At 49.6% G+C, this 57,671-nt stretch carries 46 protein-coding genes (2 of these 46 only partly in view); 38 read left to right on the forward strand and 8 right to left on the reverse strand.

Annotated elements, in window-relative coordinates:
• From BUA14_RS14005 to BUA14_RS14115, 23 genes are all read left to right on the forward strand, one after another.
• Positions 1-655: the end of a hypothetical protein gene (locus BUA14_RS14005; RefSeq protein WP_072773155.1), read on the forward strand. It extends 1,139 nt beyond the left edge of the window; the window shows 655 of its 1,794 coding nt (coding positions 1,140-1,794); the start codon falls outside the window, past its left edge; its stop codon occupies positions 653-655.
• Positions 656-748: 93 nt separating this feature from the next.
• Positions 749-1,483, forward strand: coding sequence for a hypothetical protein (locus BUA14_RS14010; protein ID WP_072773156.1), 735 nt, complete (start codon positions 749-751; stop codon positions 1,481-1,483).
• Positions 1,484-1,504: 21 nt separating this feature from the next.
• Complete coding sequence (locus BUA14_RS14015) at positions 1,505-4,291, forward strand: HAMP domain-containing protein (protein ID WP_072773157.1); 2,787 nt, start codon at positions 1,505-1,507, stop codon at positions 4,289-4,291.
• A gap of 24 nt (positions 4,292-4,315) precedes the next feature.
• The gene (locus BUA14_RS14020) at positions 4,316-5,974 is read left to right on the forward strand and encodes an MORN repeat-containing protein (RefSeq protein WP_072773158.1); all 1,659 of its coding nucleotides are present in this window, start codon (positions 4,316-4,318) and stop codon (positions 5,972-5,974) included.
• Positions 5,971-6,957, forward strand: a complete 987-nt coding sequence (locus BUA14_RS14025; RefSeq protein WP_072773159.1) for a hypothetical protein — start codon at positions 5,971-5,973, stop codon at positions 6,955-6,957. The genes BUA14_RS14020 and BUA14_RS14025 overlap by 4 nt, the downstream gene beginning before the upstream one ends.
• A gap of 1 nt (position 6,958) precedes the next feature.
• Positions 6,959-7,546 (forward strand): Pvc16 family protein, encoded by a 588-nt coding sequence (locus tag BUA14_RS14030; protein ID WP_072773160.1) that lies wholly within the window; start codon positions 6,959-6,961, stop codon positions 7,544-7,546.
• Positions 7,547-7,566: 20 nt separating this feature from the next.
• Entirely contained in the window at positions 7,567-8,358 is a 792-nt protein-coding gene (locus tag BUA14_RS14035) for a hypothetical protein (RefSeq protein WP_072773161.1), read from the forward strand.
• 61 nt (positions 8,359-8,419) lie between these two features.
• Positions 8,420-8,797 (forward strand): DUF4280 domain-containing protein, encoded by a 378-nt coding sequence (locus BUA14_RS14040; RefSeq protein WP_072773162.1) that lies wholly within the window; start codon positions 8,420-8,422, stop codon positions 8,795-8,797.
• 54 nt (positions 8,798-8,851) lie between these two features.
• On the forward strand, positions 8,852-9,907 hold the full coding sequence (locus BUA14_RS14045) for a hypothetical protein (protein ID WP_072773163.1): 1,056 nt from the start codon (positions 8,852-8,854) through the stop codon (positions 9,905-9,907).
• Positions 9,897-10,655, forward strand: a complete 759-nt coding sequence (locus BUA14_RS14050; RefSeq protein ID WP_072773164.1) for a hypothetical protein — start codon at positions 9,897-9,899, stop codon at positions 10,653-10,655. Before BUA14_RS14045 ends, BUA14_RS14050 begins: the two co-directional genes overlap by 11 nt.
• Positions 10,656-10,684: 29 nt before the next feature.
• Positions 10,685-11,926: an ABC transporter substrate binding protein gene (locus BUA14_RS14055; protein WP_072773165.1), complete on the forward strand. Its 1,242-nt coding sequence runs from the start codon at positions 10,685-10,687 to the stop codon at positions 11,924-11,926.
• Between the two features lie 54 nt (positions 11,927-11,980).
• Positions 11,981-14,416: an MFS transporter gene (locus BUA14_RS14060; protein ID WP_072773166.1), complete on the forward strand. Its 2,436-nt coding sequence runs from the start codon at positions 11,981-11,983 to the stop codon at positions 14,414-14,416.
• 229 nt (positions 14,417-14,645) lie between these two features.
• On the forward strand, positions 14,646-15,449 hold the full coding sequence (locus BUA14_RS14065) for a MerR family transcriptional regulator (protein ID WP_072773167.1): 804 nt from the start codon (positions 14,646-14,648) through the stop codon (positions 15,447-15,449).
• Between the two features lie 251 nt (positions 15,450-15,700).
• Complete coding sequence (locus BUA14_RS14070) at positions 15,701-17,932, forward strand: oxidoreductase (protein ID WP_072773168.1); 2,232 nt, start codon at positions 15,701-15,703, stop codon at positions 17,930-17,932.
• Between the two features lie 380 nt (positions 17,933-18,312).
• The gene (locus tag BUA14_RS14075) at positions 18,313-19,350 is read left to right on the forward strand and encodes a threonine aldolase family protein (protein ID WP_072773169.1); all 1,038 of its coding nucleotides are present in this window, start codon (positions 18,313-18,315) and stop codon (positions 19,348-19,350) included.
• A gap of 579 nt (positions 19,351-19,929) precedes the next feature.
• Entirely contained in the window at positions 19,930-22,263 is a 2,334-nt protein-coding gene (locus tag BUA14_RS14080; protein ID WP_072773170.1) for a molybdopterin-dependent oxidoreductase, read from the forward strand.
• On the forward strand, positions 22,256-22,609 hold the full coding sequence (locus BUA14_RS14085) for a 4Fe-4S dicluster domain-containing protein (RefSeq protein ID WP_072773171.1): 354 nt from the start codon (positions 22,256-22,258) through the stop codon (positions 22,607-22,609). Before BUA14_RS14080 ends, BUA14_RS14085 begins: the two co-directional genes overlap by 8 nt.
• Positions 22,610-22,780: 171 nt before the next feature.
• On the forward strand, positions 22,781-23,596 hold the full coding sequence (locus BUA14_RS14090; RefSeq protein WP_072773216.1) for a methyltetrahydrofolate cobalamin methyltransferase: 816 nt from the start codon (positions 22,781-22,783) through the stop codon (positions 23,594-23,596).
• Positions 23,597-23,628: 32 nt separating this feature from the next.
• A complete protein-coding gene (locus BUA14_RS14095; RefSeq protein WP_072773172.1) occupies positions 23,629-24,270 on the forward strand; it encodes a cobalamin B12-binding domain-containing protein in 642 nt (213 codons plus the stop codon).
• Between the two features lie 20 nt (positions 24,271-24,290).
• Positions 24,291-25,457: a uroporphyrinogen decarboxylase family protein gene (locus BUA14_RS14100; protein ID WP_072773173.1), complete on the forward strand. Its 1,167-nt coding sequence runs from the start codon at positions 24,291-24,293 to the stop codon at positions 25,455-25,457.
• Between the two features lie 309 nt (positions 25,458-25,766).
• Positions 25,767-27,044 carry an MFS transporter gene (locus BUA14_RS14105; protein ID WP_072773174.1) on the forward strand — a complete coding sequence of 426 codons (1,278 nt, stop codon included), beginning with the start codon at positions 25,767-25,769 and terminating at the stop codon, positions 27,042-27,044.
• Between the two features lie 113 nt (positions 27,045-27,157).
• Complete coding sequence (locus BUA14_RS14110) at positions 27,158-28,531, forward strand: MFS transporter (protein ID WP_072773175.1); 1,374 nt, start codon at positions 27,158-27,160, stop codon at positions 28,529-28,531.
• A 198-nt stretch (positions 28,532-28,729) separates the two neighbouring features.
• Positions 28,730-30,772: a sigma-54 interaction domain-containing protein gene (locus BUA14_RS14115; protein ID WP_072773176.1), complete on the forward strand. Its 2,043-nt coding sequence runs from the start codon at positions 28,730-28,732 to the stop codon at positions 30,770-30,772.
• A 116-nt stretch (positions 30,773-30,888) separates the two neighbouring features.
• On the opposite strand, the gene BUA14_RS14120 is transcribed toward BUA14_RS14115, so the two are convergent.
• The 3 genes from BUA14_RS14120 to BUA14_RS27515 are packed head-to-tail and all read right to left on the reverse strand — an operon-like array spanning position 30,889 to position 33,700.
• Positions 30,889-31,224 (reverse strand): 4Fe-4S dicluster domain-containing protein, encoded by a 336-nt coding sequence (locus BUA14_RS14120; RefSeq protein WP_072773177.1) that lies wholly within the window; start codon positions 31,222-31,224, stop codon positions 30,889-30,891.
• Between the two features lie 40 nt (positions 31,225-31,264).
• Positions 31,265-33,508, reverse strand: a complete 2,244-nt coding sequence (locus BUA14_RS14125; RefSeq protein WP_072773178.1) for a molybdopterin-dependent oxidoreductase — start codon at positions 33,506-33,508, stop codon at positions 31,265-31,267.
• A gap of 24 nt (positions 33,509-33,532) precedes the next feature.
• Positions 33,533-33,700, reverse strand: coding sequence for a zinc finger domain-containing protein (locus BUA14_RS27515; RefSeq protein ID WP_143153464.1), 168 nt, complete (start codon positions 33,698-33,700; stop codon positions 33,533-33,535).
• 577 nt (positions 33,701-34,277) lie between these two features.
• Here BUA14_RS27515 and BUA14_RS14130 point away from each other — a divergent pair.
• Positions 34,278-36,653, forward strand: coding sequence for a molybdopterin-dependent oxidoreductase (locus BUA14_RS14130; RefSeq protein WP_072773217.1), 2,376 nt, complete (start codon positions 34,278-34,280; stop codon positions 36,651-36,653).
• Complete coding sequence (locus tag BUA14_RS14135; RefSeq protein ID WP_072773179.1) at positions 36,654-37,004, forward strand: 4Fe-4S dicluster domain-containing protein; 351 nt, start codon at positions 36,654-36,656, stop codon at positions 37,002-37,004.
• Positions 37,005-37,436: 432 nt separating this feature from the next.
• Here the strand turns inward: BUA14_RS14135 and BUA14_RS14145 are convergent, their stop codons facing one another.
• Positions 37,437-40,088 carry a cation-translocating P-type ATPase gene (locus tag BUA14_RS14145; protein WP_072773181.1) on the reverse strand — a complete coding sequence of 884 codons (2,652 nt, stop codon included), beginning with the start codon at positions 40,086-40,088 and terminating at the stop codon, positions 37,437-37,439.
• 35 nt (positions 40,089-40,123) lie between these two features.
• Positions 40,124-41,290: a cation diffusion facilitator family transporter gene (locus BUA14_RS14150; RefSeq protein WP_072773182.1), complete on the reverse strand. Its 1,167-nt coding sequence runs from the start codon at positions 41,288-41,290 to the stop codon at positions 40,124-40,126.
• A gap of 205 nt (positions 41,291-41,495) precedes the next feature.
• Here BUA14_RS14150 and BUA14_RS14155 point away from each other — a divergent pair, with 205 nt between their 5' ends.
• Together BUA14_RS14155 and BUA14_RS14160 are read left to right on the forward strand one after the other, a co-directional pair.
• Complete coding sequence (locus tag BUA14_RS14155; protein WP_072773183.1) at positions 41,496-42,395, forward strand: DUF2156 domain-containing protein; 900 nt, start codon at positions 41,496-41,498, stop codon at positions 42,393-42,395.
• 41 nt (positions 42,396-42,436) lie between these two features.
• Complete coding sequence (locus tag BUA14_RS14160; RefSeq protein ID WP_072773184.1) at positions 42,437-43,366, forward strand: GNAT family N-acetyltransferase; 930 nt, start codon at positions 42,437-42,439, stop codon at positions 43,364-43,366.
• Between the two features lie 124 nt (positions 43,367-43,490).
• Here the strand turns inward: BUA14_RS14160 and BUA14_RS14165 are convergent, their stop codons facing one another.
• Positions 43,491-44,444, reverse strand: coding sequence for an Rpn family recombination-promoting nuclease/putative transposase (locus BUA14_RS14165; RefSeq protein ID WP_427846692.1), 954 nt, complete (start codon positions 44,442-44,444; stop codon positions 43,491-43,493).
• A 282-nt stretch (positions 44,445-44,726) separates the two neighbouring features.
• Between BUA14_RS14165 and BUA14_RS14170 the strand changes: the two genes are divergently transcribed.
• Positions 44,727-45,584: a DegV family protein gene (locus tag BUA14_RS14170; protein WP_072773185.1), complete on the forward strand. Its 858-nt coding sequence runs from the start codon at positions 44,727-44,729 to the stop codon at positions 45,582-45,584.
• Here the strand turns inward: BUA14_RS14170 and BUA14_RS14175 are convergent.
• Complete coding sequence (locus tag BUA14_RS14175) at positions 45,560-46,465, reverse strand: class I SAM-dependent methyltransferase (protein WP_072773186.1); 906 nt, start codon at positions 46,463-46,465, stop codon at positions 45,560-45,562. The genes BUA14_RS14170 and BUA14_RS14175 overlap by 25 nt on opposite strands.
• 93 nt (positions 46,466-46,558) lie before the next feature.
• On the opposite strand from BUA14_RS14175, the gene BUA14_RS14180 reads away from it, so the two are divergent.
• The 3 genes from BUA14_RS14180 to mscL are packed head-to-tail and all read left to right on the forward strand — an operon-like array spanning position 46,559 to position 49,261.
• Entirely contained in the window at positions 46,559-47,170 is a 612-nt protein-coding gene (locus BUA14_RS14180) for a glycerol-3-phosphate acyltransferase (RefSeq protein ID WP_178371693.1), read from the forward strand.
• Complete coding sequence (locus tag BUA14_RS14185; RefSeq protein ID WP_072773188.1) at positions 47,170-48,795, forward strand: aminotransferase class V-fold PLP-dependent enzyme; 1,626 nt, start codon at positions 47,170-47,172, stop codon at positions 48,793-48,795. Before BUA14_RS14180 ends, BUA14_RS14185 begins: the two co-directional genes overlap by 1 nt.
• 13 nt (positions 48,796-48,808) lie before the next feature.
• The gene (gene mscL, locus BUA14_RS14190) at positions 48,809-49,261 is read left to right on the forward strand and encodes a large conductance mechanosensitive channel protein MscL (protein ID WP_072773189.1); all 453 of its coding nucleotides are present in this window, start codon (positions 48,809-48,811) and stop codon (positions 49,259-49,261) included.
• Positions 49,262-49,759: 498 nt separating this feature from the next.
• On the opposite strand, the gene BUA14_RS14200 is transcribed toward mscL, so the two are convergent.
• Complete coding sequence (locus tag BUA14_RS14200; protein WP_072773190.1) at positions 49,760-50,668, reverse strand: RluA family pseudouridine synthase; 909 nt, start codon at positions 50,666-50,668, stop codon at positions 49,760-49,762.
• Positions 50,669-50,813: 145 nt separating this feature from the next.
• Here BUA14_RS14200 and BUA14_RS14205 point away from each other — a divergent pair, with 145 nt between their 5' ends.
• The 7 genes from BUA14_RS14205 to BUA14_RS14240 all read left to right on the forward strand — a co-directional run.
• Positions 50,814-51,926, forward strand: a complete 1,113-nt coding sequence (locus tag BUA14_RS14205) for an aminopeptidase (RefSeq protein WP_072773191.1) — start codon at positions 50,814-50,816, stop codon at positions 51,924-51,926.
• Between the two features lie 31 nt (positions 51,927-51,957).
• Positions 51,958-52,839 (forward strand): diacylglycerol/lipid kinase family protein, encoded by an 882-nt coding sequence (locus BUA14_RS14210; RefSeq protein WP_072773192.1) that lies wholly within the window; start codon positions 51,958-51,960, stop codon positions 52,837-52,839.
• Between the two features lie 40 nt (positions 52,840-52,879).
• Positions 52,880-54,475 (forward strand): tRNA nucleotidyltransferase/poly(A) polymerase-related protein, encoded by a 1,596-nt coding sequence (locus BUA14_RS14215; protein ID WP_084078647.1) that lies wholly within the window; start codon positions 52,880-52,882, stop codon positions 54,473-54,475.
• A gap of 5 nt (positions 54,476-54,480) precedes the next feature.
• Positions 54,481-55,131: a flavin reductase gene (locus BUA14_RS14220; protein WP_072773219.1), complete on the forward strand. Its 651-nt coding sequence runs from the start codon at positions 54,481-54,483 to the stop codon at positions 55,129-55,131.
• Between the two features lie 29 nt (positions 55,132-55,160).
• Entirely contained in the window at positions 55,161-55,520 is a 360-nt protein-coding gene (locus tag BUA14_RS14225; protein ID WP_072773194.1) for a DUF5412 domain-containing protein, read from the forward strand.
• A 152-nt stretch (positions 55,521-55,672) separates the two neighbouring features.
• On the forward strand, positions 55,673-56,767 hold the full coding sequence (gene queG / locus BUA14_RS14230; RefSeq protein ID WP_178371697.1) for a tRNA epoxyqueuosine(34) reductase QueG: 1,095 nt from the start codon (positions 55,673-55,675) through the stop codon (positions 56,765-56,767).
• Positions 56,768-56,986: 219 nt separating this feature from the next.
• On the forward strand, positions 56,987-57,671 hold the 5' portion of the coding sequence (locus BUA14_RS14240; protein ID WP_072773197.1) for a hypothetical protein. Its footprint extends 17 nt past the window's final position; only the first 685 of its 702 coding nucleotides appear in the window; its start codon is at positions 56,987-56,989; the stop codon falls past the right edge of the window.

Below are 57,671 nucleotides of genomic sequence, written 5' to 3' on the forward strand. Positions count from 1 at the left end.
TGCCCCGAAAAAAGCCTTGAACTTCCATTTTGGGGTTCCTTCTTCGGAAGCTTATGATTATGCCACTTCCTCCGGAATTGTCGAAATTCCTTTAAGCGGGGCCATCCGGGTCAATGCCCGCTTTACTTCGGAAGAGGTGCCTCATAATCTGGGTCTTGGTCATGTCAGCTTGAACTTCGCCGTGGAATTCGGCAGCGATGAAAGCAAAAAGCTGCTGTTTGGCAATGGCGAAGTGTTTAAGATGAAAGAGGTCCCTAAAGTCGAGGTGGCCGGAATTCTCTACCCGGAAAACGGAACCTTCAGGATTGGGATAAGGTGTCTTGATCATGTGGAAGGGCATCTGCTGAAAATACGCTGGTTTGCCTACAAGGTCACCCGGGATACGGCCGAGCTGCGGGCCAAGGATGTGGTCAGCATAAAAATCACCCCGGATATTCATAAGATGAAGGTTTTGGAAAGGATGCACTTTGAAGCTGCGGTGGGCGGCACGGCCGATAAAGGCGTCACCTGGAGTGTCAAGGATGCAGACGGGGGTAAGATGGATCAAAGCGGGCTCTACCAGGCTCCCAGCATACCCGGAACCTTTGAGATTGTGGCGGCCAGTACGGCTGATCCGGAGATTAAGACCAGTGCTTTTGTGATCGTGGAAGAGTAGAGAGAAGCAGCGTAGACATAAGATGTGTAGATAGAAGAAGTGCAGACCTAGGAAGAGCAGACCTAAGAAGAGCAGGCAACAAGGGAGGTTACTATGGGTCCGTTTATTGAAGATGGGAAATTCAAAGTCCTTGAGGTGCTCCAGGAGCTGGAGGGCTATACAGCCTGCCTTTGTATCGATGTGGAAACCAATAATCACTACCGGCCCATGGTCTTCAATATCTACGAAAAGGAAGAAGATATCCGCCGCTATCTCCCGGCATTTTTCAACCTGAACAAGGACCAGTTTACCGATTTTGTCCGGGTGGTATCCGGGAAGCATTGCATCTTTGCCATCTTTGCCTATCATGAAGGGGTAAAGCTCCGGGATTTCTTTAAAGACAGCAAAACTCCGGAATTTGAAAAACGGATAGCTTATGCCACCAGGCTTTTTCAGGAGTGCTTAATTCTCGATGCCCTGCCGGATTTAATCAGTTTGCCTTGTCTTGAGCCTGATCATATCGTGGTGATCGACCAAGCCAACAGGGTCAGGATCAATTATGTGATCCCTCCTCTGGCCGCTCAGAAGACAGCCAAGGGTGAGCAATGCGCTGCTTTGCTGGAATGTATTTTTAAGCAGGATCGCTATATACCGGAGGGGATCTGGGAGTTTATCGCCCATTTGCGGCTGCATGAACAGGTAAGCATGGTGTCCGCTTTTTCCCAATGGAAAGAGCTTGTTCCCGGGCTGCTCACAGAGCATCAAAGGTTGCGGAAAGAAACATGGTGGGCCTATGGGTTACGGCGGCTGAAACAGCTTTGGAAGAGAAAGAAAAGACGCTTGCGTTAACAGGCTGGGGGAGGTTGGAACGTGAATAAGCGATGGATAAGTTTGATCATCATCTTAGCTGTAGTCGGCTCGCTGGGGTTCATTCAGTTTGGGGATAAGTATATTGTACCCCTGTTCTCCCAGCCGGAGCAGGGCAAGGTTTGGGAGTATGCTCACGGCGTGGATCGCAACGGCAATATTTACTATATCCGACAGGAGCAGGGGCAGGTTTTTCTGATCAGCCTCGACTCCACGGGAAGACAGTCCTTTAAAAAGGATATTTCCGCCCTTGTGCCGGACAATGGCATCTTTGACGGTATTTATACGGATGAAGATAAAAATCTTTACCTGCCGGCCTATGGCATGGCGGCTGATTCGTCCCTGATTACCCAAGTGGGGATCTACAGATTCCGGGATGATGGCAGTTTCGTTTCCCGGGTCTTTTATCGGAGTGCTGAACGGCCCTACGACAGTAAATTCCGCCTCATTTCGGCGATGAGCGATGATGATGCCAGGCTCTATTTCGGTTTTTTGAACGGAGATGCTCTCGATACCTATGCCTATGATAAAACCACTGCCAAGTTGGAAAACACCCATTCCTACTCCTTAGCAGGACTTCAGGATAAAATCAACGCTGTTTTGGTCCTGCCTTCAGGGGACACGGTGCTCAGTCTGGAAAATGCCACCCTGTTGCGCAAGTCCAACCGCCATGAGGACACAGCCTACCAATTCACCCAGGGTAATAAGGTGATTATCCACTCCTTCTGGTATGCCGGCAACCAATTATATTTTCAGGATGCCGTCAGGGGGGATATGTACATGTCATCCTCTTCAACCTGGGAACCCTATCTGGCTGTGAGAGGGAGCAAGGTTGTTTCGGAAAATGACGGCATAACCTTTGCCCGCTTATATCCGTTAACCGTAGGGAATATAGGCAATGTGGCCGGTGTTTATAACGAAGGGAACCACAATCGCATTTTTCAGGGAGGATTTGCTTTTCTTCCGGAAATCGGGACCACCGATGCTTCATCAACCCGGGATCTGACCGCCTGGTTTCTCCTGGTGGGTATCGCGGCCGGAGGGATCATCTTTTCTTTGCTGCTCTGGGACTTTTATTGCCATATTCTGCATATGCGGCTTTCCATGCTGATCCGGCAGGCCCTTTTGGTGATTTTCGTGATCTTTCTGACCCTATATGCCCTCGCCACTTATATTATCATTCCCCAATCCGAGGCGATGATCGGCAGCGTTCATTCAACAGAGCAGCTCAAGTCCGGGCAAATGCTGCTGGCCTCCGCCAAAGGGCATATCGCTGATGAGACCGGCCTGGAGCTGGACAGCACCCGCGCCGCCGCTTTCTTCGATCAGCTTGGAGAGAACCAGTCTCTGGTGCTGCCCGGGGAGGAACAAGGAACTCCTGCCTACAGAAGTTTAAAAGAAGCCCAATTAAGCCTGCTGACCTCCAATCAGGGACAATACGTAGTGGCGGCCTCCAACAGCAACTATGAAGAGGGTTTTCCCGCTGCACGGATGGGGTATGGAAAGGATTTCCTGAACGGGATTCAACAAGCTGAACAAAATACCATCCAGGCTATGGCCATCACTGGCCCCAAAGGGGAAGAGCTTTGCGTCTTCATACCCACCGGTCTTACCTCCGCCGGTTCTGCCGTGATCTTTAGCCTGACCGTGGATCGGGAAGTCTTGGAGCGGTATATTGCCCAAACCACGGGAGATCTCACCCTTTATATGGGGCTGATCGGGTTGGTCCTGGTCCTGTTGGTGATGATCGTGGAATACTTTACGGTTCACAATGTCCGCAAACTCAAAAGCAATGTAGACAGAATTGCGGAAGGCCGTTATGAAAAAGAAGTTGCCGTCAGCTCCGGAGATGAAATCGAAGATCTTTCCCACTCCATCCATGCCTTGTCCCAGAGCATTCTGACCACCACCCGGAGCTTAAATAAACTGAATCAGTCCTACTACCGGTTCGTGCCCCAAAGATTCCTGGAGATCATCGGGGAAACCCATATTGAAAATGTCGGTAAAAAATCTCAAGCCCAGAAGGAAAACGTGGTCATGCTCTTTTTGCGTTTTCGCTTTATCGGTCCGGTGGGGGAGCAAAGCCAGGAGATTTTCGCCAATATCAATGATGTCTTTGAAAATGTAGCTCCTGTGGTCAGTGAAGGCAAGGGCACAGTCTATGATTTTCTCCCGGAAGGCTTCAACGCCGTCTTCGAGACCCCTCCGGAAGAAGCGCTGCGCACGGCTTTAAGAGTCCGCGAAGTGCTGGAAGGGCTTAACGAAAAAAGGAGAAAAAAAGGGCAAAGCCTGGTGGACCTGCGCATCTTGATCACCAAAGGGAGCATTATGCTGGGCTTTATCGGTGAGGAAAAAAGAATGGAACCTACGGCCATTTCCAGTGAAGCCCAGAAAGCCGAACCCATTATCCGGGTTTGCTTTGAAAGCGATATTTATATTGCCTGCACCCGTGAAGTGATCAAAGAGCTGCCCATACTGGGTTACCGCAGACGCAGGATCGGAGAAATGGTGATCCAGGGGGAAAAGCTGGAACTTTACGATCTCTTTGACAGTGATCCCTATGCCCTGCTTAAATCCAAGGAAGTCCATGGCGAACGCTTTGAACTGGGTGTCAATCTATTTATCAAAAGAGATTATGACAACGCCCGCACCATGTTTATGGATATCATCAAATATAATTCTCTCGACGGAGCTGCCCGCAATTATATGTACCTCGCCGAGCACAATCTGCGTTCGGAGTTGAAGCAAACCACCTATACCACGATTTCCGAGCTGGAAAAAATCCGCTAAACGGTGTCAGTTGAGGAGGCTGCTATGATTATCAAGCTGCTCATGAAATACATCCAAATTATCTACCGGACGACCAGGAGTGTGGTTTTGAGACCCTTTGTACTGGCGAAGCACAAATTTTCCAGTCTGACCAATCTCAGCAAGTTCCTCAACCAGATTCCCAAGGCTTTTGCATCCCTGCTGACCAAGTTTAAGCTGAAGCCGGAAAAGCGGGAGGATTATGTGGATGCCGGACCGATCTTTATTGCCAAGTCTTTGCTGGTGATTCTGGTCGTTATCCTGGTGGCCACGCCCTTCCTGATCGTCACCATCGTCTGGCCCTGGGTTGTCAGCTTAGCCCTGACCGCCCATTTCTACACAGCGGACCCCAAGTTAGAGGGATATAAGGGTAAGGTGGAAGTTTTTTATGAGGAGAAGCTGGAAAAGCTGAAGTTCAAGGGACGCCTGGAAGAAGGCAAGGCCATCGGGTATGGAGAGGAATTCTATGAAGACGGATCCCTGAAATATGCCGGTCCATTTGTGGAGGGCAGGTATGAGGGGAGCGGCGAGTTCATAATAGCCCCGGGAGTGGTCTACAAAGGGGAGTTCCGCAATGGCAAACGCTCAGGGCAGGGGATAATTCTGGAAAATGACATTTTGGCCTATGCAGGAGCTTTTGCGGAGGACCTTTTTGAAGGGGAAGGGACGGAGTATTACCCCGATGGCCGGATACAGTACAAGGGAAGCTTTAAGGGCGGGCTGTACTCAGGTCCGGGGGCCTTTCAGGATGAAAAGGGAGTCAAACGCTACGAAGGGAATTTCGCCGATGGGCTGTTCAATGGTGCAGGCCGTTATTATGACGAACAAGGTGAGCTGGTCTATACGGGGTCTTTTCTCAATGGCTTGTATGATGGTCAGGGGCGGCTCATTCTTCTTCCCCATTCCACATGGTATGAAGGCCCCTTCTTAGGAGGGAAGGCCAATGGGGAAGGGGTTCTCTTTAAAAACGGTATGCTGTATTACGAGGGAGCCTTCATCAACGACAAGTTTTCCGGTACAGGGACACTGACAGATAGCCAATGGGGTCTGACCTATTCCGGCGCCTTTATGGATAACGATATTGCCTATGGGAAGCTCTTTGACTTGTCGGTTCCTGATCTGTACACGGCTTTTGCCAAAGGAATCCGTGAAGATACTGCCGATGAAAAATATTTCTACCTCTATAACCAAGGCTTTGGGCTGGTATTAAAATTCTCTTATGCCAATGAGGAGCAGGAAGCAAAACTGGTCAATGTTTTCAGACGGCCTGAACAGCAAGTCAAGAGTGAGCCGGCCGGACAAGGGGACAAAGCCCCTGCTGAGAAAGGTGCGGCTGGAGCCCTGGGAACCGGAACCATAGATCAACGGACAGCCGGATTATTGGGGATACCTTCCGGGACCATGAATAACCATCAATCCCTCTATGAAGGCTATGGACTCCGTTACTGGATCGATCCCCGGAGCGAAGAAGTATTGCTGCTCGAGTATTATCCGACAGAAAAAGCTGCGGAACCAGCCCTCAAGGATCAGGAGCAACCGGTTGGCAAGTCTGGTGCCGGTCAAGCCGGTCCCCAATACACAGCCTACTTTGAGGATTTGGGGCTGGACATCGCCGACTTTGGCAGCCTGGGATACGGCAACCAGGGTGAAGGAGAAGGATCATGAAACACTGGATAATGGTCGGGTCCATTGGTTTGCTGCTCATGATTCCCCTTAGTAAGGTATGGGCAAGCGAAGAGAATACAAGACTTACGACCCTTGGGGAGGCGGTGCAGGCGGCTCAGACCCTTTATCTCCAAGGACTGCCGCCATCAGAGCCATCCCAGAATGCCCCCTCCCCAGAGACAAGGAATGAAGCCGGTGCAGGGGGTTCCCCTGAGGCGGAGACCCCGGCAAAAGAGCAGGAAGAAGCCGCCGGTCCGGAAGCCCCCGGGGATCAGCACGGGGATCAGTCCCTCCTTCCGGAGGATGAACACCGGGCCGAACTCAATCAGGTGGCTTTGGATGTGGCTCTGGTGGTGCTGGATCTGGATGGCGCCTTGCAAAAAAAGCAGTATTTAATCAAACGGCAGGAAGCCCTGGCGGAGAACCTGGCCCAAGCTGAAAAGGATTTCAAGATGGGGAAGATTAAGGCCGAATTGCGGGACGAATTAAAGAAAGAAGGGGTCCAGATTGGTTTTGATCTGAACCTTGCCAAGCTGCAGGTGGAAACTGCTGAAAAATCCTTTATGAAATTGACAGGCCAGGGAATCGCGGAGAAATTCCAGTACCCTGCCGCCTATCTGATCCTTGACGGAGGTAAATTAGCTTTGCCGTCTTTCGTGGATCAGCAGGCTGACGGGGAAGAGATCCGCAAGAAATTCAGCGGGGTATTAGCGGCCTTCGGCGAGCTGGGTGAAGGAATCGCCGCCTATATCAAGGCCGGTGAGCAGGTTGCCCGGCTTGAACAGGACTTCAAAATGGGCAAAGCAGAGCCGGCCCTCCTCAAAGCAGCCCGGGAGGAAAAGGACAGGGCCTGGATGGGGGCTTTTGAGAAAAAGTCAACCTACGCCAAAGCTTTATATGAACTGGATTGCCATCTGGAGGGTTATCTGTCCAGAGAGGTTAAAAAAGTGGCAGAGCCAATTTTTAGGGGAAAGGGGATGTGATATGGGAGATTACAATGCCATTTATGAAGCAGGCCAGTCTGTCGTCGAACTCCTGAAAAAAGAGATGACCCCTATGCCCATCAATAATCCGGAGGCCATTGGCTTATGCACCCCTCAGGAGCCGGAGGATTATCAGCTGACCCTCTGGATCTACACCATCGAAGAATACAATAACTCCGGGATCAATGCCGGCTTTATCGTGGATCCTCATAACGACCAGCAGGAAAGGTATGCTCCTTTACAGCTCCGCTGCCATGCCCTGCTCAGTGCTCATTCCAAGGCCCCTGTATCCACCCGTCTGACCGATGAGTACCGGATCATCGGCCGGGCCCTGCAGGTTATCCGGGATCATCCCAGTATCCCGGCCGACAGTTTGGTGGGGTCATTGGCCGGGGAAGGGGCAGCCATCCTCCTCAGCTATGCCAAATTAAATTATGATGAACTCAGCAAAATCTGGAACAGTGCCCATAAGATCATTAAACCCTCCTTTGCCCTGCACATAACGCAAGTTCCCATAGAATCAAACCGCGTCAGGCCGGTGGCGGCCAGGGTGACCAGCACCCGGATGGAGCTGCGGGATAAGAAGTAAAAGAAAAGAAGGGATGAAGGATGGAAACTCATATCTCCATGATCTTTAAAATCATGGATCGCTTCCGTAAAAGACCTTTGCTGGCTGCCGAGGCCGGTATTTATATCAATGGTTACAGGCAGCGTCCTTTATACAAGGCGGGAGGGTATTTCATCTTTACGGATCTTGCCCCGGGAGAGACCAGCTTTCAGATCATTGCCCCGGCTTTTCAGCAGGAAGCTCTGGTTGCCTTGATCCCTGCACCTGGTAAAGGCTATCTGCACAGCCATCTTCTTCTTAATCCATCCCCGGCCTATCCTTTCGGCAGGGAAGTCACCACGGTGAAAGGGCGCCTGTGGCAAGATCAACGTCCTTATGCCCATGAGCATTTCTATCTGATTCCCGGAGAGGGCGGGGAGGTTATGAAAGTCGCGGAAGATAAAGGAGAGGCAGGCAACACCCGGCTCCGGCTGTTTGCGGCGGTGCCGGAGCGGCAGCTGTCTTTTCCCGGCAAGTATCTGATCAAGGATAAGGATAAGGGGAAAGGAGAAGTCTGCCTAATCACCCGGAAGGATTCCCGGGAAGGGATATTTCTGCTGGAGAAAGAGCTGCAATTCAGCCATGTCCGGGGGACGCCTTTAGTGGAGGTTATTGAGTGCCGGACTGAGGAAGACGGCAGTTTCTTTGCTGCTTTACCGGAGTTGAAACAAGAGACGCTGACCCTGAGTCTGCTGGGCAAGGGGCCGGATGAAAAGAACATGACCCAAAACAACGTAAAAACCATGGCAATCCATGGCGGCCAGGCCAATGACCTGGGAGACATTCAAATATAATGATCTGAGGAGTATTGAAATAGGATATTTAGTATTCTGGGAAAAAAGGAGGGACCTGATTATGGCCAATCTTGTGGTAAATACATCTCTGTGCACCTGCTCTTTTGGAGTGGCTCCGGTCCCCCTGATGGCCACTTGCGCTCCTACGGCCACCGCTCTTAATCAACCCATAGCCACCATTATGGATTTGCCCAAATTGCCCTTCGGCATGTGCAGTTCTCTGGCCAATCCGGCGGTAGCCTCCGCCACTGCGGCCGCCTTCGGAGCATTAACGCCCATGCCTTGTACACCTATGGTGGCGGCTCCCTGGGTTCCCGGCTCTCCGACTGTGATCGTGGGGAATTACCCTGCTCTGAATAATTCTTCCAAGGCCATCTGCAGCTTTGGCGGAGTGATTCAGATTACCATGACTCCCGCCTTAACGGTACAGGTTCCTTAACGAACATCTTTTGGTCTTAAATCAATGTCAAATAGGTATCAGAGGAGAATAGCCATGGCTCGGAAGATAAAAATTGTTTTTACCCTGCTCCTGCTGGTTTTCTTGACCGCAGCAATGGCCGGTTATCAGGTGGTCAAAGAAGGTTCCATCCGCGAACTTTATGAGGATGTGACCTTTATGCGCATTGCTACGGAAGCCAGGCAACATATCAGCCAGATCGAGTACGGAATAAAAAACGGCAGACAGTTGGATAACTTTTTTAATATGCAGGAAACCCTGAAAGGGGTGCAGGGCTGTTCTTCCTATATGGAGGGGGCTTATGTGGTGTCTGCCGGAGCCAAGCTTCTCTATCAAAGAGGAATAGACGCTCACAGTTTGAATTTAGACCTTCCTCCTGACGGGCAGGATTCAGGGGGAAAGCTCTTTACAGTCCGTGAGGACGGACAGTATTTTTATCTTACTTCACCCATCCAAAAGGCCGGCGGCGGGATTGAGGGATACCTGATCATGTGTATCGGACAAAATGCTGTCAACAACGCTGTTTCCGAATATAACCACCAGAATAAAATCCAATCCCTGATCATTGCCCTGGAAATATTCGGGGTGGCCCTGCTGATCATGGCCCGGGTTAAGGCTGAGGGAAAGAGCCTGGTTTTGCGCTTGATGCTGGTCCTGTGTATTGCCGTAACCACTGCGGCTGCGGTGGATGGGGCCATGGTATGTACCCGGTTTTATCAGATCGTGGATGATGCGACCACGCAAACCGCCAACAAAATGGCCCAGGCCTTGCAAAGTCAGGTGGATTCCGTGGTGGAAAAGGGAGTGCCGACGGCAAGAATCTATGATTTGAACGGTTGGCTGGCTCAAAACAGCAGCGAGATGGAAAGTGTAACCTCTTTCAATTTGGAGCGGAATAATAAAATAACGGCTAATGTGGATCAAGAGTATATCAAAGGATTCCTGTACCGCTTGTTGGTTCGCTCCGCTTTATTTGTGTTCATTACTCTGCTGGGTGGCCTAGTGGCCTGCGGTTCCTTTTTACTGCTTGGCAAAAGAACATCAGGGCGGAAAATTTATGCCGGGGAGAAAGGGATCGAGTATGGCTTGTAGAGAGTTGGCTGTGGACATCGTGAATATCCTCAGGGGGAGGCCGGCTTACAATGGTTCCCTTCTCAATGTCATAGAGAGAAACTGTCACGGGGATTGCCGGATTGTGGGGAATTCCGTGCGAATCAGGGACAAGGGCAGCGGAGTGCATATGTTTTCCGTAGGAACCTGGCAGGAAGTGGAGGTTTTGCTGGAAGAGTCTGAAGATCGGTTGGATACCTTTCTCATCAATGACTCCGGATACACCCGGGAGGTGCTGAAGCGCTATCCCCAGGCCGATATCAAGGAATACCGATCCCTGATTCTCCTGGCCGATGATTATACTCCCTATACGGAGATCCGTCCGGAAGTGGAGATAACCCCCCTGGATTTAAGCTGGTTGGATTTTATTCTGGAATGGTATCATGACCCGGAGTTTGGCCATAAAGCCTATATCACCCACCGGATTCTGCAGGGGCCGGGGTTGGGGCTTCTTTATAAGGGGCAGAAAGCCGCCTTTGTCCTGCAGCATAAAAATGGCGAATCCGGCCCCCTGGTGGTCCATTCCATAGTCCGGGGGATGGGATTGGGGACCTATCTGCTCAGGCATTTTAACACGATTCTCTTAAAAAAGAACTCGACTCTGGTGAGCATCATCGAACCGGACAATATGGCATCCCAGAAAATGGTCATCAACGGCGGCTATAAACCCACAGAAAAAAATGTCATCTGGGTTTACCGCAAATTGCGCAATACCTTGTATTTACCCTGAAAGAAACTGCAAAGGAGGGAGGTTGCCTGATGAAAAAAAACAAGGCTGTTCTCAGCTGTATCCTTGTCATAACCTTGCTCGTTTGGGCTTTATCCGGTTGCTCTGTGACATCCTATCAGGAAAATAACTCTATGGACATGGTCAAGGTGGATACCTCTTCAGGAGTGCTTCAGAACAGGTTCCCTTCGGAACCCATGGTCAAAGGGTCGGGGGAAAAATTTCGCATCGCTTATATCGATATTGATGAGTACCCTGTTACAGGCAGTATGATCTACTACGTTATTGAAAGTTTAAAACAGGACGGCTGGATTGAGTATGATTCGCTGCCCATGAGCGCGGATAATGTAGATGCCCAAAAACTGATCCATTGGCTGTCTGAGCAGGATCTGGGGCCCTATCTGGAGTTTGTCTCTTCCGCTAATTATTATCTGGCCTACGAGGGAGAGGAAGCCGTAGCCCAAAGCCTCAGAGATCATGTTGAAAACAAAAAGGATATCGATGTTGTTTTTGCCATGGGTACCTGGCCGGGCACTTTCGCCAAGAATCTGGATCTGGATGTGCCTTTATTGGTTTATGGAACCGTAGACCCTGTCCGGGCGGGGATTGTCCAGTCGGCTGAAAACTCGGGAGATGACATGATTTGGGCTCAGGTGGATCCTTCAGCCTTTACGCGCCAGCTGCAATTCTACTATGACACCTATCCTTTTACCAAGATCGGCATGGTCTATAATGATGAGATCGTAGCCGCCGTCCCCGATTACGAGCGAACGGCAGCGGAGAATAATTTTACGATTGCGAAAGTCAGGATCGGCAAATTGGAAAGCAATAACCCGGCCGATCAGGAGCGGTATTATGCTGATTTAAAAGAAGTCTACAGAAAAATGATCCTCGAAGATAAGATTGATGCCTATCTGATCAATACGGATGTGATCACTGAGAATGACCGGATGGAAGATCTTTTCAGGGTTTTTCATGAGCATAAAATTCCCATTTTCGTACAGGTTGGCGATAATTACATTGAAAATGGAGCCTTTATGCTGGTCTCTCCCCGGGATTATAAAGGGCTGGGAGCCTTTGTTTCCTATATCGTGGGGGCGACTCTCAACGGAGCGAAGCCTGGGGAGCTCCCCCAGGAATACACCAGTTCACCCTATCTGAGCATTAATCTGGATGTGGCGGATACAATCGGTTTTACCCCAACCTTCGAGATGCTTTTATCCAGCGAATACATTTATACCGGCGAAAAACAGGAGGCTGCAGGTGAACTGTAGCCGGAAAGCCGGTTACTGACAGCGGATAGAGGGTGCAAGAAAGGGAGTGTCCCGATGATGGAGAGTCGTACTGTGATCAACCCCAATAAAAAGAGAAGATCCCTGACCTTGATTTTTGCCGTTTTGCTGATAGCGGCCACCTTCTTTGTGTGGTGGATGAGTTTTTCCGGTTTTAAAAGCAGCTATAAAGAAATCAAGCAGCAATATTACAGCGTCGTGGCGGGACAGGTGGTCAGTGAGCTGGAGGCCTCCATAAACTATGGCAAGAGCCTGGATTCCTTTTATAATATCAGCGGAATTTTTGCCAAGCTTACCTCTTTACTGCCTGAACATATTGAAGCAGTGATCACCAACCGGGGCGGGGAAGTTCTCTACACTTCCTTTGAACGGGGGAGCCGTCAGGAGATCATGGCAGTTTTTGAGAATGAGAAGGTAGTAGTAAGGCTGGAAAACATCAGCCCCTCCCCAAAATATGCCTACTTTGAACAGGGCAGCCAGGAGCTTATGATCCTGCCCATCACCGATAAAAGCAATACGGCCATCGGCAGCTTGGTTTTGGTTTATCCATCGGCTGCCATCAAGGGGGAGCTGGAGCCTCAACAGCGGGAAACCATTCAACTGAGCCTGCTGATTCTGGGCATTTCACTGCTGATCTTAATCTTGGCTCTCTGGGTTTTGCCCGTCCCCGCGGAAGCGGTGAAAAGCCAATCGGCCCGTCAGCGCCTGCTGCAGTTGATCCCAGCCTTGATCGTCATGGTCTGCCTCAGTGTGCAAAGCATCACCATGTATGCTCAGGATGAGGAGCGTTATAAAAGTGCCTTAACGGATGGAGCCGCAGGAATTTTAAACTATATCGAAACAACGGTAGGGTCCTTATACGAGAAGGGGGTCGCCTATGAACAGATGGAGGGGCTCACGGAATATCTGACCGTGAAGGCTAAGGACACCCCCATCATTTGGAATATTCGTATCTACAATACCATTGCCGATACCGATGGAATCCTGGAAAGGGTGGATTCCTGGCGGATTTCCGCTCCCTTGAATCATGGGGCGGAGGGAAGGGATACCCGGGTGGAAATCCAGATTTCCCAGGAATATATGAATGGCCAAATGAAGAATCTGCTGCTGGTTTTCCTGATCACCATGATTGCCTCGGCAGTTGTTGTTTTTGAGGTGATGAGGCTGCCGGAGCTGCTCATGTTCAGGAGGAGTTCTGAATTTAACCGGGATTCTTCTCTGCAGGAGGAGAAGATTACTTTGGGGCTGCGGATGATCAACTTTATCTTCTTCATGGCTCTGTATGCCAGTATGCCTTTTTCCTCCATCCTGATTCGCAAATGGGATGGGCAGATAGGGGGGCTCTCAACGGATGTAACCGCTTCTTTGCCTATGACCTTGGAGCTCTTATCCCTGATGCTTTTCTCCATGCTCTTGGCCCGTTTCTCCAGGCATACGGGCAAGCGAACATTTCTGGTCCTCTCCGCAGCGGTGATCATCTCCGGCAATGTTTTAAGTGCTTTGGCAACAAACCCTCAACAGCTTATTCTTTTCCGGATGCTCTGCGGAGCGGGCTTTGCCGGAGTGAAAACTGCCGTGAATGCCATCATTGCCTCCGGTTCTCGGGAAAGCGACCGGACGGGACTGCATATTGCAGCCATGAACGCCGGGCTCCTGGGCGGGATTATGTGCGGAGGGTCCTTAGGTGCCGCTATCGCCAATTCCATCGGCGCTTCCTATACTTATCAGTTTACGGCAGGGCTCATTCTGGCTTTTCTGGCCATCACCCTGCACATCCTTCCCTGGAAACTGCTGAATGAAAAGCAGGAAAGTTATTCCGGCCAAAAGAAAACCAAAACCCCGGGAATTCTTCCGGTGCTTTGGCAAAGGAAGGTTCTGGGCTATCTGGTGTTGGTAAGCCTGCCTTTGAATCTGGGCCTGATGTTTATCGTCTCCTTTATCCCCAGCTATGTGGAAAAACTCAGTCTGCCTGTGATTCTCATCAGTTATGGCTATTTAGTCAACGGATTATTGGGAATTTATCTGGGACCTCTCCTTGCCAAAAGCCTGACCAAGAGGATAGGCAAGGCCATGTCTGTGGCGGTGATGCTGTTTATGGGGGCCGCGGCTCTGCTGGTTCTCAGCATTAGCCCGATGGCAGCCGTTATTCTCTTATCCACAGCTCTCATGGGTCTCTTTGATGGGTTTGGTTCACCGGTCAGTACGGATTATTTTCTGGATATGCCGGAAATCAAGGAAAAACTGGATATTCCCAGTGCCCTGGCCTTTCTGGGGGTTATCGGCAATGCCGTGCAAATGCTCAGTCCCATGATCTACGGCTGGCTCCTCTTAATGGGGTCCCATACGGGGATCAACACTATCTTTGCTCTGGGACTGGTTTATCTGGTATTTGGACTGCTGTTTCTCGGTATGTTCCGGCGCTCCAATTCCTTTGGGAAAAAAGATTTATCTTTCCACAATAAGCCCACGTAAACAAAACAGTGAAGCCGGTGCGCGAAGATGTTTAAGAGAAAGGACAACCATTGCGTTAGCTGATTGACGGAAAACGGAGCAAGGTTGCCCTGGTCTTGGTTATTGTCCTTATTTATTGAGAATAGTATAATAGCACTGTAGACAATTTGTTATCAATATCACAAAATTGGCTCAATAATTTTATTGAAGAGCTTGATTTATACATCTATCTTCAGTGGAGGACAGAATTATGAAATACAAGATTGGAGATGTTCAGCGTATTCTTGGCATACCCGCCGAAACCCTGCGATATTTTGAGAAAAAAGGACTGATCACCCCGTGTAAAAACGAAGGGAATAATTACCGCTATTATGATACTCTGGATTTGAATAAGCTCGTCGCCTATAAATCCTATCGCGGTATGGAGTTTCCCATGGACGAATCCCTGCAGATGGTCAATTCACTGTCTCACGCTGAGGTTAAAGACAGTATTAATTCCCAAATTGAGTTGATCGACAATAAAATCAATTATTATCAGGCTCTGCGAATCCGGCTGGAGGAGCTGAAGCACTCCTATGAGCAAGTGGAGACCATTGAAGATAAATTCCGCATTGCGGATAGCCCCGAAGTTCTTCTCTTTTACAATCAGGTCAATGACACGTTTTACACTGAAGAAGAGCAAGTAGAGCTGACCCACAACTGGTTGAAACAACTTCCGTTTATTTGTTTGGCCCTCCATGTCCCTAAAGATGAACTGCCCTTGGGAAGCTTAGTCCATTATGGATACGCGATCAGTACCCGATATAAAGAGATATTCACCCATTTAAACGCTCCTGGAGTTCAGAAGATTCCTTCCCAAAAGAGTATCTATACCATACTGGCTTGTGAGTTCCTGACTCCCCATGTTTTTACTGAGGTTCTTGATTATATGGGGAAGCATGACATGGTGCTCAATGGAGATGTTATCGGCTGGATTATCAATGAGGAGTGCTCCGCCACGGAGGTTATCCGCTACTTTGAAGTCTGGCTGCCAATAGCAGAGAAAAGTCAATAATAAAAACCAAACAGCCGGCAGCTTTAACAGGGATCGAAGCTGCCGGCTGAATTTTGCAGATATCCAGGACGGTTTTCTTTATGAGCGCTTGACTCTGTAGTTAGTACAGAGTTTATACTGATTGTGAAAGCGCCGCCTATCATAATCTCATTCTAGACACTGAGAGCCAAGTGGGCGGTTTATATAGTGGGAAAGATTATTAATCGCAATGGTTTATATTTAAAAACATTTATTTGAAAGGAGATAGAGTTATGGGTATATCAAGACGTGAATTTTTGACCGGTGTGGGGGCAGCCGGTCTGGTTGCCGCCACCGGAGGGGGGCTTGCCGGGTGCGCGCCCGCCGCACCGGCAACCAGTGATCCCAGCCCCGACCAAGGAAGTGCTGCCGGCGTCGCAGCCGCAGGAGAACTGATCGCGGCGGCTTATCTCAATCCTCAGGATTACGACTACCGCCAAAATACCACTGACTTCAAGACACTGTTTTCACCCCTGAAGATCGGCTCGCTCAATCTCAACCACCGCATGGTTAAATCTGCCGCCGGATCAGCCGCTTATCTGGCCGGGTTTACCGATGAACTGCTTCAGTACTATGTCAACTTTGCCAAGGGTGGCGTCGAGCTGATCTGGGTCGAAGACATTGCCGCGTTTGAGCCGCCTGCCGATGGCAGCCCCATCCCTATGGCAACGGTGGAATTTGGCCGGAAGCTCGTCAAGGAGTGCGGCAAATACGGTGCCAAACTGGGTTATCAGTGGGCGCAGTTTCCAAGAACACCGGTTGGATCCATGACAGCCAAGGACATTGCCGAGGCACAAGCTCATGGCGTGGCCCTTGCTCAGGCGATGCAGCAAATGGGCTTTGCCGCCCTGGAGATCAACGCTGCCGGATTTAACCTGGGCGAGCAGTTTCTTTCCCGCTTCCACAACAACCGCACGGATGAATACGGTGCCGGCAGCCTGGAAAATCGCGCCCGCTTTGTGACCGAATGTATCCAGAAAATCAAAAAAGCCTGCGGCAGCGACTTTGTCGTACAAATCCTGATCGATTGCATTGAAGAAAACGATAATCTGACCAACAACGCCACCCTGATGACCTTAGACAATGCGGTGACCGCTCCTCACAATAAAGTAACCACCATTGAAGAAGGTATCGGTATGGCCAAGCTGTTCGAGGCCGCCGGCTGCGATTCCATGCATCTTCGCTTAGGCCCTCTGGGCAACCACCCTTGCCAATTCGGCAGCGATCTTTACTTTATCCTAAATGGGATTGAGGGTGCGACCGGTTACGGTACCCAGTGGGATTTCTCTAGGCACTGGCAAGGCCAGCTGATCGGCAACCATAGCGGTGCCGGGATGCTGATCGACATTGTCGCCCGGTATAAAAAGGCCCTCAGCATCCCTTGCGGCACCGTCACCTATATGGACCCGGCCCATGCCCCGGATTACTTCGAGAAGGCTCTGGCCGACGGCAAACTCGATTTCTATATCATGAACCGCCCGCTGACCGTGGACTCCGACTATGTCAAGAAGCTGAAAGAGGGACGCAGAGATGAAATCGCTCCCTGCACCCGTTGCCTGCATTGCCACATCGGCTCCAACGAGATGAACCGGGCCATGGGTTATTGCCGTGTTAACGCACTGACCCAGCGGGTCATGACCGATAAAGGCCCCAAGACCTATGAACTTCAACCGGCTGCGGCAGCGAAGAAGGTCATGGTCATCGGCGGCGGTCCTGCCGGGATGGAAGCCGCCCGCATCGCCGCCGCCCGTGGTCACAAGGTCACACTCTATGAAAAGAGCAGTTCTCTGGGCGGCAACCTCTCCTTTGCCCGCATGGTCAAAGGGCCTCACGAAAATCTGGACGACCTTAAGGCCTATCTGATCAGGCAGCAGGAGCTGAACGGCGTGACCGTCGTTTTGAACAAGGAAGTGGATGCGGCACTGATAAACAGCACTGCTCCGGACGCCGTAATCCTTGCCGTGGGCTCTTTGCCTGGCAAGGTGGGGGCAAGCGGCGGCAACGTGCCGATCCTTGACCTTATCAAATTCATGGGCAACGGCACCGGTAAAAACGTCGTGGTCTTCGGCTCCAACGCCCAGGCCTTCGATGCGGCTTTGTGGCTCACCGTGCACAAAAAGAAGGTCACCATTGTGACTCCGAATAAGAACGAAGATCTGGACAAACAGCAGTCTCAGCACGCCATGCGCTTTATGACCACCGCCCTCTATTCTCTGGGGGTAAAAGTCTATCCTGAGTCCACGATCAAGGAAATCGGAGACGGACAGATTACCGTTGCCACGAATGGCGGGTTCGAAACCGTCATTGCCGCGGACTCGATCATCAACGCAGCCGATCTGCTGCCGAACAAGTCTTTGCTGGACGGGATATCCGTGAGAGAGACTTATGCAATCGGCGACTGCAACGAGCCATTTAACATTGCTTTGGCCATCCGGGCCGGAAATGATGTTGGCCGCACTGTGTAGTTAGCAGCTGTGCTCTGCTTTTAAATCTGTTTAATGACTCAGAAGGTAACCGCTTTTGAGCGAAAGTAGGGAGCCGGCAGGTTTTACAACCTTGCCGGCGCTTTTTTTAGATCAGTATAACCATGAATGGGCAGCATGACCATCTTAATTCAGCCCTTCCATTCATGTGTGGGACGAATTAAGGACACGTTGTTGCTTCTTAAGTCATAGTCTCCTATTCAGCAAAGAGGGTTGACTATGCATAAAGATTGTCAGTACAATTGCCTTAGAGCAGCTTAATCCGAACGAAAGGAATGGGAAGTTTATAGTTTAAAAGCTTCCCCAAGGATAAAGATGGATAGGCGTTTTTCGGTCTATAGTGAGGGAATTCTGGAGGTATAATGAGATCAATTATTGATTATAGAAGCGATGCGGTGACATTAGCAACATTTGAGATGCGTCAGGCGATGGCCAATGCTGAAGTCGGAGATGACTTTGCGGGCGAAGATCCCACAGTTAAACAGTTGGAAGCTATGAGCGCTCAAATGTTTGGCAAAGAAGCAGGGTTATTTGTTATTTCAGCGACAATGGCCAACCAAATCGCCATTATGACCTCTACACAGCCTGGAGACGAGGTTTTAGTGGGTGAAGAGTCCCATATTTTTAATATGGAAACAGGAGGGCTAGCGGCTCTTTCCGGAGTTCAGGCCAGACCTCTTCGAAGTTCAAACGGAGAGTTCAGTTTGTCTGATGTTCAACGGGCTGTTCGAAAGGGTGGGCTTCAATCACCGATTACAAGGGTGCTGTGTCTGGAAAATACCTATGATTTAAATCTTGGCCTCCCGCTATCCCAAGAATATATGTCGGAGATCTCGATGCTGGCACATGACCATGATGTGCTGGTTTATTTGGATGGAGCCCGAATATTCAATGCAGCAACGGCCTTAAAAATTGAGCCTGAGTTTCTATGCCGAGGCATTGATGTCCTGCAATTTTCTCTTTGCAAAGGATTGAGCGCTCCTGTAGGTGCTATTCTTCTGGGAACAAAGGATTTCATTGCCCAAGCACGGAGAGTTCGGCAGAGAATTGGCGGTGGAGTGACAAAGGCTGGTTATATGGCTGCAGCAGGAGTTGTCGCACTGCAAACCATGATTGATAGGATTGAAGAAGATCATATCCATGCCAAGCGCTTGGCTTTTAAACTTGCAGAAGTAGACGAGAGCCTGGTCAATGTGGAAAAGACCTTGACCAATATTGTTCAAATCAGTCTTAAAAATGCAGGAAAAGATGCGGTGCTTCTGACCGCTGAATTAGAAAAGCAGGGTATAAAAATTAAAACCGTAGATCAAACAACGTGCAGGTTAGTTACTCATTGGGGGATTACGGTCAGTGATGTTGATAAAACAAGTGAGGCGATAAAGAGGATACTGGGACGGTAGAAGCCTCTGATTCAGGATCTCCTGAATCAGAGAGGGATAATGCCAATAAAGATACCCACCAGGATTGTGAGAATACCCAGGGACGTTCAGTGACAGAGATCCGATGGCTGTATAAGGAAGCGGGTTGGGAAGTGCTCGATGGTCCTTCACGCATCTGGACCTGGAAGGGGGATTATAAAGGGTGCGTATAACAATTATGAAAAATATCGCCGTTCCTGTAAAAGATCTTTTTATAATGAAACTTTTAAAAATTTACTTCCTATAGGGACATCTTAATAAAAAGGCTGTAAAAAGGGTGAGTTGAGGCTCATCTCTTTTTTTATTATATTGGTACGGTTTTTGCATTACTTGTTGTCATGCTTAGCGATGGAGGTGTGTAATCATGTGCTTTCGGCCCCCAAGTGCGGGAAAACCCAAAAAATGCCCTGACTGTGGCGCACTGAATCCCAGTGTCGTTAAAAATTGTGTCAAATGCAAAGCTGATTTATCCGCAGTCAAAACGGAAGAAAAAGCAGAAGACAGCTCACAATAATAGTTTTTTTGCTTTTTGAAAAAATTATAAAAAAGGAGAAGCGTTCCATGGCTGATTACAAAGAGTACTTATCCGGTATAAACCGTGAACTTTACCATGAGGGTGAGTGGCAATGGGAAGAGGGAGAGTACACTGTAACCCGCTCCCACCAGTATACAGCGCCGGGCTGCCACAATTCCTGCGGAGTATTGTTGTATACCAAAGACGGTAAACTGGAAAAAGTGGAGGGAGACCCTCTCAATCCCTTTAACAATGGCAAGTTATGCATGAGATGTTTGAACTTAGTGGAAGCGGTGGACCATCCCGACCGCTTAAAATACCCCATGAAACGGGTTGGCGAACGGGGTGAAAACAAATGGCAGCGCATTTCCTGGGATGAGGCCTATGCAATAATTTGTGAAAAAGTAAATTATTATAAAAAGGATTTTGGGCCGGAATCCATCGTAGGGGTTCACGGTACCGGCCGGAATATTAACTGGCAGCTGCCCATGCTGTTTAATGCGGGAATCCAGACCCCCAATATTTCCACTTTGTTCTTTTCCGGATTCGCCTGCTATCTGCCCCGTATCGTGGGCAGTACCGCCGTCAATGGGGATTTCATGATCGTGGATGCTTCGGTGCAGCATCCTGACCGTTATGCCAATGCCGAGTGGCAGGCCCCCGAATGTGTGATTGTGTGGGGCAACGATCCTTTAAAGAGCAATGCCGACGGCTTTCTGGGCCATTGGCTGGTCCAGTGCATGCAGATGGGCACCAAAATAATCTCCGTGGACCCCCGCCTGACCTGGTGGTCGGCCAGAGCGGAAGTCTGGCTGCCCATCCGTCCGGGAACCGATGCGGCCCTGGCCATTGGCATGCTCAATATCATTATTGAAGAAGATCTTTATGATCACGACTTTGTGGAAAACTGGACCTATGGTTTTGAAGAGCTGGCCGCAAGGGTAAAAGAATATCCCGTGGCCAAAGTTGCGGAAATCACCGGGTTACCGGCGGAAAAAATCCAAAAGGCCGCCCGCCTCTTCGCCCAGGCCAAACCGGCGGCGATTCAATGGGGTCTGGCTTTTGAACAGCAGATATCCTGTATGTCCTTGGTTTTAGCGGTGGCCGATCTCATCGGCATCACCGGGAATATCGATGTTCCCGGCGGAATGCTGCTGGTCAGACATGCCTTTAACGCCCACCGTCATTATAATTGCGGCAGCGAGTTCACCCCTCCGGAAGCAGCCGCCAAGAAACTGAATGGGGCAGCCAAGGGGGTTGCCGAGAACAGTATTGTTCCCCATGCTGATTCGGATGTCATCCTGCGGGCTATGGAAACGGGCAAACCTTATCCCCTGAAGATGCTTTGGGTGCAAAGCAGCAATTCACTGGCCTGTCCCGCCATGGATGCTCCCCGGGCTCTGGAGGCCATGAAGAAAATGGAGTTTATTCTCGTAGCCGATCCCTTCCTGACCCCGACGGCCGTAGCCGTGGCCGATATCGTTCTGCCGGTGGGAATGGGACCTGAGCGCAACAGTGTCCGCAACTGGTGGACACCCATGCGGGCCCAGAGCAAAGTCTGCCAATACTATGAAGCCAAAGGGGACGAGGAAATCGTGGTGGAATTCGGCAAAAGGCTGAACCCGGAAGCCTTCCCCTTTGAGAATGATGTGGATCTCCTCAACTGGTATCTGACCATGGACGGGGATTATCCGGGGAATTGGAGCGACCTGCGTGAGAAGACCTGGGAGTATTGGGATTGGGATGCGGCCTACCGCAAGTATGAAAAAGGCATGCTCCGTGAAGACGGTGAGATGGGCTTCAATACCCCCACCGGCAAGTTGGAGCTGGCCCCTCTGATGTATATGCAGTGGGAGCTGGACCCCCTTCCTTTCCACATCGAGCCCCCGGAAGGACCGGTGACCACCCCTGAGCTCTACGCAGAGTATCCCTTGATTCTGACCACAGGGGCTCGCTCCTATGAGTTCTTCCATTCTGAACACCGCCAGCTGCCCACCATGCGGGAATTCCATCCCGATCCCCTGGTGACCATGCACCCCGAGGTGGCTGCAGCCAATGGCATCAAAGCAGGGGAGTGGGTCTGGATCGAAAGCCCCCGGGGCCGCTTTAAACAAAAAGCCTATCTGACACCGGGCATCAATCCCCGGGTTATTAACGCGGAGCACGGCTGGTGGTTCCCGGAACAAGGTCCGGAAAATTGGTTCGGCGTATTCGACAGCAATCCCAACAACCTGACCCGGGCCGAGGTAACCGGGCAAGGTGGGATTGGTTCACCGATCAAGAGCATGCTGTGCAAAATCTATAAAGTCGAAGAAGGAGTCAATGATTTGATTTCGCCGACAGAACAAGTGGTCAAGCTGGGAGGGTTCAAACATGGCTGATAAGGATGAGAAAGTCTATGGTATTTTAATTGATTATGAGTTTTGCACGGGCTGCCATAGCTGTGAAGTGGCCTGTAAGAAAGAATTGAATTTGCCCGCCAATCAATTTGGCATCAAACTGACGGAAGTTGGTCCCTGGCCCATCGGGGAGGATCGCTGGGAATGGGTCTACATGCCGGTGATTACCAAGCAATGCAATCTATGTGAGGAGCGTGTGGCCGCAGGGAAAATGCCCAGCTGTGTCCAGCATTGTCAGGCCTGGTGCATGTATCACGGACCGGTGGAAGAGCTGATTAAAAAGATGCAGGGGAAATCAAGAATGTCCCTGATTGCCCCCCGGCAATAAGCAAGCCTGGACTTTCGCCGGCATCAATCCGGCGGGAGTCCGGCTCCCGATGGGTTCTTGATGAGTTCCCGTGAGGGCTTTACCGTGTTGCCGGTGCCCGGCGTGTTCCGGGTTATAGTTTCCCCGGCTGAAAGGTTGTTTGCTGGATTAAGGAAGGAGGAGAAAAGAAATTTGATTATTATCGGTGAAAAAATCAACGGAACCATTCCCCGCGTCAAGGAGGCTATTGCAACCAAAGATGAACGCTTTATCTCTGAGCTGGCCCTGAAGCAGGGGGAGGCGGGTGCGCATTATATCGATGTCTGTGCCGGCACCCCTCCCGAACAGGAAGTGGAAACCCTGGAATGGCTCATCCACAGTGTTCAGAAGGCTACGGATACCCCGATTTGCCTGGACAGTCCCAATCCAAAGGCCATTGAAGCGGTGTTTAACTATGTGAAACATCCGGGGCTGATCAACTCCGTGTCTTTGGAAGGGGATAAATGCGAGGTTGTTTTTCCCTTGATCCAGGGGACCCCGTGGCAAACGGTGGCCTTAACATGTGATAATGAGGGCATTCCTAAAGATGCTCAGAGCCGGGTAAGGATTGCCCAAAAGCTGGTGGAAAAAGCACAGGCTTATGGTATAACCCCGGACAGAATCCATATGGACCCCCTGGTGATCGCCTTGTCGGCGGACAATCAGTCCCTTTTAAATTTTGCGGAAGGGACCCGGAAGATCAAGGCCCTTTATCCTGATATCAAGGTGACTTCAGGTCTGAGCAATATTTCTTTTGGGATGCCTCTCCGAAAGATCATTAATCAGAACTTCCTGGCTTTAGCCATGTTTGCAGGAATGAACTCAGCCATCCTGGACCCCTTAAACAGAGAGCTGATGGCCACGCTCCTGGCTGTTGAAGCCCTGCTGGGGCAAGACCGGCACTGCCGCAATTTTGCCAATGCTTATCGGAAGCAAAGAATCGGGCCGGTAAAAGCAGCTGCCGGTTGAAGGAAACCCTATGGAACGAGGGAGGAAAGCTCATGATTGATTTAAGAAAGTTAGCCCAGTGGATCAGTGATTTGGATGAAGATGCGGTCATGGATGCGCTGCATGACTTTGTTGCCGCCAATCCCAGCCAAGAAGAGGCTCAGGAGGTGGTAAACGCATGTCAGCAGGGGATGGCCATGGTGGGTGAGCTGTTTGAGAAGAATGAGTATTATGTGGGGGATCTGATCTTTTCCGGCGAGATTTTAGCCAATGCCCTGGAGGTGCTGAAACCCGTTTTAGGCGCCAGGGATGCGGCTAAAGCCGGTTCCATCGTCCTCGGTACTGTTGAAGGGGATTTGCACGATATTGGCAAGAACATCTTTAAAGGGATGGCGGAAGCGGCGGGCTTTGAAGTTTATGACCTGGGTATCGATCAGTCCGCCGGTGCCTTTGTGGCCAAAATCAAGGAAGTGAAGCCGGCCATTGTCGGTATGAGCGGTGTTTTGACTCTGGCCCTGGACTCCATGAAGAACATCGTCGTTGCCCTTGAGGAAGCCGGCTTGCGCAAGGATCTGAAAGTGATTATCGGGGGTAATCCGGTGACGGAAGATGCCTGCAGGAACATTGGCGCCGATGCCTTTACGATCAATGCGGCTGAAGGGGTAAAGATCTGCAAGAGCTGGGTAGCTCAGTAGAAGGAAAAGAGGGATGAAAATTGGAACGTGCCCAAGAGCTTTATCAAGAGCGCCTGACCAGACTTAATACAGCCTTTGCCAATGGCAAACCCGACTGCGTGCCGATTTTGAGCATGGCAGCCGAATATGTCTATCGGATTCAGGATATCAGGCCCATTGATGCCTACCAGGATATAGGGGTTATGGAAAAGGCCTACCGCAATTTCTTCTCTGAAGTCTACTTCGACGGGTTTCTGATTCCGGTGATCGGCAGGAACAAACTGGATACTCTGCGGCTGTTAGGGGGAGGGACGTCTCAATACTTGCCCGACGGCTCCTTTCAGACCAAACCCGGCTCCATCAATGTTATGGAACCCAGTGAGTATGACGACTTGATCGCTGATCCGGCCCGGTTTTTTATCGAAAAGGTTATGCCCAGACGGTTTAAGCTGCTGGCTGAAGACTACAGTGCCGAAAAATATGAAACCTTTGTTGAGGCCCTCAGAAGTCTTTTAGCAGGCCGCAGCGCCACCCAGCCGGTTACCGATATGTTGAAACATGAGCTGGGTCTTGTGGAACTCCAGCAGGGGGGCATGTATAATCCGGTGGATATTATTCTGGACTTCCTCAGGGATTTCCAGGGGATTTCCGGCGATATTAAACGCCGTCCGGAAGCCGTGAGGGATGCCGGACTGGCTATTATGGACTGGCTGCTGGCCATGGCAACCATGAACCCGCCGGATGAGAATAAACGGATTACCATTCCCATGCATCTGCCTACCTTCTTGAGGCCAAAGGAGTTCGAAACGGTTTACTGGCCCTCTTATAAGAAATTTGCTTACGCTTTGGCGGAGCGGGGCTATCAAATTTATTATCTATTTGAAGGAAACTACGAGCACCTTCATGACTATCTCCAGGAGCTGCCGAAGAACAGGGTGTCCGGGCTGTTTGAACATGACGATCTCAAGCTGGTCAAGAAAAACTTGGGACATATGATGTGTATCGTGGGCGGCATGCCGACGCGGATGCTTTATTATCAAACGCCGGAAGAGTGCATCGCCCATGTAAAAAATGTCCTGGATACGGTAGCCGTCGATGGGGGCTTTATCCTGGGCCCGGATGTCCCCATGCTGTCCAAAACAGACGGGAAATTGGCAAATTTCAAAGCAGTCAATGACTTTGTTCATCATTATGGGCTGTATAGCTGATCCTGATTTTTTAGGAGGTTGTGGAAATGACCAATTATGAAATGGCCCAAAAGGCGGCGGAAGAACTATTTAAGGCAAAGACTCCAGAACAAGTTGAAACCTTCACTCAATTTATCGCGTTCTTAATCATGGGGTAAGCATTGACAGGCAATAGGGTTGAAGCAATCTGCACTATTTCTGCAGATATGACAGCATTATCTTTAGAAAAATCAGGGCAAAGGAGGGCAGTGTTTTTTAATTTAATGTGAAGCTATTCGTAAATGAAGCTGTTCTAAAACTTAAAAAATGATTAGGAAAGGGGAATGTTAAATGTCTGAACCCAAACCAGGCCAAAAGCCCCACTATGGCGGTGCAGTTAAAGCCGCCGTGTTATCCATCATGCTGCTGCAGTACTTACAGGCTTTGACCTCACCGGCTGCCGGTGCTATTTTGAAGCATTTCGAGCAATTTGGGTACACTTCACTGGACATTAAACAAATTCAGACCATCCCGACTTTGGTTATGATCTTTGCCTGTATGGCCATTATCCCTATGGCCAATAAGCTGCGCAAGAAAACAATTCTTAAAATTGCCATGGCCTTGATTTTTTTTGGTGGAATCGCACCAGGGATCGGACCGGACAGCATGATGTTCATCTATGCTTGCCGGGTGGTTTTTGGCTGTGGTTATGGTATGATTTATGCTTTAGCCTCTTCATTTATTGTTGATCTTTTTGACGGCCCTGAGCAAAAACAAATGATGGGCTGGAAGACGGCTGCCGGTTCGATTGGCGGGATTATCTTTCAGACCGTGGGCGGCTTTTTGGCGGCGATGTACTGGAAATATGCTTTCTTGGGCTTTCTCGTGGCGCTGCCCTTTATCTTATTGATTTTATGGAAATGCCCGGACCCCTCCGAGCTGGAGGAATTTAACCCGGCAAAAGAAGCCGGCCAGCCCAAAGCAAAGGTGGAAAAGGGCCATTGGTTCGTCATTGTTTTGGCCGCTCTGAATGTGATGATCTTCTCTTCGTTTATGATCAATATGCCCATCGTGATTATGACCGAAGGACTGGGGACTCCCAATACCATTGCTTTAGTTATGAATCTTTTTACTGTGGGAATTTTCCTGGGCAGCTTCACCTACGGCTGGACCACTAAACTATTGAAGCGATTTGACATACCCTTCACCATCCTGGTTTATGGTATCGTCCTGGTGATCCTGCCCCGTTTCGTCACCTTGCCGGTCTATATGATCTGTGCTTTGATCTTTGGCTGGGCTTTTGGCGCCTACAACCCCAGTCTGGTTCTGGCCGTATCCCGTCAGGGGAGCGCTCTGGCAGCTACCGCAGCCATTGCTTTCTTCGTTGCCGGGCAAGGGCTGGGACAGTTTATCCAACCTTACTTTATGCTGCTTACGGGAGTTTTTGGGCTTAACGAACCTTGGGGTGAACTGGCTCCCTGGGTTATGGCAGGTCCCATGCTCATTGCTATTTCAATCTGCAGTTTTATTTGGGTTGTCAAAATTACCAACAGGAAATTCCCCTATGAAGGGAATGTCAAAGCTGTGGGTAAGGCAGATCAGACCATGGAGAGTCCGCTGGACAGTTAAATACAGGAATTAAAAGAGGGGCTGTGAAAATAAAAAGGATTTCATGAGCCCCTTCATTAAACTGGCAATGGTCAGTGTAAGGTCGATGTGGAGAATAATTAAGGGGTGAAAACGTGGAAATTCTAAAGAATTCAGAGACTGTAAGTCTTCAGGGCTTTCTCGATGAAAGAGTGGCCTGGCGGGAAAAAGCTGCCTATGCCATGGGGGATGTAGGGGCAAACGTAGTATGGGCTACCCTGACGTCCTTCATGACCTTCTTTTTCACTGATGTGGCGAGAATCGGTGCCGCAGCCGTCGGCAGCATTTTCCTGATATCGCGGATTCTGGATGCTTTCAGCGATGTGGGCATGGGAGTCTTAGTGGACAGAACCAACCATAGGTACGGTAAAGCCCGGCCCTGGCTCTTGTGGGTGGCGATACCCTATGGGATCGGGGCGGTTTTGCTTTTTAGTGTTCCCAGCTTTGGGATGACCGGAAAAATCATTTATGCGTTTCTAACCTATAATCTGATGTCTACGGTATTATACACTATTTTTGCTCAGCCTTATCATACCCTGATGGCGTTGATGACACGGGATCAGTATCAACGGTCACTGCTTACGGTGATGAGGATGTTTGCCGGTGTTTGTACCGCCATTGTCATCAATAATGTGACCCTTCCTCTGGTTGAGCATTTTGGGGGCGGTGCTGCCGGCTGGCAGAAAACCATGGCTGTTTATGGCGCCATAGCGGCAGTGGTGATTATTTTGGTTTTCTTGTTTACGAAGGAAAGGGTCAGAGGGGTCACTGCCAAGAAAACACCGGTTAAGGAAGGGCTGAAAGCTCTTGCTGCCAATAAATATTGGCTGATGATTCTCGTGGTAGGTGTTTTGGTCTATATTCTGTTTGCCCTCCCGGGGGTGAATATTTACTATGCCCGTTATGTATTGGGCAATTCCATGTACCTGGGTTCCATTATGACCTGTACCTTTGTCCCCAATCTGCTTTGTTTTGCGGCAATTCCTCTGGCCCTGAAAATCTTCAGCAAACGCATGCTGGTTTTCATAGGATTTCTTTTCTATGCCATAGGAACAGGAGTTTTGCTGGTGAATCCTGCGCATATCAATTATGTTTTGCTGGGAGTTTTCATTAAAGGTCTTGGTTTTGCTCCCTTGGCGGGCACATTGTATGCCTTTATAGCCGATACTATCGAATATGGTGAATGGAAGACGGGGCTGAGAATGGAAGGACTGATCATGAGTGCGGCAAGCTTCGGACAGAAGGTGGGCACAGGCATCGGGCTGGCAATCATGGGGTGGCTGCTGGCCTGGGGCAATTATGTGGGCAATGCCGCCACTCAATCACAAGAGGCTCTTCATGTGATCACCTTTATGTTTATTCAGCTTCCTTTGTGCATTTATGCCGCAATTATTGCCATCATGTATTTTTACAAACTGGACAGGGAGTATCCGGCAATTATTGAGGAGTTGAACCAAAGAAGATCATGACGGGAAGAAAACTGTGAAGGGATTTAGAATTGAAAAGATTGAAGAGGGCAGAAATAGTGTCCTCTTTTTGTAATTGCGGAATCTTTGAATTTTATATAAATCTTTTATGGTAGAATGAAGATAGAACAATTTTTCACAAGAACTTCCCGGCAAGTCCTATTATGCGTAAGAAGTACAGAAAGTTTGGAGGGTTTTTTAATGATCGTTACCGAAAAGAGTTTTTCTGACCAAACATACTGGGAAGGGATAGCGCGATGTAAAACTCAATTTGTGAATAATGAAGAAGACCCTTTGCTCAATCCCTATTTGCGCAAGGAAGTGGCAGAATCCTGGATCAGATCAAAAAATAATGGGGTTTTTCCTTGGACATCTTATAGTAAATACCACCTGACAGAGGAAGAGTGGCGTTTGCTGAAGGAGCAGAATGAGCGGCTTATTCATATAGCCCAGCCACTGATCAGTAATTATTTGGGGCTGGCTTCTACCAATGGACATTCCCTGGAACTGTTTGACCCCAGCGGTGCCTTTTTGCTGGGGATTCATATCAATATTTCTTCAACTCCGGTCCTGTCCATTGTGTTTAATGAAAGTACCACAGGCACCACCGCTCATGGTTTGGCGACTTATCACAAGAAACCCTTCCAGCTGATCGGGCCGGAGAACTATCTTGATGTCTGGCAGAATATGATCTGTTCCGCAGCCCCTATTTTAGATGAGATGGGCGAAGTTCTGGGGACCTTGGCTTTGGTTCAGGATATGGGTGAGAAACCCTGGGAAAAGAACCGGTCTAATTTGCATGTTCATTCCCTGGGCTGGGTCAGCTCCCTGGCAGAAGCGATTGGCAACCAGATCAAAATTCAAAATGGTTATGATGTGCTCAATCAGGTGAATAACGACTTAAGAAAGGCTACGGAAACCTTGAAAATTATCCTGGAATTTATTGATGAAGGGGTGATCACCATTGAGCCCAATGGGCGGATCCTCAGCTCGAATCATGAGGGCAGCAGAATATTGAATGTGAATCATGGCGAGATAAGAGGGCAAAACATTGCGGAGTTTCTGCTGCCCAAGTCGGCGTTAATGGACTATGTAGCTGCTAACAAAACTGTCGATTACATGGAGGAATATGTGGTCAATGGCCGGGAAGAGAAGCAGTATTTGGTGAGCTTGCGGCCGGTGTATAAGCAAGGCAATAGCGAACTGGATTTTGCCATTCTCCGTTTTAATCATTCGGACAAGATCAATGCACTGGTTAACACCAGGAGCGGGGCTGTAGCAAAATTTCGGTTTGAAGATATTGTGGGGCAAAGCGAAGCTATGTTAAAAGCGAAAGCTTTAGCCAGGCGTTTTGCCAGAACCCGTGAAAATGTCCTTTTGCTGGGGGAAAGCGGGACAGGCAAAGAACTTTTCGCCCAAGCACTTCATAACAGCCACCGCCCGGGGGGGCCCTTTATTGCCGTGAACTGTGCCGCCATGCCCCGGAATTTGATCGAAAGCGAGCTTTTTGGTTATGAAAGCGGCTCCTTCACAGGGGCGGAGAAAAATGGACGGCCGGGCAAGATAGAACTGGCCAACGGGGGAACCCTTTTTCTGGATGAAATCGGCGATATGCCCATTGAGTTGCAGGCGGTGTTGCTGCGGGTTCTGCAGGATAAAATGGTTATGCGGCTGGGAGGAAGAAACTATCGGCAGGTTGATTTCCGCCTGATAACGGCAACCAATCAGGATCTGAAACTCTTAGCTCAAGAGAGGAAGTTTCGTGACGATCTCTATTTCAGACTTTCTGTTCTTAATATAGAGATACCCCCTCTGCGCAGCAGAGGCTTCGATATTGCCATACTTGCGGAGCACTTTATTGAAAATTATGCCAAGCGGGTGGGACTGCCGGCTGCGGTGATCAGCCCGGAGGCCAAACGAAGGATTTTGGAATATAATTGGCCGGGCAATGTCCGCCAACTGGAAAATGCCATGATCTATGCCGTAAATTTGGCTGAAGATGGCCAGATTATGCTCAGTCACTTGCCCAAGGAATTGTTTGAAAAAAGAACGGCCTTGCCCATGGTCAGTGAAAAGGAGTGTGATAGCCTGGAGGATCTGTTCTCGATGAAGGATCTGGAGAAAGTGACCATAAAAAAGGCCTTGGAGAGATCCGGCAATAGTGTGGCCATCGCTTCGGATTTATTGGGAATCAGTAAAACCACTCTGTATAGAAAATTAAAAGAACATAATATTCACTATTGATAAGTCAATGAGCCAAAAGGGATGGGCCCATAGGCTAAGGAATGGACCCAGTGCCGCTTTAGCATAAGCAGAGAATCTTAATGATAAGCGGCACTTAGGTAAGGGTGATGAGGAGCTTAAGGAAGATAGACGGTAACCTTTTTGCCCTTGGCGTCCATGCTTTTCATCAGTTCATCCAGGGGGCCATATTCAATGCACTGAGTTAAGCAGTTATGGACACAGGCCGGTTTGCGGCCTTCAGCCACACGGTCGGCACAGAGGTCGCAAAGGGAGGTGGGAACGGGGACATAGTCCCATTCCGTTTGCTCTCCGCTGAGCCTGAAAGGTCCGACCTGAGTCAGTTTGATCCCCCATTGCTCCAGGGGGATGCCGTGGGCGTTCCGGCAGGCAAGTTCACAGCTATGGCAGCCTGAGCACCAGCCGTAATTGATGAGTAGACCATTACGAGACATCTTCGTTCCTCCTGTCTGAATTGCGGATGAGATGGTTCAATCAGTCTTCTAAACCGCTTACTTTGTATACTTTGCAGAGATTGCTTTTGTAGTTGGCGCCTAAACCAAGCTTGCCGATTTTTTTGTGGGGCATCAGCATGTTGATATTGGATTTAAAAGTACCGAACAGGTTGGGTTCGGCCCCGGCTTGTTCCGGGTACCACCAGCCGTGGAGGGCATGAACGACCTTCGGATGAACCGTGGGCTGAACCAGCGCTTTCATGCGGCATTGGCCAAGATGGTTCTCAATGGCCACCCAGTCGCCGTCTTGAATGCTCAGGCCGGCGGCGGTGTCAGGATGGATTTCAACCGTAGGCCAAGGGGTGATTTGCCTTAAGGAAGGAATCTGTCTGTGCTCCGAATGGAAGGAGGTAAATTTTCTGCCTCCGGTAGTCAGAACCAAGGGGTATTGAGCAAATAGTTCAGGGGTGCGGTAAGGACTGAAGGGAGGTTCCTGGAAATAAGGGAGGGGATCTTCTCCCCAGCTTTCAAAGATGGTGGCTTTTAATTCGATGAGGCCGGTCAAGGTTTCAAAGCCTGGTTCGCCGTCACTGCGCAATAAGCCTTGCTCGTATTTCTTATAGACATAGTGCTGCTGTTGAACAACCTTATCTTTAAGGCCAGGATAATCCAGTCCGGTTTTCTCCTCGATCTGCTCGGTAAAGAAGTCGGACACGGTCTCCCAAGGCCAGGCTTGGGGGTTTAAACGCTTGCCTAACTCAAAGCAGATTTCCAGGTCGGATTTACATTCTCCCACCCGTTCGATGCACTGGTTAACCGCCCCCAGGAAAGCCGAATTGCGTCCAAAGTGAGGAATGACCACACCGTCATGCTCGGCAAAGGTGGCGATAGGCAGGACAATATCGGCATAAGCAGCCACCGTGGGGGTCATAAAGAGCTCCTGGCAGACCCAAAACTCTATTTTCTTAAAGGCCTCATACCAGCGCTTAGGCACCGGTGCCGCATTGGCAAGGGGGTTTTGGCTGTTGGACCACACCATCTTAATGGGGTAAGGCTGCTGTTGTTCAAAGTATTCCAAGGTATTGTCCGGGCTGCAGGCCATCAGGCCATAATTGAAGAAGGGGAACTCTTTATTGCCGATGCGGTTCTCGTAAATTTCCTCAGGAATCTGCTTGTGGGTATCATAGCGCCATTTCCCCATGAAGCTGGCAGGCTCGGCCAGGGTATTGCCCCCCGGGACGTCAAGGTTGCCGGTCAGGGTCATGAGGTAAAGAACCCCTTGAATGGCCTGAATACCGTTCCAGTTCATATCCAGAGCCACACCCCACTGAATGCTGGAATTGCCGGCCTGGGCAAAAGCACGGGCGGCCTGGACAATGGTTTCTTCCTTAATCCAGCAGATAGCCGCTACTTTGCGGGGGGAATATTCCTGAACACGCTCTCTCAGAGCATCCAGTCCAAAGGTCCATTTTTCCACAAATTCATGATCATAGAGATCCTCGTTGATAATAACGTTCAGCATGCCTAAAGCCAAGGCTGCGTCCGTACCGGGACGAAGCTGGAGGTGGTATTCCGCACGGGAGGTCAGCCAGGTAACTCTGGGGTCCACGGCGATAATTTTCGTGCCCCGCTTCATCATATCCACAATAGCATGGCCGAAGAATCCGTCGGAATTGGATTCAAGGGGGCTTTTGCCCCAAATGATGATGTATTCGGGAAGCTGGAATTCAGGGTTGTCGTAGCGGTCGGCGAAGTAAGCGGCATAGTCAATTTCCGGATAACCTGCTCCTAAGACATATTCGGTAACGGCACAGCGGGGGCCGTAACAGGAAAGGCCGCTTAAAACCCCCACATTGTTGGGTGTCTGCAACACCGCATAGGATAAGGCAGGGAAGTAAAAGGTGGCTTCACGGCCAGTGCCCCCCATCATGGCAATGGATTCCAGCCCGTATTGCTTTTGATAATATCTGACCTTCTCTTCAATTAGATCATAGGCTTCATCCCAGGTGATGCGTTCCCATTTATCCTCGCCTTTTTTGCCTGCACGCTTCATGGGATAAAGAATTCTGTCCGGATGGTAAATAGCTTCCGGGAGTGACAGACACCTTACACAGACGCGTCCCTGAGAAACGGGGTGCTCAGGATCACCTTCCACTTCCACCAGCTTGCCGTCTTTCACGTGCATGATCAGCCCGCAGCCCGTAGGATGACAACCTGGGGCAGACCAGGCACAGGTTCTCACAGTGTAATCCTTTTCTGTACCTTCCTTGTATTTTACAGCCATTTGCTTCATTCTCTCCTTACATTATCAGCGCTCAGTATGATTAGGGGGTTGAGGATTCCTGACCTCTTCTTTGCCTATTTCCGTACCGCAAAAAGGGCATTTTGCAGCCATGTGACCTTGTTGCAGGGTTAATTTTTTTTGGCAGCCGGAACAAATGATAACTTTAGATACGGCTGCGGGTCTGAAACACATCGGGGCATCCTCCTCCTTTCTTGCACTTTCAGAAAGCATAACGACCTTGCCTGCTTTCTTCCAGCATAAGTGCAACCAACGGCTTCACCTTTCTGGATGCGTGACTAAAAGGCAAACAAGTGCGAAGACATGTCTTCGGGCGAAGCCGGGTTTTCTTTAGGATGTCGTGTTTAATTCACCTCCAGCACTGAATAGTGAGGGCTGTATTAAGCCGCCGCCTCTATTTACTTGCAAATACCGTACCATACTATTGAATTTTCTTAGCTATTATTATCCTTTTAGATAAGGTGAGGTCTCAGAAAAACCAGATAGGGCAGAAAGACAAGCTTTAGGGTTTTAGGGATTTACATTCTGAAACAAAAAGAACAGATTTAGGCCGGATAGAAACAGATTGGAAAAAGCTCAGGCTGAGAAAATTCAGGATAAAAAGACCTTAACCTAAGCAATCAAGCTTTCCTTGATCCTTGTGAGGAAGTTGGCATAAAAAATGCAATGGCATAAAGGTGTTCGGAATAAGAAGGAAAAAGCATCGGCCGGAGGGTGCAAAGGCGGATGCGGAACAAGAAAGGAGAACACCATGGAATTTAAAAACGACTTAGGCAAGCCTTGGAAGTATGAGGAAGACGGTTTCACGGTCATCCGGACTTCCGTATGGTCTCCCCCGGGTTGTCATCCGGTGGGCTGCGGACTGAAGCTCTATGTGAATCAAGAGGGTATTCTTGAGAAAATCGAAGGGGACGAGAACGATCCCATCACCAAAGGCCGGCTTTGCGTCAGATGCCTGGATCTTAAAGAAGTGATCTATAATCCCAGCCGTATTCTCTATCCCATGAAGCGCAATCCTCGGGACCGGGGCAAGGCTGACAAATGGGAACGCACCACCTGGGAAGAAGCCTATGCAATGATTAAGCAGAAGCGGGATTTTGTCATCGAAAATTACGGTGTGGAGGCGATTGCCGCTTACAGCGGTACCGGCCGCAACGGCGGTATTATGGTACAGGAATTTGCCCATGAGGTGCTGGGCACACCCAATGCCTGCTATACTCAGTCCGGCTATGCCTGTTATACTCCCCGTGCGGCCGCTACTGCAGCGATCACGGGCTGTTATTACCCGGAGATCGATTATGGGGGCGGTGTGGAAGGGACCTATGATAACCCTGACTACAAGATTCCGGAAGTGATTGTGCTTTGGGGGAAGGAGCCTTTGCCTTCCAACGGCGACGGTCTCTTTGGCCACGCTTTGATCGATTTGATGAAGCGGGGCACCCAAATTATTTCCGTGGATCCCCGTGTCAATTGGCTGGCGACACGATCCGCCGTCCATCTGCGCCTGCGCCCGGGTACGGATGCGGCTATGGGGATGGCCTGGCTCAATGTGATTATCAATGAAGAGCTGTATGATCAGGATTTCGTGGAAAACTGGTGTTACGGCTTTGATGAACTGAAAGAGCGGGTGGCTGATATGACTCCGGAAAAGGCGGCAGAGATCTGCCGGGTGGATGCGGAGATCATCAGGAAGGCCGCCAGAATGTATGCCGGTGCCGCCCAAGCGGGAATTGCCTGGGGCCTGGCCATCGACCAGAACCAGAACGGCACCCAGGCTGCCCAGTGTATCTTAAGTTTGATCGCCATTACGGGGAATCTGGATAAACCCGGGGGCCAGCTGGTGGGAGAAGCCAAATCGGCAGTGCCGGAAGCAGAGGATGGTATGACCTCCACCTATGCGGCTACCGGACATCAATTGGACGGATGGGTCGCCTTGGGGGAGGAACTGAGAAATAAAACCATCGGCATGAAGGAGTATCCACTGTACGTCAATTCCATCCGCAATGCCCATGCCGACCTGATGCTGGACTGCCTCATGACGGATAAACCTTATCGGATCGTGATGGCCATGATTCAGTCCACCAATATTATTGCCCCAACCAACTCTGCGGAAAGCAAAAAGTGGCATCAAGCCCTGAAAAGGCTGGATTTTGTCTTTGCCACCGACGTTTTTATGACTCCCACTATTCAGGCCTGTGCCGATTTGTTCCTGCCCTTGAAATGCGCCCCGGAGCACGACAGCATTAACTACACCCATTATTCCGGCTCTCAGATTCATTTTGGGGTCACCAATCAGGCCATCGCAGTGGGCGAGTGCAAGAGTGATGTTGAGATTGCCGTAGAGTTGGGCAAATACCTGGGCAGGGAGCAGTATGTAACAAGACATACGGATGAAAAAGCGTGGCTCAACAACCGGCGTGCCCAAAGAAATCTGATCGGCGGCGGCAAGGAAGATTTCGATACAATCCGGGAAAAGGTACACATCCAGCAGGGACGCAAATATTACAAGTATCAGACAGGCCATCTCCGCCCCGATCGTCAGACCGGGTTCCTGACCACAACGGGACGGGTTGAGCTTTATTCCTACATGTTCGAAGGTGTGGGCTCAGATCCGCTGCCTTATTACCGGGAGCCTCCCTTCAGCCCCTATTCCACTCCTGAATTAGCCAAAGAGTATCCCTTCATCCTGACCACCGGCGCCCGGACTTACGCCTACTTCCACAGCGAACACCGTCAGGTTCCGCTGTTACGTGAATTAAATCCGAACCCCCTGCTCGAGGTTAACCCGGAAGATGCTGCTGCTTTGGGTTTGCTGGAAGGGCAGTGGGTGGAAATCTCCAACCAGTTCGGGGAAGCTAAGTTTAAGGCCAAGGTAACCCCCACAGTACGCCAAGGTACGGTCATGGCACAGCACGGTTGGTGGTTCCCGGAACAGGAGGCCGATGAACCCAATCTCTCCGGGGTATGGCATTCCAATGTCAATACGCTGATTCCCAATCATTACAATGGCTCCCTGGGATTTGGAGCGCCTTATAAATGCATGATCTGCAAAATCACGCCCCTCAAGGAAAGCTATGATGTGGATATGAACCGATTCCAGGAGAAATTCAGAAAGGTGGCGGGTTGAATGGCGGGGTACGGACTTTTAATCGACTATGAATATTGTACCGGTTGTCAGAGCTGCGAGATTGCTTGCAAGACCGAACATGATTTCCCGGTAGGAAAATGGGGAATCCGGGTTTTTGAAGAGGGACCCTGGCAGAAGGACGATGCTGACGATGAAGGAAGTCATTTTAATTGGAACAAAGTTCCTATTCCTACGGATTTATGCGACGGCTGTAAGGACAGGGTGGCCGCAGGCCGGAAGCCCACCTGTGTGCACCACTGCCTGGCTGATGTGATGCGTTTTGGAACCCTCGAAGAGCTCAGTGCAGAACTGGCCAGGAAACCTAAGCAGGTACTCTGGTCAATCAAGTAGACTGCCCCGGAGGCATTAGGAAAGACGGAGCTGCGGGGGCGGGCGCCTATGCAGCTCTGATGCGGAGGTCATGATGTGCGGATACGGAAATATATGTATTGGCTGTAATCGATGTGGAAAGTCCACGGCTATGCCGGGCCAAAAAAGGTTATGCTTGGCCTGCGGTACCGAGCCTCCCGCCGATGCGAAATATTGTCCGGTTTGCCAGCGCAAACTTCCTCCTGTGTTTCCGTCGTCCGCGGGAGAAATTCAGCCTGAAAAGCAGTGATTCTACGGTAAACAATGGCAAAAATTATAGTGATAAGAAGGAGCCGCCCAGCACAAGATAATTCTTTTCTTGTACTGGGCGGCTCTGTGGCTTATAGCGCTTTGATTTTTTACATAGTGTGCTGCGAGACAAAGAAGTGGAGAAAGAGCCGGCGTAGTGTCGGCTTACTGCTTTCTGCGCAAAAAGATTTTATAGATCTCCTTAAGAATGAGGGGGGTAATGGCTAAGCTGAGGACAATGCTCCAATCTCTTAAAGAGAGCATCTGGAGTTTAAAGGCATCGGAGAGGAAGGGGACGGAGATCACCATCAGCTGCAGCAGCAGGCCGACGATAATCGCCGCAATCAGGTAGCGGTTGGAGAAGAGGCCCACAGCAAAAATGGATTTGGTGGCATGTCGCATGGACAGGGAATAGAAGAGCTGAGAAGCCGCCAGGACCACAAAGGCCATGGTGCGGGCATAGGTGAGGATATCAGCGGGGATATCCGTCGATCCTAAAGTATAGCCGTATTCACGAAGTCCTATGTAGAAGGCTACCAGGGTTAAAGCCCCGATCAAAATTCCGCCGATGACGGCTCTGATGCCTGAACCGTGGGCAAAGAAGCTTTCTTTGGGGTTGCGGGGTTTTTGCCGCATGACTTCTTTATCACCGGGATCTACACCCAGAGCAATGGCCGGCAGGGTATCGGTGATTAAGTTAATCCACAAAAGCTGGGTGGCGAGCAGGGGAACGGGCCAGAAAAAGAGGACGGAGAAGAAAATGGCGATGATCTCCCCCAGGTTGCAGGAGAGGAGGAAAATCACCGATTTCTTGATATTGTTATAGATATTGCGGCCTTCCTCGATGGCATGGACGATAGTGGTGAAGTTATCATCGGTTAAGATCATATCGGCGGCGCCTTTGGAGACATCCGTGCCGGTGATCCCCATAGCCACTCCGATATCGGCGTTTTTCAAGGAAGGAGCATCGTTGACCCCATCCCCGGTCATGGAGACGATATTGCCATGGGATTTGAAGGCTTTGACGATTTTGACCTTATGCTCCGGGGATACCCGGGCAAAGACCCGCAAGCTGCCGATGCGCTGGGAAAATTCTTCGTCGGACAATTGATCGATCTCAGCGCCGGTCATGCTTTGCTCGATGGACTCAGCGATGCCTAATTCTTTGGCGATGGCCACGGCGGTGTTTTTATGGTCTCCGGTAATCATGACCGGTGTGATCCCGGCCAGCTTGGCATCCCGGATGGAATCCCTGACTTCCAGGCGGGGAGGATCGATCATGCCCACCATGCCGATGAGGGTCAGATCCTGCTCCATCTCCTGGGGGCTGATCACTCTGTCCACATCTTTGTAAGCGGCCCCCAGCACCCGCAGAGCAGCGTCGGACATTTCGTCAGCCACACGGAGATACTCCTGCTTCATCTCTTCCGTAAGGGGGACTACTTTTCCGTCAACTAAGGCGGTGGTTGAGAGCTTGAGAAGATTGTCAATCGCTCCTTTGGTATGGACCCGGTAGCCTGTGTTCTCTTCATTGAGGGTGGACATGAGTTTGCGGTCGGAATCGAAGGGATTTTCTCCTACCCGCTTATATTCGGCATGCAAGGTTTTTCTCCCCAGGTTAAAGCGCTCCCCTAAGACCACCAGGGCAATCTCCGTAGGATCGCCTGTGCCCTGGCCCTGTTCATAAGTAGCATCTGAGCAAAGGACAAAGGTCTTCATCAGCTCTTTGGCATGAATCGTGGCGTCAAAATCTGAGCCCTCCCGGGGCACCTCTTGTAAATTATTCAGTGTGTAATACTTGACCACTGTCATTTGGTTTTGAGTCAGGGTTCCGGTTTTATCCGAACAGATGATATTGACAGAGCCCAGAGTTTCCACAGCAGGCAGTTTTTTGACAATGGCATTGATTTTGGACATCCGGGTCACCCCCAGAGCCAGGACAATGGCAACAATAGCGGGAAGACCCTCGGGGATGGCAGCCACAGCTAAGCTGATGGCAGTCAGGAACATTTCAAAGAGGTCCCGTTTCTGGAAAAAGGAGATCACAAAGATGAGGACACAGATGCCGATGGCCAGATAGCCCAAGACCTTCCCTAACTCTTCCATTCTCTTCTGCAGGGGGGTCATCTCATCGATCTCTTCATCAAGAATCTTGGCGATTTTCCCGATCTCTGTTTCCATGGCGGTGCCCACCACCACACCTTCACCCCGGCCATAAGTAGCTAAAGTGGACATAAAGGCCATATTCACTTGATCGCCAAGGGGAGTTTTAGGGTCCTGAAGGACTTCCTGAGCGACTTTTTCCGTAGGAACGGATTCACCGGTGAGAGCCGACTCTTCAATTTGGAGATTGGCACTCTCGATGAGGCGCAGATCGGCTGGGATAAAGCGGCCGGCATCGATGAGGACAATATCTCCGGGCACCAGTTCCTCCGATTGGATTTCCAGGACCTCGCCGTTCCGGCGGACCAGTGTTTTAGGTGTAGTCATTTGCTGCAAGGCTTCGATAGCTTTTTCGGCTTTGAATTCCTGGAAAACGCCAATGGCGGCGTTGAGGACGACCACCAGGAGAATGATAATGGAGTCCACATATTCCCCGATAAAGAGGGTGATCAAAGCAGCACCGATCAGGACATAAATCAGCATATCTTTTAATTGGGCAAAGAACAAGGCGATTAAACTTTTCTTGGGTTTTCCTTTAAGCTTATTGGTTCCGTATTGCTCCAAGCGGGCTTGGACTTCCTGACTGCTGAGCCCGGTAACAGGGTTTACATTGAGCTCTTTAAGCGTTTCCTCCTGAGATTTGGCAAACCACATAGTTGAATCACGCTCCAATTTAATCTGTATAATGTCTAAACCAAGGTTGTAACTGAGTTGACAATAACATTGAGTTGGGGATCTTTTTCCTTTAGTTTATGAATAATATCCTTGCGGATAGTATCGGCGTCAGGGATCTGGGGAGAGGGGACGGATAATTCAAAGATGACATTCATACAGCGATAGCCTATGGTCATACGGATATTATGCGCGACAAAGGAGTTGTTTACTTCCTCCACGGCGGATTTAACGATCTCCTCCATACTTTTAATTTTTTCTTTGTCAGTGGTAATAGGGTCGATATGAATGACAATATTGATGTTCAGTTCTTCGGAGATGCGCTTTTCCAAGTCATCAATAATCAAATGGGCGTCGACAATGTTTACCGTATCCTGAATCTCGGCGTGAATGGAGGCGATGGTGCGGCCGGGGCCGTAATCGTGAACTTTTAAATCGTGAGTGCCGATAATATACATTCCTTCATTGACAAAGCCTTTGACCTGATTGCACAATTCGGGGTTAGGGGAGGAGCCCAATAAGATATTGACTGTTTCCTTGGCCACATTATATCCTGTATAAAGGATGAAAAGGGAGATGAGAAGACCAACATATCCGTCAATGGCAAGATCAAAAGTGTGACCAATCAATGTGGAGAGGATGACGGCACTGGTGGCTAAAGCATCGTTGAGGCTGTCATAAGCAGTGGCTTTATTGATTCCCGAATTAATGATATTCCCGATATAACGGTTATAGAAATACATCCAGATTTTTAAAAGTACAGAAAAAAGCAGGATAACTAAAGAAATCCAGCTGAAAATGACCGCTTCCGGGTGCAGGATCTTAGTGAAGGAATTTTTGAGAAGTTCGATGCCGACCATAAAGATAATAAACGAGACGACCAGGGAAGAGATGTACTCGATCCGGCCGTGACCAAAGGGGTGTTCTATATCCGGCGGCCGGTTGCTCATTTTGGCCGCGATGATGGCGATGACGGAGGAGCCGCAGTCGGAGAGGTTATTAAAAGCGTCGGAAATAACAGCAATACTGTTCATAAAAAGGCCCAGCAAAAGCTTAAGTATAAATAAAATCAGGTTGCAGATGATACCTAATGCTCCCGCCAGAACTCCATACCGCTCGCGAACCCGCTTATCTGAGATGTTTTCATGGTGGGGAATAAAGCGGTGAATGATAAATTTGATCAATGGTTTACCCCTTCCTAAGCGGATACTTCAATGAATAGCATCCCAAAGATTTGTCACTTTGATTCGAAGAAAAAATAAGGTATTATAATAGAAGTGCTCTAAGGAGAGCAGGGAGGATTCTAGACATTGGTAAGTTATTCCTATAATATAATAATATCATGCCTAGGACAATTACAAAAATAGCAGAACATAAGGTGGATAGAATATGATTGACTTTAAAAAGATAGAGATGAGAGATAAAGAGTGGGTAAAATCTCTGCTGGAAGCGGCGGATCTTAGTGGTTGTCATCAAAATTTTACGAATTTATTTTCATGGTCGGGGACGTATCACTACCAGGTGGCTCAAGTGCAGGATTATCTTGTGATCAAAGGACGGCTGGCAGAGACCTCTTATTATTTTTATCCGGCAGGCACCGGTGATGTGCAGCCGGTTCTGGAAGCAATGAAAAAAGATGCCCAGGAAAATGGGCATGAATTTATCGTACTGGGAATTTCCCCGGAAAATATGGCGACTTTGAAGGAATTGTATCCTGAGCATTTTGAATATGAAGAAATGCGGGATAGCTTTGATTATGTCTATCTGGCGGAGAAGCTGGCTACGCTGGCCGGGAGAAAGCTGCAGGCCAAGCGAAACCATATCAATCGTTTCGAGGCCAATCATACCTGGGCTTTCGAGCTGCTCACTCCGGAAAACCTGGCTGAATGTTGGGAAATGAATTTGGAATGGTGCCGGAGGAATGACTGTAAAGATGATGAGCAGCTAAGGGCTGAATACTGTGCTGTAAAACGGGATTTTGATTACTTCACAGACCTGGAGCTGGAAGGTGGGTTACTGCGCGCGGATGGCAAGATCGTGGCCTTTACCATGGGAGAACGGCTCAATTCCGATACTTATGTGGTCCATGTGGAGAAAGCCTTTGGGGAGATTCAAGGAGCTTACCAAATGATTAACCGGGAATTTGTGAGATGGATCAGGGAGACCTATCCGGATATGATCTATGTGAACCGGGAAGAGGACATGGGGTATGAGGGGTTGCGCAAAGCAAAATTATCCTATCATCCTGATAAAATGGAAGAGAAGTTCCTGGCCCGGTATTTTGCTTAGGCAGTTCCCTGCGGTTTGACTTTAAAAATAAGGAGACAGCTATGAAAGAAATGCGGCCGGCTCTTTGGTCCGATATGGAGCGACTGAAAGCTATCTGGAAGCTTTGCTTTGGGGATGGGGATTCTTTTATTGATTTTTATTTTGCCCGGCGTTTCCATCCGGAACAGGTTGCTGTCTATCTTGTCGATCAGGTTATTACGGCGATGCTGACTATGATTCCGATCCAATATGTGGACGGCCCCGAAGGGCAGAAGACCAGGCAAGGCGCTATGCTTTATGCCATTGCCACCCATCCGGATTTTCAGCGCCGGGGGATGGCCTCGGAGCTGATGGAGTGGGCCCGGTCTTATCTGGGAAGCCGGCAGGCAGAGTTATGTGTTCTGGTACCGGCTGAAGAGAAGCTGTTCGGCTTTTATGAGCGGCAAGGGTACCAGGCAGAATTTACCCTCCGTGAAGCGGTACTGAACCGCGATGAGATTCGGGTTATGGGTGAGCCCCCCTATACTAAGATGGAGGAAACACCGGACTTTGCGGTTGCGGCTGCCCTTCCTCAAACGTATAACAGCATCCGCAATCAGCTTCTCCGCGGAACTCCTTATATCGCCTATGGGGAAGAAGAGGTTGCCTATCAAAAGCAGGTTTCCCGGCTTTCCGGGGCAGACCTTTATGAGCTAAGCAGCGGGGGAGTTCAGGGGTGCGCGGCGGTGGAATGTTTGACTGAGGATAAGGTTTTGGTTAAGGAGCTTTTAGTTCCAGAGACGCTTATTGCTCAGGGATTGAAGGCCTTGGCCCAAACCATCCCGGCTCAGGAATTCATCATCCGGACACCTGCCCCTTGGGGTCAGGAGATGGGAGGTCAAATCCGCTCCTTTGGCATGCTGAAAAGAACAAGTTGCCGGGAATGGGGAGCCGTTGCTCCTGACGATGGAGTATGGGGAAAAACAGCATATCTTGGGCTTGCATTCGACTGAATCAGCCCTGCCCTAGCAGCAGGGTTTTCTTCTGAAATTAAAGAAAAAGAACAGGATTGTGATTAACCACAATTTCTGTTCTTTTGGCTTTTAAGGGAGGATTTAGAGTTGCTTGGTTTGAGGATTAATCTTTTAAGCCTGATATCTCTTCCTCAGACAATCCTGTCGCTTCGGCAATCTTGGTTATTTCAACGCCCAGAACCAAGAGCTTTTTCGCCACTTCAGCTTTGCCTTCAGCTCTACCCTCAGCTTTACCTTCTGCCTTGCCTTCTGCTATTCCCTTTGCTCTGCCTTCCTCTATTCCTTTTGCCATCCCTTCCTCAAGGGCTTCCTGCAGCCGGAGCTCGGCCTCGCGGATGGCAGCCTTCTCATCCAGGATGGCCTTGCGTCTATCAAAGTAAGCTTCTCGGATGCGCGGATCCTCGCTGGTTTCCTCCCAGGCGTTCATGGCCTGATACAGTACGGGATCTTTCATGGCAATCTCCTCCAATATCTGCAAGATTTCCTGATTATCCGCTCCTTCCAGGAGCAACAGCCAGCGGACCAATTCATTTTCCCAGAGACTGATTTCTCGTCTTCGCCACTTAACCAGCAGCTTGGGCAGCTCTATGAAGTGTATTTCCATAACATCGGTCAGCTGAAATTTTTCTTCATCTTCATGAAGATGAAATACATTGTGGTAGTTTAGAGTCTGCTTCAAGTAATTAAAATCTAATATATTGATGGACACCGTTTTGGTCAATTCCTTATAAGCCATGCCTTCTCTGATCTGACGGGAGTACATCTGGGCCCAATAGTAAAGGGAACGCTTTTCCATGTCATATTGGTTGCTTAATTGAATTTCAATATTGATCTGCATCCCTTGGCTGGTTATGGCTCGAACATCCAGGATGGATTTTTTATCCTCTGGGTATTCTTTGTTCAACTCCGGATTTATAATCGTGATTTCTTCGATCCGGCGTTCTTGGGGCAGCTTGAGGGCGGCATTGAGAAAGGCAATAAGGATGGCTTCGTTGCCCTCCTTGCCGAAAATAAGTTTGAAGGCGTAATCAATTTTCAGACTGATGAACTCTTTCAAACTTTCACCTGCCTCTCTTACCAAAAACCCTATGGCGTGTGTTACCCATATTATACCATGAAGAAGTGAACACAAAAAGGTTATATAAATGATTTGGGTCAAGGTATTTTCCCGCCTCACCAAGGGCGAAGTCGTTGGTTGCCCTTATGGATAAGGAGTACATAAGGCAAGTTTATATTCCCGGATAGTGAAATTAAGCCCGCTTTAGCAGCGGGCTTAATTCCCTTTTAGCTTCTTTTATTGTAAAATTGAAAGTAATTATTAAAAAAAGGAGATGAACAAATGGCTGTCCGTGTGTTAACCGATAGCACAAGCTACATAGATGATGAAGCAAGACAAGAATTGGAGATAAGACGGGTGTCTTTGAATGTCTCTTTTGGTGATCAATCACTGCGGGAAAGCGACTTAGTTAATGAAGAGTTTTACAAGATGATGGAAGCCAAGGGGATACCGACCTCTTCCCAGCCTTCCATCGGTGAATTTTATCAGGAGATGGAAAAGGTGGTCTCGGCAGGTGAAAGCTTGTGCGGGATTTTCCTATCCTCCGATATGAGCGGGACCTTTTCCACCGCTCAATTAGCGAAAGAGATGGTTCTGGAGAACTATCCCGATGCCCAGATCGAGATCATTGATTCCCGCTCCAATTCTATGCAATTAGGATTTGCCGTGATGCAGGGAGCCCGGGCTGCCCAAGCCAGGAAGAGCCTCGCTGAGGTCAAAGAGGTTGTGTTGCAGACGATTATGCGCAGCCGTTTTTTGTTTATACCGGATAATCTGGACTATTTGAAAAAGGGCGGCCGGATCGGCGGAGCCGGTGCCTTAATCGGTAATCTGTTTAAAATTATTCCCATTCTCACGGTGGAAGAGGGTAAGGTTTTGGTTCTGACCAAGGTGCGGCATAAGGAGAAAGCCGTGTTGGCCATGATTGATAAGATGCTTGAGGACATCGGCGCCTATGGGTTAGGGGAGATTGCGGTTCACCATATTAATTGCCTCGATGAAGCCCAGGCCTTGGTGAAGAAAATTAAGGATAAGGTCACTGCCAATATTAAGGTGATGCCCATCGGTCCGGTGATCGGGCTTCATGTCGGCCCCGGCGCTATTGGGATCGTTTATTATACAGAACATGATTTGCGCTGAAAAAAGTTGCCCTTAAAGATGGTTTTGAATTTATTCACACACCTCTCTTTAAAGGTCGGCGGCTTAGGCGGTTCCGGGGGTGTGGGCTTGCGGCCGCTGACCAGGCCGAAGCCGAAATACCCTTTATAGTATTTCATAAAATTGGCATTTTGCTGCAAGCGTCTGTAGAGGCCCGGTTGGCTGGAGACCTTTTGCACCAGATCTTTAACCAGCATCCAGTCATTTTTTAGTTCGTTTAAGACGAGGTTGCTGTTGGTGTTCTGCAAGGCCTGGGGATTTTTGATTTCTACGTCCACAAACCCCGCTGCGGTCAAGGTTTTGTTCCACTCCTCAAAAGACAGGGGATCAGTGCCTTGGCCATAGCAGGACTCCATCTGAGAGCGAAGCTGGGGGGGCAGCTCATAGAGCAAAGCCATCTCCAGATCGGCAATCCGGCCTTCAGGTTTTAAGACGCGAAAGAACTCTTGATAGACTTTGCCTTTATCTAAGAAGACTGTGATCGATTCGCACATGATCCAATCAAAATGATCATCGGGAAAGGGCAGGCGGTTGACATCGGCTACCCGGAATTCCACCAGATGAGCTACTCCTTCGTGCTCGGCTCTCTGCCGGGCTTTTTCGATCATTTGGGAATTGATATCGACACCGATAATTTTGCAGCCCTTGTTTTTGGCCAAATAGCAGGCGGTAAGACCACTGCCGCAGCCTGCGTCAAGAATGAAATCCCCGGAGTTAACATCCATAACTTCCAGGTTTTTGATGGTGGCGGGAAATCCTCCCGGATGGGAGCTCCCAATGCCCAGCCAGGCTAAGAGCTCAAAGTAATTCATGGTTTCAATGGATTTGTTTTTTTCTATCGTATCAAGTTGAACAGCTTCCATGCTACCCTTCCTTTCTCTTAGCAGAATAATAAACCGCCAAGGATATGGCAAGATATTCCATACATATGGTAGTATATTCCTAGAGGGGAAGAAATGAAGCTTGCATCAAAGGAGGCTGGAATGATCGATCTGTTCATGATCTTGGGTGCTTATCTCCTGGGAGGTATGAGCACCGGGTACTATCTTGTCAAACTCTGGCGCCAGGAAGATGTTCGCAACCAGGGGTCCGGGGCAACGGGGGCTACCAATACGGGAAGAGTTCTGGGCAAGAAGGGATTTTTGCTTACCTTAATGGGTGATGCCCTCAAGGGAGCCTTGGTGCCGGCCTTGTCCATGCTCCTCAACCTATCGCTGACTACCCTTATTCTTTGTTTGATCGCAGGTGTGGCCGGGCATATCTGGCCCTTGCAGCTGGGCCTGCGCGGGGGGAAGGGAGTCGCACCGGCACTGGGCGGAATTCTGGTCGTCGATCCCATGCTGGCTTCGGCTGCGGCAGGGGTGTTCCTGTTTGCTTTCGCTTTGACCCGCCAATTTACTTTAAGCGGTCTGGCGGCGATTCTGGGCATCCCTATTCTGTCCTTGATCATGGCGAGACCGATTGAGCAGTCGGCAGGTTTGGCTGTTCTGGCTATCCTCATACTCTTGGCTCACCGGAAGAATATCCGGGCAATGCTGAGTAATAAATCATCGCAAAGGAGAAGGTAATGGCAAGAACGGATTTAATCTTTAAAATTGCCACTGATGAAGAGGAATTTGAACAAATCCACCGTTTAAACTACCAAACCTTTGTCAAAGAAATTCCTCAACATGAAGTGAACAGTCAGGAAAGGCTGGTTGATCCATTCCACTGGGAAAACACCTATTGCATTGGTCTGCGCCAGGGGAAGCTGATCGGGATGTTGGCCTGCCGGGACAAACGCCCTTTTTCCATCGATCGGAAATTGGCGGATTTAGATGCCTATCTGCCTCCCTATAGCTCAATCTGCGAAATTCGGCTCTTGGCCGTAGAGAAGGAGGTGCGGGGGACGCGGGTGCTGCTGGGGCTGATGAGCCTGCTTTTTGAGCATTGTCAGAAAAAGGGTTATGATCTGGCCGTGATCTCTGGTACAGTAAGGCAGTTGAAACTATATAATCACTTGGGCTTTAAGCCTTTTGGCCCTCTGGTCGGGACAGCGGCGGCTGCTTATCAGCCCATGTACATGACACGGGAGCAGATGAGCCAAAAGCTTATCGAATTGTTTAAGGCTTTTCAAAGCAAAGATGACCGCAGAGGCGGTGTGAATTTTCTCCCCGGTCCGGTCAGGCTTCGTCGGGAGGTACAAGAGGCTTGGCAGCGTCCGCCCCGTTCTCACCGGTCGGAGGAGTTCCTGGCCGTAATGGCCCGGCTCAAAAAGCAGCTGGCCCAATGGCTAAAGGTTCACTATGTTCAGATCCTGCTGGGATCAGGGACTTTGGCCAATGATGTGGTGGGGGCTTATCTCCGCACGGCCCTGGGGCGGAAAAAAGGCCTGGTTCTCAGCAACGGTGAGTTCGGGAACCGTTTGCTGGATCAGGCACGGCGGGCAGGTCTCCATTTTGAGGAATATAGTATTCCTTGGGGAAAAGGGTTCGATTATGAAGACATTGAAAAACAGCTGAGCAAGGGGGAGGGTTCGCTGCAGTGGCTCTGGGCGGTTCATCTGGAAACCTCCACCGGAGTGCTCAATGATTTGCCAAGACTGAAGGACCTCTGTCACCGCCATCACATTCCCCTGGCTGTGGATTGCGTGAGCTCCATCGGTGCGGTACCCGTAGATTTAAGCGGGGTCTATTTAGCCACCGGAGTCAGCGGCAAAGCCCTCTGTTCCTATCCCGGGCTGAGTTTCGTCTTTTATAATCAGGCCCTGGAGGGCGGAAGATTGCCCCGCTATATGGATCTGGAATTATATCAACAGTCGGAGGGGGTTCCTTTTACCCAATCCTCCAACCTCATCTATGCCTTGGAACAAGCTTTGCACTATGCGGCGGAAAGAGAGCTGTGCATCAACCAAGGACAGGGGGAGTGGCTCAGAGCGAAGCTGCAGGAGCTTAGGCTTCAAGTATTAGCCTCACCGGAAGACGCCGCCCCCAATATTCTTACCCTGGTACTGCCCCGGGAAGTGCCATCCCTGGAGTGTGGTGAGCTATTGGAGGAAGAGGGCTATGTTCTCAGCTATCGCAGCGCCTATCTTCTTCAGCGCAACTGGGTCCAAATCTGCTTAATGGGGGAATATGAACCTGAGGAAATTTATGCATTTCCGGAAGTGCTGGCAGAATGTATGAAGAAATGCGGATTAAGAAATGGTAAGTAAGGGAGAATAGAAAATGTGGAAAGAATTTAAAGAATTTGCCATGAAAGGGAATGTCATTGATCTGGCTGTGGGTGTTATTATCGGAGGCGCTTTTGGCAAAATCGTTACCTCTCTAGTCAATGATGTGATTATGCCTTTGGTAGGTCTTCTTTTGGGTCAGATGGATTTTTCCAATGCCTTTATTACTCTGGGAAAGGGCGATTTTGCTACCATTGCCGAGGCTCAGGCTGCTAAGGTCCCTACCTTGAATTATGGATTATTCATTAATAATATCGTGGATTTTCTGATCATCGCTTTTACTATTTTCATCGTTATTAAACAGATTAACCGGTTTAACAGAAAGAAGGAAGTTAAGGAAGCGGTGGTGGAGGAAAAGACCACCAAGCCCTGTCCCTATTGTTATGTGGAAATCCATAAGGAAGCGACGCGGTGCCCGCATTGCACGTCTGTTTTGGAGAGTCCTTGAGAGTGGGTCTCCAGGATTTTGTTTTACATCGGTCGCTCAATAAGCTGCGCGGACAAAACTAACGCGAAAAGCCCGCCGCTCCGTCGGGTGCCCACCCAAATCGCTCCTGCTCAATGGGTGGTTGGAAACGTCCTGTTTCCAACCCGACTCCGCTGCGTGCTTTTCGCGAAGTTTTGTTTCCGCTCGCTTAGATTCGCTCCCTTCCTGTAAAACAAAATCCTTGGGCCGCTTCTTGGGCTCGAGTGGGCAGGGCGTTGTGGGGGCTGTGGGGTAAGTTGTCTTATCCAAGCCGCTTTTTTCGTCTTTACCGACGCCGCTTGGGGCGGCAGGGTCGGCGATAGTTGGCAGGCTTTGGAAGGTTGGTACTGATCCAATTAATGTCTCGCAAAGAGCCTCAGGCTCTTGGACCTCCCAAGCTTCAGGCTCTAAGCCCCAGCCTTGGAGCTATGGAGTACGTGTTGTGCGTAAAGCTACGCGGCGACCCGGACAAGCAAAGCTCTACCTGCCCCGCTCCAGTTCCCTCAGAAGCTGCTGCAAATCCTCAGGCAGAGGAGCCTGGATGGTGGTGAGTTCACCGGTCAGAGGATGGTTGAACTCATAGATGGAGGAGTGGAGGGCTTGGTGGTTTATTCTTGCCAGATTGCCCCCATAGAGGTCGTCTCCTAAAAGAGGATGCCCCAGATGTTGGCAATGGACCCGAATCTGGTGGGTGCGGCCTGTCTCCAGGATAAATTCCAGCAAAGAGGTGTCTTGGTAACGTTCCAGAACTTTGTAATGAGTGACTGCAGGTAAGCCCTCCGGGGAAATCTGTCTTTGTATAAAGCTGCCCGGGGCAAGGGCAATAGGGGCCTTGATGGTGCCCTGGTCTTCTTTCACCTGGCCTTCTACGATTCCCCGGTAGCATTTGTGAATGCGGCCATGGGCGTGCTGCCAAGCCATCTGCTGGTGGGCGAACTGATTTTTGCCGATCACGACCACTCCTGAGGTGTTGCGGTCGATGCGGTGGATAGGGCGAAAGGGGCGCGCTTCCCCTTTGGCCAGCCAATAGCCGACAACGGCGTTGCCGATGGTTCCCTCAGGATAGCGGGGCGTAGGATGAACGACCTGACCGGCCGGTTTATTGACGGCGATAAAATAGTCGTCTTCGTAAAGGATGTCCAGGGGCAGGTTTTCGCCGGGGATGCTGTTGGTTTCCGGGGGTTGGAGCTGAACGGACAGAGTCTCACCGGCTTTCCCCCGGGTTGTCAAAAAGGTGAATACGCCATTGACCCAGACCCGTTCTCCTTGTTTCAGATGCTGGATTAATTTACGGGAGAAATGGAACCGGCGGTAAAGGATGTCCTGGTATTTCACTCCGTCATCCTGGGGCTGGAGAGTATAGGTCCAAAGATCTTGCTCATGATTCATGCTGCATGATGCTCCTCTATATGTGATCGGTATTTTTAGAAAGGAATTTTCAATAAGACTATAGAATTACATAAATATGCCAAATAAGGTCTGCGGCATAAGATAAACGCGGCACATAAAAAACAAGAGAAAGAAGGCAATATCATTGAAAGATCCACGGATGGAAAAATTAGCACAATCCATTATCAATTACGCTATAGAACTGAAGCCGGAGGAAAAAGTCCTGATTGAAGTCAATGGCTTGGAGATTCCCCTGGCTCAGGCTTTGGTAAAGTATGCTTATGAGGCGGGTGGCTATCCTTTTTTATCTGTTAATAATCATACCCTATTGCGTGAGCTTTTAAAAGGAATGACCGAGGAGCAGGCTCAGGCCATGGCTCGTTGGGATTTAGCCCGTATGAAAGAGATGGATGCTTTTGTGGGGATCAGAGCAGGAGAAAATGCCAATGAGCTCTCAGATGTTCCTGGCGACAAGATGAGCATCTACCAAAAGGAATACCTGAGAACGGTAACGGATCAACGGGTATCTCATACCAAGTGGGTGGTTATGCGTTATCCCAACGCCTCCATGGCCCAACTGGCCAATACCAGCCTGGAAGCCTTTGAAGATTTCTATTTTAACGTCTGCAATTTGGATTATGCCAAAATGTCTCAGGCTATGGAGCCATTGGTACAATTAATGGAGCGGACGGACAAAGTGCGGATCACAGGCCCCGGAACGGATTTGACCTTCTCCATTAAGGGGATGAAAGGGATTAAATGCGATGGCCATATGAATATCCCCGATGGGGAGGTCTATACAGCACCCCTCCGGGAATCTGTGAACGGGCGGATCTCTTACAATACAGCGGCTTTATATCAAGGGTTTACTTATGAAAATATCGTACTGGAGTTTAAGGATGGTAAAATCATCAAAGCTACTGCCAATGATACCCAGCGTATCGAGGAAATTTTCAATACGGATGAAGGAGCCCGTTATATTGGGGAGTTTGCTATTGGGGTCAACCCCTATATCCTCCATCCCATGAAGGATACTCTTTTCGATGAGAAAATCGACGGGAGCTTCCATTTCACTCCGGGAAATTGCTATGATAATTGCTATAATGGCAATAAATCGGCCATCCATTGGGATTTGGTCTGCATTCAGCGGCCGGAGTACGGGGGTGGGGCAATCTATTTTGACGATGTCCTCATCCGCCAGAATGGCCGCTTCGTGATACCCGAACTGCAGGGACTTAACCCGGAAAATCTGAAATAGGGCTACCCGGTTGCCAAAGGAGATATGTTCAATGAATAGGAAGAGGCTTCGTCTCATCTATAATCCTTATGCCGGCCGCCGTCGCTTGATCCAGGAGATGGACACGGCCATCCGCGTGTTTCAGGAGGGAGGGTATGAAGTCACGGTTCACCGGACGGAATCCCCCACAGATATTGAGCACACTTCTTCCCTGAGCACAGATGTGGAACGCTTGGTTATTGCCGGAGGAGACGGCAGTATTCATCAGGCGGTCAATGGGTTGATGAAGATACCTTCCTCCCAGCGCCCGGCTTTGGGCATCCTGCCTGTAGGAACAGCTAACGATTTAGCCTTTGGACTGCGCCTGCCGCAGAAAATTTCCGAAGCCTGCCAAGTGATTGTACAGGGTTCCCCCTTTGCGATGGATCTGGGACAGGTCAATGGGCGTTATTTTGTTAATGTGTTTAGTGCCGGTTTGCTGACCGATGTCTCGCCCAAGGTAGATGTTCATGTCAAAAATCGTTTAGGTCAATTGGCCTATTATTTAAAAGGTATCGAAACCCTGCCCACTTATCGCCCCTTCAAGGTGGAATATGAATGGGAGGGAACCATGATCAGCGAAGAAGCCATGCTTATTTTGGCGGTCAACGGGGTTTCCGTAGGTGGGTTCAGACAATTGATTCCCAAAGCTTCCTTGAATGACGGGAAACTGGATTTTGTCATCATTCGTCATAGCGGCTGGCCGGATACCATGCGTATGCTTCTGCACCTGGTAGGCGGCGGTAAAGTAGGCAGTGATCAAATCCTTCAATTCCAGACTTCGGAACTTAAAGTGTTTACGGAGAGGCCTGTTTTTTCAGATCTGGATGGGGAGTGGGGACCGGAAAGTCCCTGGGAGATCAAGATGGGGCCCAAGCTTACTGTGCTTTGTTAAGGGACCCGCCGGGGTCCCTTTGCACTATCAGAAAAGGGGGATGGATATGGACTTATACCAGGAAGAGCTAATTAAAAAGATATCCGCAATAACCCCCTTTTACATCGTGGGAGGGACCGTCCGGGATCACTTGCTCAACCGCCCCGGCAAGGATGTGGATGGAATCATCCCCATCCCTTTGGTGGAGCTGGAAAAGCATTTGCGGGAGTGGGGCTATCATCCCCTGAAAATAGGGGCAAAGCATCAAACCCTTAGTGTGTTTCAGCAAGGGCAGCGCATGGATATTAACTTCTTTGACGGCGATCTTGAGGCGGATGCTTTAAGAAGGGATTTTACTATCAATGCTGTTTTTCAAGACGCTCGGACAGGAGAATTGATTGATCCTCTTCAAGGAAGAGAGGATCTGGAAAATAAGCTTCTGCGGGCTTGCGGCAATCCCTGGGAGCGATTCAGGGAGGATCCGGTCCGGATTCTCCGCATGGTGCGTTTCAGTGTTCAATACGGGATGGACATCGAGGAGGACACCTTTAGGTCTGCCCAAAGTCTTCTGCCCGAGTTAAAGAACGTGGCCAGTGAGCGGACTTCTGAGGAATTGGGCCGGATCTTAACCTTGGCTGACCCGGCGGCAGGTATCCGTCTGCTGGATGAACTGGGGTATTTGACCCTATATTTGCCGGAGCTGGCCAGGCTGCATGGCTTAGCCCAGAATCGTTACCATACTAAAGATGCCTGGGAGCATACTTTGCAGGTGCTGGCCAATACCCCGCCCCAGCCGATTCTGCGCTTGGCCGGACTGTTTCATGATCTGGGGAAATGGGAAGTGGCCAGTCGGGAGTGCTATGTCTGGGGGAAATGCTGGGCAGAAGATAAAGGCTATTACATCGGTGAGTATCGGATTCTTGGGCGCCAGCTCCATCGCTACCATGGAGACTATGTGGAAGTACATGGAACCCGTCTGGATCATTATCCTCAGGTTATTCAGGTAAAGCGTATTCGCAAAGACCCTTCCTTCCGCAGGGGATTCGAATGGGTGCGGGATGGCAAACGCCATTTTCTTGGCCATGAGAAAGAAAGCGGGCGCCTTACCCGTCAGATTTTAGCCCGTTTTCGCTTGGCCATGGTTTTAGGTAAAGAAGGAGAGGGGGGTGAAAAGGAGCTGCTCTGGCTGATCGAAAATCATATGAGTGGAACCTTGAGCTTTATAGCGGAACTCCGCGGCGAGGGCAGTGCCCTGCAGCTGAACCAGAAGATGAGGCAATTCGTCTGGGAGAAAGGGTGGGATGGCCGCTCCTATCGCTTGGCAAGAGTTGATCAGCTTTTAGAACTGTGGCGGGCTGATTTTTATGGGGGGAAGAAGCGGGAGCCTAAGGAGGAGGAAATCTTTGAGGAGCTTCTGGAAAAGCTTCACCAAACAAATAATGCCGTGCAAAAGCGTCACCAGGAACTGGAGTGGGGTGAATTGGAGAAATTTGCCCAAGAGCATAAGATCAAGGGAAGAGAATGGGGGGATTTTAAAGAGAGCTTAAGGAAGACCCGTGTTGTCAGTATCGATTGGATTCCTCTGACCACGGGATTTCTGGAGAAGGAATATAAACATTTTAAAGGAAGAAATTATGCGAAGAGAGAAAGAGAGTGAAGGGTATGAGTACAAAATGGAGATGTATCGTCTGCGGTTATATTCATGAAGGGGAAGATCCCCCTGAGAGTTGCCCCCTTTGCGGGGCGGGCCCGGATCAATTTGAAAGACTTGAAGAAGCTGAACAACCTGAAATCCGCGTAAGCGGGAATGGGAATCAAGCTGCAGCGGCACCGGCTCTGGATGATGACCAGACTATTATTCAGGCCCTCTACAGTATTTCTTATGGCTTATTTATCATTTCGGCTCATTTTGATGGTTTGGATAATGGACAATGCGCCAATACCTGTTTCCAAATCACCGCCGAACCGCCCCGGATAGCCATCGGCATCAATAAAGATAACTATACCCATGAACTGATCAGCCAAAGCGGCCGCTTCGGGGTGTCTGTTCTGAATCAGCAAGGTCATGATTATGTCCGGCGTTTTGGTTACCGCTCCGGACGGGATGGAAGTAAATTTGAGGATTTACCCGATGTTCACCGGGGTCAATCCGGAGTTCTCCTGCTGGACAATGCTGTGGCCACCTTGGAAGCGGAAGTGATTGGCCAGCTGGATGCCGGGACTCATACCCTGTTCCTGGGAGAAGTCAAACATGCCGAAGTCAGACAAAAGGCTGAACCAATGACCTATGCCTATTTTAGAGCAACCAAGTAAATGCTCTTGGATTATGCGGGGGAGTCAGAATGAAAAATAAAATAATGGCAGTGTCGATAATGTTCATAGCGCTGATGGGGATAGCCGGCTATGGTATCTATTGGGCATTTTTCGACGTACAGCGGATTAATGGGCAGGACATACTAACTGAATTGGCTTCCCCTGACAACACCTATACTGTGACAGCTTATCTAAACAATGGCGGGGCGACAACGGATTATGCTGTGTTATGTACGGTGACCAATAATCAGACAAGCAAATCCAAAAATATCTACTGGAATTCTCCCTGTCAAACTGCCGCTGTCGCCTGGGTGGATGATGTCACGGTAATGATCAATGAAGTTAAGCTTGACGTTCGCCATGATGTTTTTGATTACAGAAGACAATAATGCTTATTTCGGCGCAAGCGCGTGACTCTGTTGGTTTGAGATTTTTCTTGAAATGAAATAGAATAAAGGTATTAAAGAGAGAAGTGAGGACTTTGAATAGATGGATTCAGAGTCCTTTGTTTATTAGTGTGCAGAAGAAAGGGGGGATTTCGGTGGATCAAAAAGAAGGGATACTGTGGAAAGAGCGCCTTAGACACCTGGCTTTGGAGTCGGGCTTTGTAGCGGTGGGATTTACTCATGCCGAACCTGTTGCCGGGTTGTATGAGTTTTTGGCGGAGCGCAGTGCCCAAGGGTATCATACCTCCTTTGAGGAGCAAGAACTGCGTAAAAGGGTGGATCCTAAAGCAATTTGGCCCGCCTGTGAGACCGTGGTGGTTTTGGCGTATCCCCTGGTTTATTCGGCTCCTCCCCAAAAAGGTGAAGGAGTTCTGGCCCGCTCAGCGGTGGGAGAAGATTATCATAGCCAGGTGAAACGGGCTTTGCACCAATTGGTCAGTTCCTTTGGGGAAGCAGGGTGGAGGGGAGAAGCACCTCAAATTCAGGTGGATACAGGTCCCCTCAATGAACGGGCTTTAGCCACCAGGGCCGGGCTGGGCTGGCTGGGGAAAAATCAGCAGTTGATTATTTCCGGGAAGGGTTCTTTTGTGGCTTTAGGGCTGATGCTCCTGGATAAAGCATTACCACCGGATGAACCCCTTGCCGGGCAATGCGGAAAGTGTACACGCTGTATCAGGGCCTGCCCTGCTCAAATCTTAGGAACAAGGCACTTTCAAGCCAACGAATGTCTTTCTTACCTGACTCAAAGCAAAGAACCTCTGACAGAGCGGCAAAGAACAGCCTTAGGCAAGCGGATCTTTGGTTGTGATACTTGCCAGGAAGTCTGTCCTCATAACGGATTAAGATGTGACGAAGAAGGGAAACGGAGTATCCTGAATAAGATTAAAGGGGATCGTCAAGGAGAATTGAGAAAGGCAGGGCAGGAGAGACAGGAGCCTGATATAAGCGGGGAGAAAGCGCTCCGCAGAGGAGTGGACCTCTGGGATACCCTGAACCTGACGAAAAGCCAATTCAATCAACAGTGGAGAGGCACAGCAGCCGGCTGGAGGGGTAAAGGGATCCTGCAAAGGAATGCTTATCTTGCCTTAAAGAATCTCCGGGATCCCCGTCTGCCAAGCTGGGAAGAAGAACGAACCGGGCAGGATATTCCGAAGCTGATTCAACCTTATTATAGTAAGGCGGATAAATAGTAGGCAGTACATGGCGTGCCGGAAGTGAACCAGCGGTGATTATCCGGGCGGCGTGGTGATGCCCTTCAGGTCCACCGGAATTATCTTGAAAGCTGTAACATGAAGTTTAATGTTACAGCTTTCCTTTTTTATGGTAAAATATTCATAATCAAAAGCAAGGGTTTTCGATGGCCCGTATTGTTCTGCGTCTAAACCGATATAAAGCAAAGGGGTGCGCATATGAAACGGTGGATTGCATTCATTATTGTAGTGGCAATAATAGTGACTCTCACTGCCTGGGATAATCAAAGCGAAACAACAGTAAACAGCAATGCTCAACAGAATGAATTGCCCAGCGGTAGAGGAGAAATCGCGGAAGAATTCTCAGCCATTGCTGATTTTAATCACGATGGCATCAAGGAAACGGTAAAAGTGATAGCTTTTGATAATGGACAGTATTTTGAATTGCAGATCGGCAATTCTGAAGATCCTATCCTATGGAAAACGGAGGCTGCTACGGCTCATATGGGCTGGCTTGCCCTTTTTCTATGCCAATGGGATGGGGCAGACTATCTTTTGCGCTATTCCCCTTATATGTCTCAGGGAATGTGCCACTATCGCTACGATTTGTTTTTTCTCGATTCATCCGGCAACGAAGTCATAGTCGACAGTAACGCTGTATATTTTGATATAAATTTTGGCAGCCCGGTTCACCTTTCCTTTAACCCCGCTGAAATTGCTGCCTTTATGCATAAGGTAAACGCTTATCTCGAAAACAGTGTGGTTTTGCTCAATACGGATGGCAATCTGAAGTTTGCAGATGAATCCCATTTGCAGGATACTTTGTGGTGGTTAGATGACGAGGAGGGGTTCACCGACGATAAAACAGCTGACCTTAGTGAGCGTTTAGCAGCCTATAAAAAAT

The organism is Desulfitobacterium chlororespirans DSM 11544 (genome assembly GCF_900143285.1).
Classification (GTDB): Bacteria; Bacillota; Desulfitobacteriia; order Desulfitobacteriales; family Desulfitobacteriaceae; genus Desulfitobacterium; species Desulfitobacterium chlororespirans.

What these genes read in the sequence shown, in the direction of transcription:
- BUA14_RS14010 (WP_072773156.1), top strand. Translation starts at nt 749, where the DNA reads ATGGGTCCGTTTATTGAAGATGGGAAATTCAAAGTCCTTGAGGTGCTC.
- BUA14_RS14020 (WP_072773158.1), top strand. Translation starts at nt 4,316, where the DNA reads ATGATTATCAAGCTGCTCATGAAATACATCCAAATTATCTACCGGACG.
- BUA14_RS14025 (WP_072773159.1), top strand. Translation starts at nt 5,971, where the DNA reads ATGAAACACTGGATAATGGTCGGGTCCATTGGTTTGCTGCTCATGATT.
- BUA14_RS14030 (WP_072773160.1), top strand. Translation starts at nt 6,959, where the DNA reads ATGGGAGATTACAATGCCATTTATGAAGCAGGCCAGTCTGTCGTCGAA.
- BUA14_RS14035 (WP_072773161.1), top strand. Translation starts at nt 7,567, where the DNA reads ATGGAAACTCATATCTCCATGATCTTTAAAATCATGGATCGCTTCCGT.
- BUA14_RS14040 (WP_072773162.1), top strand. Translation starts at nt 8,420, where the DNA reads ATGGCCAATCTTGTGGTAAATACATCTCTGTGCACCTGCTCTTTTGGA.
- BUA14_RS14045 (WP_072773163.1), top strand. Translation starts at nt 8,852, where the DNA reads ATGGCTCGGAAGATAAAAATTGTTTTTACCCTGCTCCTGCTGGTTTTC.
- BUA14_RS14050 (WP_072773164.1), top strand. Translation starts at nt 9,897, where the DNA reads ATGGCTTGTAGAGAGTTGGCTGTGGACATCGTGAATATCCTCAGGGGG.
- BUA14_RS14055 (WP_072773165.1), top strand. Translation starts at nt 10,685, where the DNA reads ATGAAAAAAAACAAGGCTGTTCTCAGCTGTATCCTTGTCATAACCTTG.
- BUA14_RS14060 (WP_072773166.1), top strand. Translation starts at nt 11,981, where the DNA reads ATGATGGAGAGTCGTACTGTGATCAACCCCAATAAAAAGAGAAGATCC.
- BUA14_RS14065 (WP_072773167.1), top strand. Translation starts at nt 14,646, where the DNA reads ATGAAATACAAGATTGGAGATGTTCAGCGTATTCTTGGCATACCCGCC.
- BUA14_RS14070 (WP_072773168.1), top strand. Translation starts at nt 15,701, where the DNA reads ATGGGTATATCAAGACGTGAATTTTTGACCGGTGTGGGGGCAGCCGGT.
- BUA14_RS14075 (WP_072773169.1), top strand. Translation starts at nt 18,313, where the DNA reads ATGAGATCAATTATTGATTATAGAAGCGATGCGGTGACATTAGCAACA.
- BUA14_RS14080 (WP_072773170.1), top strand. Translation starts at nt 19,930, where the DNA reads ATGGCTGATTACAAAGAGTACTTATCCGGTATAAACCGTGAACTTTAC.
- BUA14_RS14085 (WP_072773171.1), top strand. Translation starts at nt 22,256, where the DNA reads ATGGCTGATAAGGATGAGAAAGTCTATGGTATTTTAATTGATTATGAG.
- BUA14_RS14095 (WP_072773172.1), top strand. Translation starts at nt 23,629, where the DNA reads ATGATTGATTTAAGAAAGTTAGCCCAGTGGATCAGTGATTTGGATGAA.
- BUA14_RS14105 (WP_072773174.1), top strand. Translation starts at nt 25,767, where the DNA reads ATGTCTGAACCCAAACCAGGCCAAAAGCCCCACTATGGCGGTGCAGTT.
- BUA14_RS14115 (WP_072773176.1), top strand. Translation starts at nt 28,730, where the DNA reads ATGATCGTTACCGAAAAGAGTTTTTCTGACCAAACATACTGGGAAGGG.
- BUA14_RS14120 (WP_072773177.1), bottom strand. Translation starts at nt 31,224, where the DNA reads ATGTCTCGTAATGGTCTACTCATCAATTACGGCTGGTGCTCAGGCTGC.
- BUA14_RS14125 (WP_072773178.1), bottom strand. Translation starts at nt 33,508, where the DNA reads ATGGCTGTAAAATACAAGGAAGGTACAGAAAAGGATTACACTGTGAGA.
- BUA14_RS27515 (WP_143153464.1), bottom strand. Translation starts at nt 33,700, where the DNA reads ATGTGTTTCAGACCCGCAGCCGTATCTAAAGTTATCATTTGTTCCGGC.
- BUA14_RS14130 (WP_072773217.1), top strand. Translation starts at nt 34,278, where the DNA reads ATGGAATTTAAAAACGACTTAGGCAAGCCTTGGAAGTATGAGGAAGAC.
- BUA14_RS14135 (WP_072773179.1), top strand. Translation starts at nt 36,654, where the DNA reads ATGGCGGGGTACGGACTTTTAATCGACTATGAATATTGTACCGGTTGT.
- BUA14_RS14145 (WP_072773181.1), bottom strand. Translation starts at nt 40,088, where the DNA reads ATGTGGTTTGCCAAATCTCAGGAGGAAACGCTTAAAGAGCTCAATGTA.
- BUA14_RS14155 (WP_072773183.1), top strand. Translation starts at nt 41,496, where the DNA reads ATGATTGACTTTAAAAAGATAGAGATGAGAGATAAAGAGTGGGTAAAA.
- BUA14_RS14160 (WP_072773184.1), top strand. Translation starts at nt 42,437, where the DNA reads ATGAAAGAAATGCGGCCGGCTCTTTGGTCCGATATGGAGCGACTGAAA.
- BUA14_RS14170 (WP_072773185.1), top strand. Translation starts at nt 44,727, where the DNA reads ATGGCTGTCCGTGTGTTAACCGATAGCACAAGCTACATAGATGATGAA.
- BUA14_RS14175 (WP_072773186.1), bottom strand. Translation starts at nt 46,465, where the DNA reads ATGGAAGCTGTTCAACTTGATACGATAGAAAAAAACAAATCCATTGAA.
- BUA14_RS14180 (WP_178371693.1), top strand. Translation starts at nt 46,559, where the DNA reads ATGAAGCTTGCATCAAAGGAGGCTGGAATGATCGATCTGTTCATGATC.
- BUA14_RS14185 (WP_072773188.1), top strand. Translation starts at nt 47,170, where the DNA reads ATGGCAAGAACGGATTTAATCTTTAAAATTGCCACTGATGAAGAGGAA.
- mscL (WP_072773189.1), top strand. Translation starts at nt 48,809, where the DNA reads ATGTGGAAAGAATTTAAAGAATTTGCCATGAAAGGGAATGTCATTGAT.
- BUA14_RS14200 (WP_072773190.1), bottom strand. Translation starts at nt 50,668, where the DNA reads ATGAATCATGAGCAAGATCTTTGGACCTATACTCTCCAGCCCCAGGAT.
- BUA14_RS14210 (WP_072773192.1), top strand. Translation starts at nt 51,958, where the DNA reads ATGAATAGGAAGAGGCTTCGTCTCATCTATAATCCTTATGCCGGCCGC.
- BUA14_RS14215 (WP_084078647.1), top strand. Translation starts at nt 52,880, where the DNA reads ATGGATATGGACTTATACCAGGAAGAGCTAATTAAAAAGATATCCGCA.
- BUA14_RS14220 (WP_072773219.1), top strand. Translation starts at nt 54,481, where the DNA reads ATGAGTACAAAATGGAGATGTATCGTCTGCGGTTATATTCATGAAGGG.
- BUA14_RS14225 (WP_072773194.1), top strand. Translation starts at nt 55,161, where the DNA reads ATGAAAAATAAAATAATGGCAGTGTCGATAATGTTCATAGCGCTGATG.